The 57671-nt window shown below is 34.5% G+C and carries 51 protein-coding genes, 1 tRNA gene and 1 other RNA gene (1 of these 53 running past the window's edge); 23 read left to right on the top strand and 30 right to left on the bottom strand.

Annotation, left to right across the window (positions count from 1 at the left end):
* The 4 genes from Q8L85_10030 to Q8L85_10015 all read right to left on the bottom strand — a co-directional run.
* On the bottom strand, window positions 1-459 hold the beginning of the coding sequence (locus Q8L85_10030; protein ID MDP1725023.1) for a TolC family outer membrane protein. Its footprint begins 990 nt before the window's first position; 459 of the gene's 1449 nt are visible here — the first part of the coding sequence; the start codon lies at window positions 457-459; the stop codon falls past the left edge of the window.
* 15 nt (window positions 460-474) lie between these two features.
* Entirely contained in the window at window positions 475-861 is a 387-nt protein-coding gene (locus Q8L85_10025; protein ID MDP1725022.1) for a rhodanese-like domain-containing protein, read from the bottom strand.
* Between the two features lie 144 nt (window positions 862-1005).
* Entirely contained in the window at window positions 1006-1332 is a 327-nt protein-coding gene (locus Q8L85_10020; GenBank protein ID MDP1725021.1) for a rhodanese-like domain-containing protein, read from the bottom strand.
* Window positions 1329-2003: a protein-L-isoaspartate O-methyltransferase gene (locus Q8L85_10015; protein ID MDP1725020.1), complete on the bottom strand. Its 675-nt coding sequence runs from the start codon at window positions 2001-2003 to the stop codon at window positions 1329-1331. The genes Q8L85_10020 and Q8L85_10015 overlap by 4 nt, the downstream gene beginning before the upstream one ends.
* A 118-nt stretch (window positions 2004-2121) precedes the next feature.
* On the opposite strand from Q8L85_10015, the gene Q8L85_10010 reads away from it, so the two are divergent.
* The 4 genes from Q8L85_10010 to Q8L85_09995 all read left to right on the top strand — a co-directional run bounded on the left by Q8L85_10010 (window position 2122) and on the right by Q8L85_09995 (window position 7787).
* A tRNA-Pro gene (locus tag Q8L85_10010) sits at window positions 2122-2198 on the top strand.
* 144 nt (window positions 2199-2342) lie between these two features.
* Complete coding sequence (locus Q8L85_10005; protein MDP1725019.1) at window positions 2343-4151, top strand: extracellular solute-binding protein; 1809 nt, start codon at window positions 2343-2345, stop codon at window positions 4149-4151.
* A complete protein-coding gene (locus Q8L85_10000; GenBank protein ID MDP1725018.1) occupies window positions 4126-5964 on the top strand; it encodes an extracellular solute-binding protein in 1839 nt (612 codons plus the stop codon). Before Q8L85_10005 ends, Q8L85_10000 begins: the two co-directional genes overlap by 26 nt.
* Complete coding sequence (locus Q8L85_09995; GenBank protein MDP1725017.1) at window positions 5961-7787, top strand: extracellular solute-binding protein; 1827 nt, start codon at window positions 5961-5963, stop codon at window positions 7785-7787. Before Q8L85_10000 ends, Q8L85_09995 begins: the two co-directional genes overlap by 4 nt.
* A 42-nt stretch (window positions 7788-7829) precedes the next feature.
* Here the strand turns inward: Q8L85_09995 and Q8L85_09990 are convergent, their stop codons facing one another.
* Window positions 7830-8312, bottom strand: a complete 483-nt coding sequence (locus Q8L85_09990; protein MDP1725016.1) for an Lrp/AsnC family transcriptional regulator — start codon at window positions 8310-8312, stop codon at window positions 7830-7832.
* A gap of 113 nt (window positions 8313-8425) precedes the next feature.
* Between Q8L85_09990 and Q8L85_09985 the strand changes: the two genes are divergently transcribed.
* The 4 genes from Q8L85_09985 (at window position 8426) to Q8L85_09970 (ending at window position 11600) form a co-directional block, all read left to right on the top strand.
* On the top strand, window positions 8426-9427 hold the full coding sequence (locus Q8L85_09985; GenBank protein MDP1725015.1) for a mitochondrial fission ELM1 family protein: 1002 nt from the start codon (window positions 8426-8428) through the stop codon (window positions 9425-9427).
* Between the two features lie 102 nt (window positions 9428-9529).
* The gene (gene trxB / locus Q8L85_09980) at window positions 9530-10519 is read left to right on the top strand and encodes a thioredoxin-disulfide reductase (GenBank protein MDP1725014.1); all 990 of its coding nucleotides are present in this window, start codon (window positions 9530-9532) and stop codon (window positions 10517-10519) included.
* 31 nt (window positions 10520-10550) lie between these two features.
* Window positions 10551-10913, top strand: coding sequence for a hypothetical protein (locus Q8L85_09975; protein MDP1725013.1), 363 nt, complete (start codon window positions 10551-10553; stop codon window positions 10911-10913).
* A gap of 84 nt (window positions 10914-10997) precedes the next feature.
* On the top strand, window positions 10998-11600 hold the full coding sequence (locus Q8L85_09970; GenBank protein ID MDP1725012.1) for a CDP-alcohol phosphatidyltransferase family protein: 603 nt from the start codon (window positions 10998-11000) through the stop codon (window positions 11598-11600).
* Between the two features lie 5 nt (window positions 11601-11605).
* On the opposite strand, the gene Q8L85_09965 is transcribed toward Q8L85_09970, so the two are convergent.
* The 4 genes from Q8L85_09965 to Q8L85_09950 form a co-directional block, all read right to left on the bottom strand.
* Window positions 11606-11869: a type II toxin-antitoxin system RelE/ParE family toxin gene (locus tag Q8L85_09965; protein MDP1725011.1), complete on the bottom strand. Its 264-nt coding sequence runs from the start codon at window positions 11867-11869 to the stop codon at window positions 11606-11608.
* Entirely contained in the window at window positions 11866-12087 is a 222-nt protein-coding gene (locus Q8L85_09960; protein MDP1725010.1) for a DUF6290 family protein, read from the bottom strand. The genes Q8L85_09965 and Q8L85_09960 overlap by 4 nt, the downstream gene beginning before the upstream one ends.
* 85 nt (window positions 12088-12172) lie before the next feature.
* Window positions 12173-12856, bottom strand: coding sequence for a VTT domain-containing protein (locus Q8L85_09955; GenBank protein ID MDP1725009.1), 684 nt, complete (start codon window positions 12854-12856; stop codon window positions 12173-12175).
* Window positions 12856-14298 (bottom strand): FAD-dependent oxidoreductase, encoded by a 1443-nt coding sequence (locus Q8L85_09950; GenBank protein MDP1725008.1) that lies wholly within the window; start codon window positions 14296-14298, stop codon window positions 12856-12858. The genes Q8L85_09955 and Q8L85_09950 overlap by 1 nt, the downstream gene beginning before the upstream one ends.
* A gap of 339 nt (window positions 14299-14637) precedes the next feature.
* Here Q8L85_09950 and Q8L85_09945 point away from each other — a divergent pair, with 339 nt between their 5' ends.
* The 3 genes from Q8L85_09945 to Q8L85_09935 all read left to right on the top strand — a co-directional run bounded on the left by Q8L85_09945 (window position 14638) and on the right by Q8L85_09935 (window position 20439).
* Window positions 14638-15483 carry a hypothetical protein gene (locus Q8L85_09945; protein MDP1725007.1) on the top strand — a complete coding sequence of 282 codons (846 nt, stop codon included), beginning with the start codon at window positions 14638-14640 and terminating at the stop codon, window positions 15481-15483.
* Between the two features lie 60 nt (window positions 15484-15543).
* Window positions 15544-15933: RNase P RNA component class A (gene rnpB / locus Q8L85_09940), an RNA gene on the top strand.
* A 231-nt stretch (window positions 15934-16164) separates the two neighbouring features.
* Window positions 16165-20439: a hypothetical protein gene (locus tag Q8L85_09935; protein MDP1725006.1), complete on the top strand. Its 4275-nt coding sequence runs from the start codon at window positions 16165-16167 to the stop codon at window positions 20437-20439.
* A gap of 41 nt (window positions 20440-20480) precedes the next feature.
* On the opposite strand, the gene Q8L85_09930 is transcribed toward Q8L85_09935, so the two are convergent.
* The 8 genes from Q8L85_09930 to Q8L85_09895 all read right to left on the bottom strand — a co-directional run bounded on the left by Q8L85_09930 (window position 20481) and on the right by Q8L85_09895 (window position 31065).
* Window positions 20481-20966: a hypothetical protein gene (locus tag Q8L85_09930; protein ID MDP1725005.1), complete on the bottom strand. Its 486-nt coding sequence runs from the start codon at window positions 20964-20966 to the stop codon at window positions 20481-20483.
* Window positions 20967-21382: 416 nt separating this feature from the next.
* Complete coding sequence (locus Q8L85_09925) at window positions 21383-24037, bottom strand: valine--tRNA ligase (GenBank protein ID MDP1725004.1); 2655 nt, start codon at window positions 24035-24037, stop codon at window positions 21383-21385.
* Between the two features lie 321 nt (window positions 24038-24358).
* Window positions 24359-26716 carry a hypothetical protein gene (locus Q8L85_09920; GenBank protein MDP1725003.1) on the bottom strand — a complete coding sequence of 786 codons (2358 nt, stop codon included), beginning with the start codon at window positions 26714-26716 and terminating at the stop codon, window positions 24359-24361.
* A gap of 259 nt (window positions 26717-26975) precedes the next feature.
* On the bottom strand, window positions 26976-27617 hold the full coding sequence (locus Q8L85_09915; GenBank protein ID MDP1725002.1) for a Tim44/TimA family putative adaptor protein: 642 nt from the start codon (window positions 27615-27617) through the stop codon (window positions 26976-26978).
* Window positions 27618-27626: 9 nt separating this feature from the next.
* Window positions 27627-28307 (bottom strand): DNA polymerase III subunit epsilon, encoded by a 681-nt coding sequence (dnaQ, locus tag Q8L85_09910; GenBank protein MDP1725001.1) that lies wholly within the window; start codon window positions 28305-28307, stop codon window positions 27627-27629.
* Complete coding sequence (coaE, locus tag Q8L85_09905) at window positions 28300-28902, bottom strand: dephospho-CoA kinase (protein ID MDP1725000.1); 603 nt, start codon at window positions 28900-28902, stop codon at window positions 28300-28302. The genes dnaQ and coaE overlap by 8 nt, the downstream gene beginning before the upstream one ends.
* 99 nt (window positions 28903-29001) lie before the next feature.
* Window positions 29002-30231, bottom strand: coding sequence for a UbiH/UbiF/VisC/COQ6 family ubiquinone biosynthesis hydroxylase (locus tag Q8L85_09900; protein ID MDP1724999.1), 1230 nt, complete (start codon window positions 30229-30231; stop codon window positions 29002-29004).
* A gap of 351 nt (window positions 30232-30582) precedes the next feature.
* Complete coding sequence (locus Q8L85_09895; protein ID MDP1724998.1) at window positions 30583-31065, bottom strand: peroxiredoxin; 483 nt, start codon at window positions 31063-31065, stop codon at window positions 30583-30585.
* A 57-nt stretch (window positions 31066-31122) separates the two neighbouring features.
* Here Q8L85_09895 and prfB point away from each other — a divergent pair.
* A protein-coding gene (gene prfB, locus Q8L85_09890) for a peptide chain release factor 2 (GenBank protein ID MDP1724997.1) occupies window positions 31123-32236 on the top strand; the annotation gives its coding sequence in 2 pieces (ribosomal slippage) (window positions 31123-31188 and window positions 31190-32236; 1113 coding nt in all).
* 149 nt (window positions 32237-32385) lie between these two features.
* Complete coding sequence (locus Q8L85_09885; protein ID MDP1724996.1) at window positions 32386-32679, top strand: DUF4286 family protein; 294 nt, start codon at window positions 32386-32388, stop codon at window positions 32677-32679.
* A 73-nt stretch (window positions 32680-32752) separates the two neighbouring features.
* On the opposite strand, the gene Q8L85_09880 is transcribed toward Q8L85_09885, so the two are convergent.
* From Q8L85_09880 to Q8L85_09845, 8 genes are all read right to left on the bottom strand, one after another.
* A complete protein-coding gene (locus Q8L85_09880; GenBank protein MDP1724995.1) occupies window positions 32753-33127 on the bottom strand; it encodes a hypothetical protein in 375 nt (124 codons plus the stop codon).
* Between the two features lie 95 nt (window positions 33128-33222).
* On the bottom strand, window positions 33223-34539 hold the full coding sequence (locus tag Q8L85_09875) for an ATP-binding protein (protein MDP1724994.1): 1317 nt from the start codon (window positions 34537-34539) through the stop codon (window positions 33223-33225).
* On the bottom strand, window positions 34540-35751 hold the full coding sequence (locus Q8L85_09870; protein ID MDP1724993.1) for an HDOD domain-containing protein: 1212 nt from the start codon (window positions 35749-35751) through the stop codon (window positions 34540-34542).
* Between the two features lie 120 nt (window positions 35752-35871).
* A complete protein-coding gene (locus Q8L85_09865; GenBank protein MDP1724992.1) occupies window positions 35872-36765 on the bottom strand; it encodes a hypothetical protein in 894 nt (297 codons plus the stop codon).
* Window positions 36766-36905: 140 nt separating this feature from the next.
* A complete protein-coding gene (locus Q8L85_09860; protein MDP1724991.1) occupies window positions 36906-37670 on the bottom strand; it encodes an MBL fold metallo-hydrolase in 765 nt (254 codons plus the stop codon).
* The gene (locus Q8L85_09855) at window positions 37667-38455 is read right to left on the bottom strand and encodes a TatD family hydrolase (protein ID MDP1724990.1); all 789 of its coding nucleotides are present in this window, start codon (window positions 38453-38455) and stop codon (window positions 37667-37669) included. Before Q8L85_09855 ends, Q8L85_09860 begins: the two co-directional genes overlap by 4 nt.
* A complete protein-coding gene (gene metG, locus Q8L85_09850) occupies window positions 38452-39972 on the bottom strand; it encodes a methionine--tRNA ligase (protein MDP1724989.1) in 1521 nt (506 codons plus the stop codon). The genes Q8L85_09855 and metG overlap by 4 nt, the downstream gene beginning before the upstream one ends.
* 81 nt (window positions 39973-40053) lie before the next feature.
* Entirely contained in the window at window positions 40054-41835 is a 1782-nt protein-coding gene (locus Q8L85_09845) for a hypothetical protein (GenBank protein MDP1724988.1), read from the bottom strand.
* 220 nt (window positions 41836-42055) lie between these two features.
* On the opposite strand from Q8L85_09845, the gene Q8L85_09840 reads away from it, so the two are divergent.
* The gene (locus Q8L85_09840; protein MDP1724987.1) at window positions 42056-42481 is read left to right on the top strand and encodes a hypothetical protein; all 426 of its coding nucleotides are present in this window, start codon (window positions 42056-42058) and stop codon (window positions 42479-42481) included.
* Window positions 42482-42559: 78 nt separating this feature from the next.
* Here Q8L85_09840 and Q8L85_09835 read toward each other — a convergent pair whose 3' ends face one another.
* Window positions 42560-43708, bottom strand: a complete 1149-nt coding sequence (locus tag Q8L85_09835) for a hypothetical protein (protein MDP1724986.1) — start codon at window positions 43706-43708, stop codon at window positions 42560-42562.
* An 86-nt stretch (window positions 43709-43794) separates the two neighbouring features.
* Window positions 43795-44376, bottom strand: coding sequence for a biotin transporter BioY (locus tag Q8L85_09830; GenBank protein ID MDP1724985.1), 582 nt, complete (start codon window positions 44374-44376; stop codon window positions 43795-43797).
* 56 nt (window positions 44377-44432) lie between these two features.
* Between Q8L85_09830 and Q8L85_09825 the strand changes: the two genes are divergently transcribed.
* From Q8L85_09825 to frr, 5 genes are all read left to right on the top strand, one after another.
* Entirely contained in the window at window positions 44433-44717 is a 285-nt protein-coding gene (locus Q8L85_09825) for a 4a-hydroxytetrahydrobiopterin dehydratase (GenBank protein ID MDP1724984.1), read from the top strand.
* Between the two features lie 173 nt (window positions 44718-44890).
* Window positions 44891-45844 carry a 30S ribosomal protein S2 gene (gene rpsB, locus Q8L85_09820; protein ID MDP1724983.1) on the top strand — a complete coding sequence of 318 codons (954 nt, stop codon included), beginning with the start codon at window positions 44891-44893 and terminating at the stop codon, window positions 45842-45844.
* Between the two features lie 80 nt (window positions 45845-45924).
* Window positions 45925-46860, top strand: coding sequence for a translation elongation factor Ts (tsf, locus tag Q8L85_09815; protein MDP1724982.1), 936 nt, complete (start codon window positions 45925-45927; stop codon window positions 46858-46860).
* A 64-nt stretch (window positions 46861-46924) separates the two neighbouring features.
* Entirely contained in the window at window positions 46925-47677 is a 753-nt protein-coding gene (gene pyrH, locus Q8L85_09810; protein ID MDP1724981.1) for a UMP kinase, read from the top strand.
* Entirely contained in the window at window positions 47655-48212 is a 558-nt protein-coding gene (frr, locus tag Q8L85_09805) for a ribosome recycling factor (protein ID MDP1724980.1), read from the top strand. Before pyrH ends, frr begins: the two co-directional genes overlap by 23 nt.
* Before the next feature lie 592 nt (window positions 48213-48804).
* Here frr and Q8L85_09800 read toward each other — a convergent pair.
* From Q8L85_09800 to Q8L85_09790, 3 genes are all read right to left on the bottom strand, one after another.
* Entirely contained in the window at window positions 48805-49407 is a 603-nt protein-coding gene (locus Q8L85_09800) for a hypothetical protein (protein ID MDP1724979.1), read from the bottom strand.
* A 69-nt stretch (window positions 49408-49476) separates the two neighbouring features.
* A complete protein-coding gene (locus tag Q8L85_09795; protein MDP1724978.1) occupies window positions 49477-49833 on the bottom strand; it encodes a hypothetical protein in 357 nt (118 codons plus the stop codon).
* A gap of 24 nt (window positions 49834-49857) precedes the next feature.
* Complete coding sequence (locus tag Q8L85_09790) at window positions 49858-52782, bottom strand: hypothetical protein (protein MDP1724977.1); 2925 nt, start codon at window positions 52780-52782, stop codon at window positions 49858-49860.
* Window positions 52783-53126: 344 nt separating this feature from the next.
* On the opposite strand from Q8L85_09790, the gene Q8L85_09785 reads away from it, so the two are divergent.
* The 4 genes from Q8L85_09785 (at window position 53127) to rseP (ending at window position 57159) form a co-directional block, all read left to right on the top strand.
* Window positions 53127-53846: an isoprenyl transferase gene (locus Q8L85_09785; GenBank protein MDP1724976.1), complete on the top strand. Its 720-nt coding sequence runs from the start codon at window positions 53127-53129 to the stop codon at window positions 53844-53846.
* Entirely contained in the window at window positions 53824-54690 is an 867-nt protein-coding gene (locus tag Q8L85_09780; GenBank protein MDP1724975.1) for a phosphatidate cytidylyltransferase, read from the top strand. Before Q8L85_09785 ends, Q8L85_09780 begins: the two co-directional genes overlap by 23 nt.
* Window positions 54690-55856 (top strand): 1-deoxy-D-xylulose-5-phosphate reductoisomerase, encoded by a 1167-nt coding sequence (locus tag Q8L85_09775; GenBank protein MDP1724974.1) that lies wholly within the window; start codon window positions 54690-54692, stop codon window positions 55854-55856. The genes Q8L85_09780 and Q8L85_09775 overlap by 1 nt, the downstream gene beginning before the upstream one ends.
* Before the next feature lie 178 nt (window positions 55857-56034).
* Window positions 56035-57159: an RIP metalloprotease RseP gene (rseP, locus tag Q8L85_09770; GenBank protein ID MDP1724973.1), complete on the top strand. Its 1125-nt coding sequence runs from the start codon at window positions 56035-56037 to the stop codon at window positions 57157-57159.
* Window positions 57160-57671 lie beyond the last annotated feature (512 nt).

Genomic DNA, 57671 nt, shown 5'->3' with positions numbered 1-57671 from the left:
AACAGAATTTAAAACATGTCGTTGTGCGAGAATTGCATGAAAAGCAGCTTTTTTTTGAGCAATCGTTCGCCCGCCGCGATATAAAGGCTGTTCAGCAACAAGCTTACCAGCACGTGATGTAAGCGTACCTGTCGTTGTATACATCCCACGCTTAAATGATCCACCGTTAAAAGATGTAATTTGGTTTGCAAAAGAGGGATCTAATGGCAATTTCCACTGACTCTTTTGAGCAGCAGCCTCACCTTCCAAACGTATTCTGGGACGAAAATTTGCATTTGCTTTAGACAATTCTTCATCAATAACAAAAAGTTTTTGACGTTCTGCCATTAATTTTGGATTCGATACATAAGATTCAACTAAAGCATCCTCTAGTTCAAAATTGTCCATATTTTTTTCAGCAATCGTTTGTGAACCGAATAAAAGTACTGAAAAACAAAAACTGAGTGAAAATCGAAACATTACAAATCCTATTCTTTAATATGCCGTTAACGTTGGATCAATTTCCTTTATCCAAGCTAAAATGCCATCTTTTAAATTAACTGCTTTATCGAACCCATTATTCTTTAAATAATCAAAAGCTTTTTGACTACGTATACCGCTACGACACATAACAATTAACAGAACATCTTTTGGCAAACCATCCACAGCACCCGACAATAATTCATTTAAAGGTATATGCATGATATTATTGAGACAGCAAATCTCAAGTTCTTTTTTTTCACGAACATCTAGTACAAAACAAGGTGTTCCATTGATTAAATATTCATTAAGTGTTGAAACATCAATCGCTTCATCGTTAGCAAAACTTTCAAAAGAAAACAAAGATACCAACAAACAACAAATTCGTGAAAACCGAAACATTGCAAATCCTATAACCATGTAAGCGCCCAGATTATGAGGCAAAGTTTAGAAAGAACGAGAACCGGAACGGAGTGTACTCCTTGTACATGAGTACCGGAAACGCAGTTCTGACGACAAATTTGCCCATAATCTGGATGCGTATTTTTAATATGTCTTCATATTTGGATCAGCTTCACACGCCCAAGCATGAACGCCGCCTTTAACACTAACAGCATTATCGTAGCCCTTATCCCTTAAATGACATACGGCTTGCAAACTACGTCTACCATGATGGCAAAAAACAAACAAAGGTTTATCTTTCGGTAAATCAGCATAATCATCTGATAATATTGATCCTAAGGGTATATGCTTAGCATTTTCAAGACAACAAATATCCAGTTCCCATTTTTCACGTACATCAAGAACAACGCATGGTGTGTTATTATCCAAACAATTTTTTAAATCCGTTACGTTTGTTTCCATATCGATCATAATTTAAATTCCTTTAATTGTTGGAAGCCATGCAATGGTTTGGCATTTACATCAAATAAGTCTCGATGCGCAAAATGTTGACCAATACGTTGATATAATCGTGCAACAGCCTGATGTGCGTTAATCGTTACAATCGCCATCAAACGACCATTTTCAGCCAATTGATTCAAGATATACTCTGGCACAAAGTCTACAGCACCTTCTAAAAAGATCAATGAATAAGGCGCCCCTTTTGGAAATCCATCTTTTAAATGCGCACAATGAAAAATACAATTCAAAATCTCTAATTTTGAAAGCTCTTCTGTAGCATTTGACAAGAATTCTGGTTTTTCATCAATACCTATGACGCTTGACGCTAATTTACCCAATATCGCGGTTGAGTAACCCATCCCACATCCAATATCCAGAACGACATCATCTTCTTGAATCATCGATGCTTGCACAAGACGTGAAAACGTTAAAGGAGACATTAAGAAACGTCCCTCACCTAAGGATAAATCGCTATCAATATATGAAATATTTTGCACTTCCTTTGGTAAAAATTTTTCGCGAGGTGTCGTAAGAATTGCCTCAACAATGCGTTCCTCAACAACTTGATTTGGACGTAACAATCCATGAACCATATTGATTCTGGCTGTATTATGATCGACATATGATTGGACGTGAACCATGATTTCTCCCCTTCAATTTTTAAGACCTCAAAAAAATAACTTAAGGAATTGTTTAAATATTAATTAAAACCCTCTTGCAAAGCAATTGAAAATAATGTAAATCTATAAACACAAAAAACGGGGTGTAGCGCAGCCTGGTAGCGCGCCTGCTTTGGGAGCAGGATGTCGGGGGTTCAAATCCCTCCTCCCCGACCATTATTATATGGTCACCGTTTTGAAAACATTTCCCCTTCAAATACTTCTCGACGTTTAACATAAAATTATAGTATTATGCCGCTATCATTCGCATGATATACTGTTTCGTAATATTAACTTGAGAATTGTGTAACAAATTACAAAATGAACTTTTTTTTTAAATTATTTTATATTGTATGTATTTTTTCGAAACCAGTTTTAGCATCCACTGAACTGACCTCTATATCTCTTTATGGCACCCCAAAATATTCAAATGACTTTAAAAACTTTGATTATGTCACCCCCAATGCACCAAAAGGAGGCGCAATTCGTCTTGCGATTATTAGTGGATTTGATAATTTTAATCCATACCCTATGAATAAGATTACGGCTGAAGGCGTTTACCTAACATATGATAGTTTACTTAAAAGATCACTTGATGAGCCCCTTAGCAGCTATCCCCGCATTGCAAGCACATTCACACTAAGTGATGATGAATCTTGGGTTATATTTAAACTCAATCCTAAAGCTAAATTTCACGACCAAACACCTATCTCAACCAACGATGTCGCTAAAACTTTTGAAGCTATTCAAAAAGCGGGCCCCTTCACTTTTCGTGAAGCATTTAAAGAGATTGATCATATCGATATCATATCAACCCACGAAATCAAATTTACATTCAAAACGCCCAATCAACGCGCACTTGTCTTATTCATTGGATTTCTTCCTATTTTACCAGCAAAAGATCTTGAAAAAAAAGATTTAACCCATTTTGCTACAACGCCTTCACTTGCCAATGGGCCTTACAAGGTAAGTAAATACGAATTCAATAAATTTGTTGAATATGAACGTGTTAAAGATTACTGGGCACAAGATTTACCCTCAGAAAAAGGACATAGCCACTTCGATATCATTCGTTTTGAGTATTTCCGTAATTATCAAGCAGCTTTTGAAGCTTTTAAAGCAGGTACCATCGATCTGTTTCAAGAAGAAGATATTGGCCATTGGCTTAAAAATTATAACTTTCCTGCTGCCAAAAAAGGACATGTCCAATTAAAAGACATCCCCCATCAACGCCCAAACATTTTAGGTTTTGTTTTTAACACAAGGCGCGCCCCTTTTAACGATATAAATGTTCGAAAAGCGTTATCGCTCGCTTTAAATGTTGATAGCCTCAATAAAAATTATTTCCATGATGCCTATGAAACAATACCCAGTTTTTTTGGGAATACAGACCTTGCAGCACCAGACACACCTAGTCTTGATGAAATAAAACTACTTTCTTCTTACAAAGATAAAATTTCCGCCGAACTTCGCAACCATCAATTCAGCCTTCCTCTTTTAAAACATACTGAACATCGACATGATTTAAGTCTAGCCCATGATTTGCTCAAAGAGTCAGGCTTTGAAATTCGCCAAAACAACCTCTATCCAAAAGAATCAAAAAAACCAATAAGCTTTGAAATCTTATTGCAAAACCCACAATATGAAAGACTCGCTTTATCTTTTAAAAAAAGCCTTGAAAAACTTGGCATCACAACCCATGTTCGTGTTGTTGATGCGGCTTTATATCAAAAACGTTTAAATGTTTTTGATTATGACATGATTATTAATAATTGGTCACAATCACTTGCACCACACGCTGAACAAATGCGATATTGGGGATCAAAAGCGGCGATGACACAAGGAAGCGCAAACTACGCTGGCATTCAACACGTTGTTATTGATGACCTTTTAGAAAAATTAATATCTCAAAAAAGTAAAGTTGACCATTTAACAATCACACATGCACTCGACCGCATATTACAAAGTGGTTATTATTTCATCTCGCTTCCTCAAAAAACGCGAGATTTTGTTGCATATTGGAACAAATTTGGGCACCCTAAGTCACAACCTGTGTCAGCCTTCCCTCTTCTTAAGTGGTGGTATACACAGACCTGGTGGCAAAATGAGACGAGTCAAACATTTGAATAAAGTTTTTTTTAAATACGCATTGTTTTTAGGATTTATTGTTTTCTTAAGTTCAACCTTAGACGCCTTTGATGATCAAGGACTTCCTTGGCATCATGCTCTATCCCTTTACAATGAGCCAAAATATCCAGAAAATTTTAAACACTTTGATTATATTAATCCAAACGCCCCCCAAAAAGGCACCTTTGAGTTACGCCTTCCTGGCACATTTGATAGCTTAAACCCTTACATTCTTAAAGGCATCCCGGCAGAAGGACGTTTCTTAACAGCTGAAAGCCTTATGCAAAAATCTGCTGATGAACCTCTTACCATGTATGCCCGAATTGCTGAAAAAATGCAAATCCCTGAAGACAGATCTTGGATAAGATTCAGCTTAAGGCCTGAAGCAAAATTTCATGATAATTCACCTATTACAGCTGAAGATGTTGAGTTTTCCTTTCAGTTAATGAGCACAAAATCACTTCCTAATCTTCGCGCCTTTTATGAAAATATCCATCATGTTGAAATTCTTGGTCCTAGGGATATTGTTTTTTACCTAAAAACGAAAAACAATAGACATATCCCCCTTATGATTGGTTTTATGCCTATTTTATCAAAAAAATACTACACGACTCATGATTTTGATCGTCCTGGTCTTGATATACCCCTTACAAGTGGTCCTTATATTATTACAAAAATTGATCAAGGTAAGAAAATAATCTATAAAAAAAATCCTGATTTTTGGGGTAAAAATCTAGCAATCAATGTTGGACACTACAATTTCGATGAGATTCACTATAATTACATTCGTGACGATGCTGTTTCTTTACAAGCTTTTCAAAAACATGATTATGATTTCCGTGAAGAACCCAACATCATGAAATGGTCACATGAATATAGTTTTCAAGCCGTTAAAGATAAACGCGTTGCTTGTAAATCATTTCCTGTTGCACATACACTCGACATGCATGGTTTAGTCATGAATTTACGAAAAGAAATTTTTGCTGATTATCGCGTTAGACAAGCACTTACTCTTGCGCTTGATTTTGATTGGCTTAATCGTAATTACCTCCATGAGGCCTATCAACGTACAGATAGTTTTTTTGTTGATCCACAAATGATTGCACACTCAACACCAACACCTGAAGAACTTATTATGTTGGAGCCTTTCAAAGATCAATTACCTTCTTTTATTTTTTCAAAACCCGTTGAAGAATTTATCCCAACAGATATGCAAAGATCTCGTGCAGATTTAAATAAAGCAAAAGATTTACTCAAAGAAGCAGGATGGATTATCAAAAACAACGAACTTATACACGAAAAAACAAACAAAAAAATGGAATTTGAAATATTATTAGCACTTCCTTTTTATGAAAAAATTGTACATTCTTATGCGCATAATCTTGCAAAATTGGGCATCAAAGCAAGTATTCGTACGGTTGAATCGACCCAATATGAAAAAAGACTTCAAGACCATGATTTTGGCATGATTATACATTACTGGAATCAATCCTATTATCCTGGTTGTGAACAAAATTTTTATTGGGGCTCAACACAAGCTTCTATAAAAGGCAGTAAAAATTTCGCAGGCATTGCAAATCCTGCTATTGATTATCTGATTAGCAACATTCCTAAAGCACCCAATCTTGAAACTTATCTTGCATCAACACGTGCTTTAGATAGACTTTTACGCGCACATCAATTCGTGATACCGTTATTTCAACCGCGCGAAAATCATTGCGCCTTTTGGGATAAATTTGGATTTCCTGATATATCCCCACCTCACGGATTTAGACATATACGTATGTGGGCATTACATACATGGTGGGAAAAATGACCTTAAAAAAAATTGTACTTCTTTCTGCATTAGCACTTCTTCCAAACCTAGCCTTCGCAGAAGAAGCATCAAACCCAATTGATCCCCTCCCAAAGGTTCATGGCATTTCAATGCATCAAGACCTGAAATATCCAAAGGACTTTAAGTTTTTTGATTATGCCAATCCAAATGCCAAAAAAGGTGGTGATTTGCATTTACGTAATATAGGGACCTTTGATTCTCTTAATCCTTATTTGCTTAAAGGAACACCTTCACCCTACCTAACGGGACGTGTCTATGGGTCGCTTATGAAACGAAATAAGGATGAACCTTTTTCACTTTATGGTTTTATCGCAGAATCTATTCAAGCACCTAAAGACAGAAGCTATATCATTTTCCATATTAACCCCTTAGCAAAATTTGAAGATGGCACTTCTATTAAAGCTGATGACGTCGTTTTTACCTTTAACACGCTTAAAGAAAAAGCAGGTCCCCACATCAAAATGCTTTATAATAAAGCAAAACAAATTGAAAAATTAGGTGATCTTTCCGTCAAACTTATTCTTGATCAAGAAAAATCTGATCGTGAAACTGTTTTACTTTTAGCAATGATGCCAGTTTTATCCAAAAATTTTTTTGATAAACATGTTTTTGAAGAATCCAGCCATATATTCCCTCTTTCATCTGGTCCTTATCGTGTTAAAAGTTTCAATCCAGGCAAAGAAATTGAATATGAACGCGTCAAGGATTTTTGGGCAGAAAACTTACCCTGCATGAAGGGCCAAAATAACTTTGATAATCTGATTGTTACAAGCTATAGAGATGAAAATATAGCCCTTGAAGCCTTTAAAGCTGGTGGATATGACCTTATTCACGAAACAGATTTTGCCAAATGGGAAAAAGATTACGATATACCAGCGATAAAAGAAGGCAAAATCAAAAAAATTGTTATGCCCTTTAAACGTCCGATGGGCATGTTTGGCATTGCCCTTAATATGCGCCGCCCCCCTTTTGATAATCTTAAACTTCGCCAAGGCCTTATTACACTTTTTGACCATAAATGGATGATCGAAAATTACTACAACAATTCCTATGTTCCAACAACGAGCTTTTTTAGTAATTGTGATTTTGAAGCAAAAGGTATTGCCACAGGTAAAGTCAAAGAAATTCTTGAAACCTATAAAGATAAAATACCCCCTTCAGCTTTTGATGCCCCAAAGGTTCAAAATCTTCCTTCACGTGAGCGTTTAAGAAACGCTTTGAAATTATTTGATGAAGCTGGTTGGCAGATCATTGGCAAAAATCTTACCAACATCGAAACAAAAGAAAAGCTGTCTTTTGAAGTGCTTATTGGTTTAAAACCATTGGAAAAAATAGCCTTAGGCTATGCCAATATGCTTCAAAAAGCAGGTATCGACCTTAAAGTGCGTTATGTTGATTCAACCCAGTTTAACAAACGAAAAGATGAATATGATTTTGATTCGCTGATCCATTTATGGGGCGTTATTTACCCCGGCAAAGATTTAAATCATTCTTGGTCAACAGAAGCTGCGGATAAAGAAGGCGCACGTAATTATGCAGGCATTAAAAACCCTGTTATCGATGATTTAATTCAAAAAATTATCGAACAAACCAATTATGATGATTATGTTGCTTATATTCAAAGTCTTGATCGTGTTTTATGGTCTGGTGATTATATTGTACCGCTTCTTTATTGGAACAAAGATCATTTCGCTTATTGGAACAAATTTAAAATCCCTGATGTATTAGATCCCAATCAAGGCAAACTTTCTTATTTGAACCGTGAGGAATGGGCAATTGATTTATGGGAAACGGCAAATTAAGCCCTTCCCTTAACTTCCTGAAGCTGTTCAGTAAAATGAAACCTACTTCAAAATCAAATTAATAGGCGGTCCTGGCAAATTTTTGGATTTTCGAATACATAATGAAGATTTAACATGCGCAACATTAGGTGCTGACGTTAATTGTGTCGTTAAAAATCGTTGATATGAATCCCAATCTTGCGCAATTATTTTAAGTAAAAAATCTGTATCACCCGCAAGCATTTGACACTCACGCACCATATCCCAGTTTTGCACGAGATTTTCAAAAGCGATTAAATCGTTTTCAGCATGAGAATGCAAACGTACTTGCGCAAATATAACGACTGTGAAGCCTAAAGCTTCAGCATTGATATCAGCGTGATAACCTGTTATAAAGCCAGAATCTTCAAGTGTTCGCACACGCCTTAAACAAGGAGGTGCTGAGATTCCTGCACGATCAGCAAGATCAACATTTGTCATTCGTCCGTTATCTTGAAGATCATGTAAAATTTGAAGATCGATTGCATCAATTTTTGTGCGTCGCATTTATTTAACCTTAATTGACCGGTACTCAGCGCAGTAGACTAATATGTAAAAGTTCGTGCGCCTAATGTTTTTTATAATTTTATGTCTTACTAAGACTTGATACGGAGCCTAAAATGTCAACTCAAACCTGTTGGATAATGAGCGATGGACGCCGAGGCATTGAAATTCAATGCTTAGCCCTGGCAGATGCCCTTAACCTTACACCAATTTTAAAAAGGATCAAGCCCTCTTATCCATGGTTTTTTTTACCGCCATCCCTTTGTTTTAAAGCATTATGCTCTGTCAAAAACAATCCTGATCCAATTTCACCACCATGGCCTGATATTTTAATCACATGCGGAAGACAATCAGTTGCAATTTCAGCTGCAATTCGTCAAAAAAGCAATAATAAGACCTTCACTATCCACATTCAAGACCCTAAATTAAATTTAAATAAATTTGATGTGATTGTGGCTCCTTTGCATGACAATCTAAATGCACCTAATGTTATCAATGCGTTAGGTTCTATTCATGGGATTAATCCTGAATTCTTAAAACAAGAAGGACAAAAGTTAAATTATTTAGTTGAAAAACTACCTAAACCACACATAAGTGTTATTATTGGTGGTATCAGTAAACATCATGATTTTAGCGAAAAAGTATTTCAAACATTAATTCAAGATCTTAAAAACCTTCAACAAAAATATGGTGGTAGCCTTCTTTTAACACCATCTCGCAGAACACCTACACATTATATTTCTAAACTAAAAAGTGAACTAACTGACATACCTCATTATTTATGGGAGGGTGTTGATCCAAACCCTTATTTTGGCATGATCGCTCTTTCAGATTTTCTTATTGTCACTTGTGATTCCGTTAATATGGCAACAGAAGCTGCGGCCAGCGGCAAACCCCTTTATATTTATCATTTTGATGAATCGCCGCCTAAATTTCTAGAATTTCATCAATCCTTACGTGATAAAGGCATTTCACGTCGTTTTGAAGGCATTTTAGAAAATTGGCATTACGAACCTTTGCTTGAAATAAATCGAATTGCAGATAGAATAAAAGAGATTTATGAAAAATCCCAGCCTCAAGAAGCTAAAACTGGGATCAAGGTAGAACAACACAAATAATAAGAAGAAGACAATTAGTCTTACAATTATTATACAATATTTATTTTACAATACAAATAAATATTATTTTATTTACTTGAAATTCTTTAAAGGAGAAATAAAATGACAGTAACACACAAAACAAAAGTTCTCATTATTGGCAGCGGCCCCGCAGGATATACAGCGGCAATTTATGCAGCGCGCGCTAACTTAAAACCCATACTAGTGGCTGGTTATGAATCGGGTGGCCAATTAATGTTAACAACAGATGTCGAAAACTACCCAGGTTTTGCAAAACCAATTCAGGGGCCTTGGTTGATGAGTGAAATGCGCGAACAGGTTTTAGCCTTAGGCACCGAACTTCATGATGATTACATTTCATCTGTTGATTTTTCAACACGTCCTTTCAAAGCAATTGGCGAAAGTGGCAAAACCTATATTGGTGAAACAATCATTATTGCCACAGGCGCTCAAGCACGCTGGCTTAATATTGAAAGTGAAGCAACATTTCGCGGTTTTGGTGTTTCAGCTTGCGCAACATGTGATGGCTTTTTCTTTAAAAACAAAGAAGTTGCAATTGTTGGTGGCGGTAATACGGCCGTTGAAGAAGCTATTTACCTAACGAATTTTGCCAGCAAAGTAACACTCATTCACAGACGTGATACGTTACGTTCTGAAAAAATATTACAAGAAAGATTATTCGCCAATCCCAAAATATCCGTGCTTTGGAATCACACTATTGAAGAATTTTTGGGTAATGATTCCCCTAAAGAACTTACTGCACTCAAAGTAAAAAATGTTAACACAAATGAAACATCCATCTTAAATGTCTCGGGCACCTTTATTGCCATCGGGCATGATCCTGCGACAAAATTATTTAAAGATAAAATTGAAATGGATCATGAAAACTATATTGTAACAAAACCTGATTCTACTGCAACAAACATACAAGGAGTATTTGCAGCAGGTGATGTTAAGGATAAAATATTTAGACAAGCAGTTACTGCTGCAGGCATGGGTTGTATGGCAGCACTTGAAGCCGATAAGTTCTTATCACATGAAGTTGAATCGCGAGAGACAAAAACAAAAAACTATGTTAATATTCAGCAATAAATCAAACGTGGTTTTTATTTGGAGGAATCAAATGAAAAATATCTCTCTTTTAGCAACTTTACTTCTTCTCTCTGCTGGCACTGTTACAGCAAATGATGAACATGCAGCAACACCTGCACATGAAGCTGCAGCGCCAGTAGTAGTAGCACCTGCTCATGAACATAAAGCAGATGAGCACAAAACTGGTGACCATCATAAAAAACACCATAAAGATAAACACCATAAAAAACATCATGAAGGCCATCACAAAGAAGGTCATCATAAAGGCGAACATCATGAAGGCCATCACAAAAAAGGTCATCATAAAGGTGAACACCATAAAACAAAACATCATAAAAGTGCAGAGCATAAAGCAGCTGCACCTGCTCATGAAGCCCCAAAAGCTGCTGAGTAATTTTTACTAAACTTTCCCGCTAAGACTACTTAAGAATAATCTCGGCGGGAATTGTCTTTCTAATTTTTCAACAATTCATTTAAAATGTTTGATCCTTATATCCGCCCCCTCATTGATCCGCCTTTAAATCATATAGCTAAAAAAATTGCTAAGCACAATATTGATGCAAATTTTATCACGCTCATTGGCTTTTTTTTTGGATTAAGCGCGATCGTATTTATTTACATTGAAAATTATTACACAGCTGCTTTTTTTATAGCTTTAAACAGACTTTTTGATGGTTTAGATGGTGCTGTAGCGCGTCAAAATACGCTCACAGATTTTGGTGGTTTTCTTGATATTGTATGCGATTTTATTATATATGCGGGCATTGTTTTTGCTTTTGCCTTACTCAATGATGGCAACCAATTACCCGCTGCTTTTTTGATTTTCAGCTTTATTGGTCCCATCACGTCATTTTTGGCTTATGCTATTATTGCTGCCAAAAAAGATATAAATACCCAAAAACGAGGTAAAAAATCATTTTATCATTTGGGTGGTATTTGCGAAGGCACTGAAACTGCTTTTGCACTTATGTTGATGTGCCTTATGCCCTCTTATTTTGCTGAAATTTGCTATATTTATGGTTTTTTATGCTGGTTAACAACGATTGGGCGTATTTATTGCGCTTGGGTTGACTTTAAATAATAACTTTATTCGTAGACTTCCTTACGATGCTTAATAGCGACAATAACTACACTCATTGCTTCTGACTCAATACGATAAACAATACGATAATCGCTCACGCGCAATCGTCTATGCCCCTTAAGACTATAACGCAAAGGCTTACCAAAACCAATCGGATCAACCATTAAACGTTCCTCAATAGCACGTTTAATAAGCGCCTTCAAACTGGGCGGAAGAAGAGGAATATGTTTACGAACAACTTCTTCCAAATAACGAATTTGATATTTCATTTCCATGCATCATCATGGCCAATAGTTTTAAGACCTTCCTTATCAAGCTGTTCAGCGACCTTAGATAAATACAAATCCTCACGCATTTCTAACGCTTCAAGAGTCAATTCACGCACAAGACTCGCGACCGACTTATGCTCTTGATGTGCTAATGATACAAGGAGTCCGGCGGTTGCTTCTTCAAAAGTAACATTGATCCTTGGATTTTTAGTTGGCATAATCGATTACCTCTTTAATAATAGCCTTTCGATAAGTGCAACACTTTTACATCTCTGCGTCAAGATATACAGCATATCACAAATGCTAAACTTTATTCTTTTTATAATATTTATAAACAACTGGCAATAATGCCAAAACACCTAATCCAATTAATGCCAACAAAATTTTGGGTTCCAATAAAACATTTACTGAAAATTCTTCTTTTTGAAGAACATCATGCAGCCCAACCCCAATAGAAACATATACAAAAGAACCCGGTATTATTCCAAAAAAGGTACCCAAGATAAAAGTGCGCAAAGGAATTTGCAAAATCGCTGCAACCAAATTAATCGCAACAAATGGAAAAATGGGAATAAGTCGTAATGTCAGCAAATAATATGTTGCATTTTCTTTAAATCCTTTTTGCATTTTTTGAACCCAAGGCCCTGCTTTTTCTTTAACAAGATCCTGAGAAGCAAGCTTCGTACCTAAAAATAAAATAGTTGCACCAATGGTTGCTGCAGATACCACAAGAAAAGTGCCTAATATTTGGTTGAAAAAAAAACCACCCACCAAAGTCATAAAAGTTGCACCTGGAATCGATAAAGCAACAACCAAAATATATAAACCTGCAAAAATGAAGATAGAAATAATTTTATTATTTAAAACAAATAATTCAAGCGCTTGTTGGTGTTCTTTTAAAACTGTAAAACTAAAATAATCGCGTAAGCCTGAAAACCATACAATGATTGCCAGAATTACAATCAACACTAAAGGCAGATATTTCATCACCTCGTCACCCACATTAAAAATCTAACAATTTTTTTGGTAAAAGGTGAAAAGATTTTATCTTTATAAAAACTGCCTGCTAATTGTTTATGGATATCACTTAAAGTTGGATAAGGTACAATTGTATCGACAATCGTTCCAATTTTAAGATTATTTTGTATTGCCATCACCCAAGGCATAATTAATTCACCTGCACTTACGCCTAAAATCGTAGCGCCCAGAATATGACCTTTTGGTGTTACAAACACTTTAATCAACCCTTCCGTTCGTCTTTCTGCTTGCGCCCGATCATTCTGTGCAAATGACATTTCTAATACTTTGTATGACTTTTGCTGTTTTATCAAATCAGATTCAAGCGCACCTATATGCGCAAGTTCTGGATCTGTATATGTCACCCAAGGAATAGCCCGTGTTTCAACTTTTTTACACAATTTAAAAATCGTATTTCTAATCACAATACCCGCATGATAACCCGCCACATGCGTAAATTGATACCCCCCTATACAATCACCAATCGCATAAACACGTTTATTTGTTGTGCGAAGATATGCATCAACAACAATGCCCTGTGGTGAGGCATTAATTTTTGCAGCAGCTAAATTCAACGCACCAATATTAGGTCTTCGCCCTGTTGCTACAAGCACGTGCGACGCTTGAAGTTCAACCATATTATTATCAGCATCGTTATAAGAAAAATATATCGTATTATCTTTCGATATAATTGAATTTATTATGACATACTCTTTAATCTCAATACCTTCTTGAATCAATATCTCTTTCAATTTTGATGTCATCTGCGGATCATCTTTAGGCAAAGCTACAAAAGCTTCTAACACTGTTACCCTAGAACCAAGTCGAATAAAAGCCTGCGCCATCTCTATACCGATGGGCCCTCCCCCAATGATCACAAGATACTCCGGCAATACATCCAAATCAAAAATTGTTTCATTGGTTAAATAAGGAATAGATGACAATCCTGAAATGGGTGGCACAAAAGGAATAGAACCCGTCGCTACAATAAATCGTTTTGCTTGAATCAAATAATGATCCGTTGCTAATGTATCCTGATCTACAAAGATTCCTTTTTCTTGAACAACGTTAACGCCTAAAGATTCAAAACGTTCGACGGAATCATGGGGTGCAATATTAGCAATAATTTTCTGGATATGCGCGTGTACTTTCTTAAAATCTACGCTAAGTTTATCAGCTTTTAATCCAAAAACTGTTGCTTCTTGAAAATGATGTTGCATTTTGGCGGCTGCTAGTAAAGCCTTGGAAGGTACACAGCCATAATTCAAACAATCCCCGCCCATTTTTCCTGATTCAACAAGAATAACAGAAGCACCCATTTGGACTGCGCCTGCGGCAAAAGACAAACCACCCGAACCCGCACCTATTACACAAAAATCACTTTTAAGAATTTTCTTTTCTATTGGGCCCATCAACACCTCGTTAAAAATGATAACAATATATCCATCATTTCATTTTCAAACCAACCCATCAAGACAGAACATTTGCTCCTGCAGCACATATCTAATTAAAAAAACTTAATTAAATCAACCTATTATTTTAATTGCAATCACATAAACATTGTATTAAAGTAAGCCGCATTATCTTTTTTGACAAAAAAGTATATAAATACAGCATGTTACATTTTTTTAAGTATCAAAACACTACATAAAATGTAGTTTTTGAAAACGAACAAAAACAATGATGTATTAATGTCAAAATAAAGATCAATCAACACAACAAAATATAAAAATTATTACGAAAGATAAGAAATGAAAAAAATCTTCTCCATAGCTTTATGCATCATATTAAATTCTCAAATAATAAATGCAGCAAAAAAAAGAGACATAAGCACACTAGAAAACGAACAAGAAAACATTGAACGTGAAAAAAAAATACAAAAAACTCAAAACATTAATGAAACAATTAAAATTAAAAATATTCAACATTTTTTTGAAGAAATAAAAAAACTGTCATTAAATTTTAAAAAAACACTTTTTATATTTGATTTAGATGGCGTCATTACAAATCGATCACACCCAAACAGAAGATCAAAAATCAAACCAAGAGGCTCTATAATAGACTTAATTGCAATTCTTCATGAAGTAGGTTCACATATTATTGTGTCAAGTGCCTGGAAAGGCTTTGATGAAACCCTTCAAAGAGTAAACGGCTTAAATTTAGGTGAAATTCTTAATTTAAATCAAACACATATCGTAAGTGATCCAAATTTAGAGACTAAATATTATCAAAATGGTAACCTTATTTCTGTACGTTACAACAGCAACTTAAATCAAGAATATTTTCCTCAAAAAGCACTTTCGGCCCATTATGCCTACCCTAATATTATATTCGAAAATGTTTTCTTCATCGAAGATACAAAAAGTAACATTCCTATTTTCCAAAACGACATAAAAGATATGCCCTATGCTAAAAATGCCCACATCCACCTTTTTTGTTTATCAAAAATAAATGGCGCTGATAAACCAGAAGATATTATTTCTTCTGAAGATCTAGAATCATTTAAAGCATTTTGTTTACCTAAAAAAACAGAATATTCAATATATGATGATGCCACAAACGAAAACCAAGAAAATAACCCAATTAACGTTAATTAATATTATTAGACACAAAATAATCTATTGACATTATTGGGTTAAAAGCATAACTACAATAGACCAGAAGATTGGATGGCTGCTCTTGAAACTCAAGAGAGGAAAGTCCGGGCTCCATGGAATGAAGATGCCGGATAATGCCCGGCGGGGGATAAAACCCTTAGGGAAAGTGCCACAGAAAACAAACCGCCTATTTGATGTCCTCGGATATCATGCAAGGTAAGGGTGAAAAGGCGAGGTAAGAGCTCACCGCGATGCTTGTAAAAGGATCGGCATGGTAAACCCCATCTGGAGCAAGACCAAATAGAGAGAGCATGATTCAAGCAATTGATCAGGCGTATTCCACGCTGTTCTCTGGGTAGGTTGCACGAGATGTTTGGTAACAAGCATCCAAGATGAATAGTCGTCACCTTGTAAAAGGTACAGAACCCGGCTTATAGATCTTCTGGTTTAATTCAACAATTCACTTTACCTTCTTATATCATTTAAATTTTAAATATAATTGATTAAAACAACCTATTAAAAAAAATACAATTTCTGTTATTTCTCAACAAGTTAAAAACAAACGCCATGTATATTTGGCTATATTAAAATAATAAAACTTATTATAATTATTTACTTGTTTTTTTATTTATGTTACCTTGTTTCAAATAATTTTTTAAATATTATAATTGGAGTAAAGTAATGAAGAAAATATTTGCTTGTTTATCATTGTGTTATGCTTTTGTTTCTTGTTCATTATCAGCAAACCCTGTAAACAATTCAAACAAAACACTTGGAAAGCGTCAACAAAATATTACTGAAAATAGTAAAAATAAAAAAGTTGTAAATTTAAAAAATATATTTATAGAAGAAGTTAACAGCGAAACAGATTTAGAAGATTTTTTTAAAACTTACGACAAAGAGGAAATATTTAAAGTAGCAGAATCATTACTTTTAGATATAGATCATGCCAATTATACGCAGTCATTTCTAATTAATATTACAAATAATGCTGATTTAAACTTAGATTCGAAATTAAAAGCCGCCAACACACTTTGGACTAGTAATTACGTAGATTTTTTAAGCCAGCAACACATTCATAAAACAGCTGCAATAAGCGCATATGGTGAAATTACAATTTTTTTAATTCAAAAAAAAGATATAAGCTTTTACCCTATATTAAATTGGTTGTTAAACACATCTGTCGCTAATTATGACAACGTTTTTAAAACATTATGTAGAATCCACTATTTTTTTAACGCTTCAATTAAAGAAAACAACTGGATGGATGAATATGGAAATAATTTATTCGAACGCACAAATGCATATTTATCTATTAATAAAATCAAAAATAGAAATTGGACACCTTTAGATTACTCAAATACAAACAACTTCATTCTAAAAATAAAAAATAAAGTTAATCTTAATATGTTGTTTGAACAATATCAAAAGATTGCGCACCAAGACTGGACAGGAAAAGAATGTCTAAATCTTCTTATAGCTATCGCCAACATTAAACAATCAGGATGGAATGATGTATTGGATACAACAAAGAAACTCATCCATCCTAATTGGCCTAGCAACGATATTAATAAATTAATTGTTAATATATCTAAGATTGATATCAATGAAGATTTTAATACCCTAAGTGCTCAAATTAAAACCATTCTACCTGCGGAATACTCAGCAGAAGATTGTGTAAACTTAATTAATAAAATTAAATCTATACAACCAGATAGACGTGAAAACGTTGTTACCGTCATAAAATCACTTTTACAACCAGATTGGCCATGCGATGATATTAATAAATTGATTGACCATATAGCTAGAATTAATATCGATGAAGATCTTAATGCCCTAAGTGCTTACGCTACAAGTATGCTATCTACAAAATACTCGGCAAAAGACTGTATACACTTAATTTGGGCCGTTAAAAACATAGAAGCAGAGAAACGTGAAAATGTTATTAACATCGTAAAATCACTTTTGCAAGCAGATTGGTCTAGCGAAAATATTTATGAATTAATTCATAATATCGACAAAATTAATATCGATGAATATGTTAATACCATAAGCGCCCACGTTACAAATATTCTACCTGCGAAATACTCAAAAGAAGATTGCGTAAAATTAATTAACGCAGTTGGAAAGATAAAATCGTCAGGACGAGAGAATATTATCAATGTCGTAAAATCACTTTTACAACCAGATTGGTCTATTGAAGAATTAATAGAATTAATTGGTGTAGTAACAGATTTCCCAACAGATGAAGACTTCAATACATTAATTGATTGTTTTAAAAAGATTGAATTTGAAAAATATTCACTTAACGAATGTAAAAGACTAATAAAAGAAATTCAGAACATTGAAAAGGAATATAGAGAGAAATTAATTGATTTCGTAAAAAAGATCGCCGAACCTGATTGGAACATTTGGGAATATATCCAATATATACGTAATGCAAAGTATGATACCAATTATACTTTTTTAAATTTTTATTTACCATTATTGGAAAAAATTAAAAAATCAAATAAATTTAATGAAAATACAAAATATTCACAAGAAGATATATATTTACTAGAAAACATTAAAGATGAAATCACTCAAGAAAATTTCGATTTATATATTGAAATAACAAATGATTTATTATCAGAAAATAATTTATTATCTGGTAGTTTTCTTACAACTTTTTTACTCATTTCTGCACTCCAACCTGAAACTAACAACGACATACAAAAAATTAAATTTTGGAGCAAACTCATAAAATCTTATTCAAATCCTAACTTTTTATCAAATTTTAAAAAAGCATTAACAATAAAAGAAGAAAAACTAAATATTATAAACGAATACAAAAATGAAATTGCATTAGGAGAGTGTAATGCAAATGAAAAAGTAGAATTGTTTTCAGAAATTTCTAAAATTAACAACAATGATGATATCATATATCTAATTTCTTGTTTTAATAAAAACAAAAATATAAATTATTATGGTAAAAAAAGCTTAATTTCCATTTTTATTAAAATCGGTATTGATAAATGGAAGATTCTTGATAACAACGCAAACAAAATTGTTTCACATTTTTCAAATTTACACCCAAATAATGATATTTCTAATTATGGGAACCTATATTGCGATTTAATAAACTTTTTTATAAATATTGATGAAGACAAATTTGAAAATATAATCAGCGAAACAAATGATATTATTTCTCAAAAAGAAAATTTACATTACTCTCATATCTGCCCTATCGCTACTTTTATTTCAAAAATAAAAAACAAAGAAATAATTTCAGATATATGGAATTCTATAAAAGATCTTAACCCAATGGACTTGAAACCTTTTGAGAAAATAATAAAATATTTTCCAAAAGATTATGATTTTTATGTCAAAAAATATATTACCTACTATAAGAAAGGTGAAGGATATGAAGATCAAGACAATGATTGGGATAAATTCATTTGTATATACAAGTTTGATAGAAAAAAATTTTTATATTTTATTGACACTCTTTTAATATTTCCTGAAGAAAAACATATGGATATTGCAAATCTTATTTTTTCACCAAATATTGGACTAAAAAAAATATTAAATGATGACGGTGAAGATGAAGATGATGAGCGTATTTATATTTCTGAAAATTTATTAAACATTTATCAAAACACACAAGAAAAAGATTTTTTTATCAACCAAATGGAAGATGCTTTAAAATCAGATAATAAACAAGCAGCAAAATATGTTTCTTATTTTATTAGTAATAACTATGAAGAGCTTTATCTTATTGAAGATAATGCGCTTGTTCAATTGGCAATTCGTGTTGAAATACTTTTGAATGAATCAAATGATCCAAAAAGTCCTTATAAAATTCATGGAGATTTACTCAAAAAAAGAGAAGAACATATTGATTTCTATAATTTAACATCTTGGCAATTTTTTCCAGATAAAAATAGTGACAGCATTAAACACAAGATTGCTTTAAACCCAACATTTTTTAGAAAACTCTCTCAAAATCAAATTGATTTTGATTCAGTGCCTAATATTCATCCTCAATTAATAAATATAATGTTAGGAACAATAGAAACACGTATTGCTCTAAACCCTATACTAAATAATGTAATACAATCTGAAGGACTTCCTTCTTTTGGTGGTATTAAATTAACAACCTTAGGTCAAGATGACGATGGATATTTACTAAAACTTTTAACCCAACCCAAAGAGCATAGGATAGCAGCACAATTTAAATGCATCCTACATTATTTAACAACACTAAATGCTGATGCTACAGCAGAGACTTTATCTACCCAAGAATGGGCTATTTTAAGCACCCTTAGCTCTATTCTTGAATGCAGCACAGGTCGTGATGCTGGCATTGTTAATATCTATGCATTACTACCACACCAATATAAACTTAAAACTCTTATCCCTATAGATGTAGAGGATCAAGATTATTTAGACGCCCAAGAAATAGGCGGGATTAAAAAAACCGCTCCAAACTTATACCCCTTTTTAGAAGATACAATTCAGGATATTATTGACCCACTATTTACTGCTGTTAGTCCATTATTACAGGAATTGTGTGGTGAAGCTGATATTATAGAGGCTGTCCACCAAGGCCTTTATTTAAGAAACTTAATTGGTGATTTAGTTGGATCACGCCATAAGATAAAATTTGATATGAATGCAGGCTTATATTACGAACAATTACTTGCCTATAATCGCCAAGAAGCGCTTGATATTTTTTATAAATATGCGGATTTAAATCTTAAAACCCTTATTTCTATCACGCGTTCAAAAATCAATGAATTTATGGATCAAGGAAAGAATTTGATAATCTATAACGAATTACGGACATTACTTGACAATCATATTAACGGCTCGATTGAATTAGATGAAGAAGATAGACCTTCTATTACTGATGAAGGGACTGTAAACTTGCTTATTCTTATCGGTGCTCTTAACGAAAATAATAGATTGTTTTAATAATTCCCAATCCACGGGACAAGTCCCGTGGAGTTTACAATCTAGCGCCGAGGACTGGAATGACTTGTGCCAGCGCTAGAGGAACTGGACGATGAAGATCTGGACGATGAAGATGATGAAGGTTCAAATTTTGAATCATGGACGAGTTTAACATTAAATTTCTTCTCAGCCGCCATACATTGACCACGGATGAGTACGAGTTTATTCCCTACGTCTCGAATTTTGCCTGGGGCATCTGTGTAGTAATCTGCGCCCATTCCACCAGATTCTTTTGTATTTAAAATGTCTGGATGATTCGGGAAATAATTTTTTATCATGGCCACATTGTCGAGGTTTTGTAAATTCTTTACGGCTGCTCGTATTTGAAGGAAATGTTTATATTCCTCGCTAAATTTTTGGCATTTTGCAATTGTTATTTCTTTGCTATCTGCGTCATTAGGTGTAATTTCTGGATAATTGGGTTCGGAAAAAAGTGGTGTTGAAAACATCGCGAATATAATTATTAGATAAGTGTTTGTTTTTTTCATTATTGCCTCCAAGATTTTAAGTTTAACTTTATTTTCAATTTTTTTTAATCATTTGTCAAATAAGTAAAAAGATTAATTTTATAAAATAGTTCTATACCCAAATGATTTGGAAATATCGATTTTTAGGCATGAGATTTGAGGTGATTTTTGCTACCGAAAATTTCGACAGATAATTGTTTTACCTTAGAAATTTTTGGTTCAAAAAACGACCAAAGGTCATCGGCTAAAAACGGTAGTTTTAGATTATTTGGGTATATCCTTGTGAAAATGTATGCTGCAATCGACAACCACCGCATTTTTAAAATAGGTAGAAAGTGCTTCATCTGGATTGGTTTATTCGCGTGAACTAGACAACCCAGACCTTCTTCGTTTAACGCATCATTTGATGTCGAAATAAGTTTCATTGTTCATCAGGACTAGCTTAATCGTTCCAATGCCTTTTCTAATTTTTGCCGTCTTAGATGCGCTTCTTCTACTTGCACTTTAAACTGTGTAACAACGTCGGCTGGTGCTTTAGCAACAAAACTCTCATTACCCAATTTTTCATCAAGACGCACGATCGTATCATTTAATTTCGTAATTTCGCGCGACAATCTTTCTTTTTCTTTAGCAAAATCAATAATATCTGCTAATGGCACAAAAAGAGTGACCTCATCTAATACGCTTTGCACAGCGCCTTTTGGAATTTGCCCATCAACAATAATTGAAATATCAGATAAACGTGCCAAGCGTTTCAATAGCACATCATGACGTTGTAAACGATCATTTGTTGCCTTGCTTACATCTTTCAAGCATAAAGGTACGAAAGACGATGGCGGCACATTCATTTCAGCGCGCAATGTACGAATTTCTGATATAAACCGTATCGCCCATTGCATTTCATCTTGCGCTTGAACATCTTTAATATTTTCAAAAGCTGTAAAATCTGGCCATGAAGATTGAATCAGCAATCCATCAGGGGAACCAAAACGTTTCTCCCATAATTCTTCTGTGACATAAGGCATAAAAGGATGCAACATATGTAACAATTGGCCAAATGCCCAAGACGTTACAGCACGTATTTCTTTTTTGGCCTCTTCATCTTCCCCAAAGAAAATTGGTTTAATAAATTCCAAATACCAATCGCAGAAAGTGCCCCAAGTGAATTGGTATAAACTTTGAGACGCTTCATTGAATTTATAAGCCACAAGCGATTCTTCAACACTTTTGGCAAGATCCATAATGTCCGAAATAATCCATTTCGACAGAGATAATGTTGCTTTTTTTGGATCAAAATCAGGATCCAAACGGCATTCATTCATTTCCGTGAAACGCGCTGCATTCCAAATTTTAGTCACAAAATTACGATTACCTTCAACACGATTTTCCGATAATTTAATGTCACGTCCTTGGGCAGCTAAAGTCGCCAACGTGAAACGCATTGCATCAGCGCCGAATTTTTCAATAATATCCAAAGGATCAATAACATTACCCTTTGTTTTGGACATTTTTTGACCATGCTCATCCCGAATCAATGGATGAATATAAACATGTTTGAAAGGCACTTCTTTCATAAAATGAAGCCCCATCATAATCATCCGCGCCACCCAAAAGAAAATAATATCGGCGCCCGTATCCAATACATCCGTCGCATAATAGCGTTTCAATTCAGGTGTCTCATTCGGCCATCCTAAAGTTGAAAAAGGCCATAAACCTGACGAAAACCAAGTGTCTAAAACATCTTCATCTTGACGTAACTCGACATCCTTACCGAAATGTTTATGTGCTTTAGCTATAGCTTCTTCTTCATCCATTGCACAAAACAATGTATTATTTGGACCATACCAAATAGGTATGCGGTGACCCCACCATAATTGACGGGAAATACACCAAGGCTGAATATTCCGCAACCATTCAAAATAAGTGTTTTCGTAATGTTTAGGATAAAATTGAATGCGCCCCTCTTCAACAGCCTTAATAGCAGGCTGCGCTAAAGTATGCGCATCAACATACCATTGATCCATTAATCGAGGCTCAATGATTGCCGCAGACCGATCGCCATGGGGCACCGTATAAATATGAGGCTCAATTTTTTGCATAAAGCCTTGCGCTTCCAGCATTTCAACAACTTTTGGACGCGCCACAAGTCGATCAAGCCCACGGAAATCAACAGGTACGTTTTCATTTAAACAAGCATGTTCATCCATGATGTTTAAAGGTTCTAATTTATGTCTTTTCCCGACTTCAAAATCGTTAAAATCATGCGCAGGCGTAATCTTAACAGCCCCCGTCCCTTTTTCTGGATCAGAATGCAGATCTGCAATAATGGGGATTAAACGATCCGTAAGCGGCAATAAAACACTTTTACCGATTAAATCACGATAACGATCATCATCAGGATGAACAGCTACTGCCATATCCCCAAACATTGTTTCAGGACGCGTTGTTGCAACCGTAATGAATCGGTCTTTTGTTCCTTGCACAGGATAATTTATATAATAGAATGAACCATTTATTTCATGATTTTCAACCTCTAAATCAGAAATAGCCGTCATCAATTTGTGATCCCAATTGATTAGTCTTTTATCCCGATAAATAAGACCTTGATCAAAAAGATCAACAAATACTTTACGCACGGCAAGCGACAATCCTTCATCCATCGTGAAACGTTCACGATCCCAATCAGGACTTGCCCCTAACCGTCTTAATTGATGTGTAATTTGATTGCCAGATTCTTCTTTCCAAGCCCAAACTTTTTCCAAGAATTTTTCACGGCCCAATTCCCTACGTGATAATTGTTGTTTTGCAAGTTCACGTTCAACAACCATTTGGGTTGCGATACCTGCATGATCCGTCCCAGGTTGCCAAAGCGCATCATATCCTTTCATCCGATAAAAACGGATAAGAATATCCTGTAATGTAAAAGTCAGTGCGTGACCAATATGAAGCGAACCCGTCACATTTGGCGGTGGCATCATAATCGTATAAGGCTTTTTAGAAGATTGAGGATCGCATTTAAATGCCCCAGATTTTTCCCAAACAGGATACCATTTTTGCTCAACATCTTGAGAGATATAATTCTTATTTAACATCGTTTACTCGTATGATTAGGGGATGCGATTTAATGAACGTATTCTATAATAGCCTCAACTAATTTACAATTGTTATAGCCGAAAACCTAACGATAAAATTTAATGAAAAAAAACCGCTTCATCTTTTTTTCGATAAAGCGGTCCAACGTGATCGATGCCTAAAATTCAACGCATCAAGTAGTAGACTTCTTTCGAAACTCTACTACTGTGGTCGATTGATGCGTCGCTTCGGTACTCAGATCCTCATGTATGAAGAATACACTGCGGTCTTCCGTGCCGAATCTTCTATCACTCGCCCCACATTAGCGAGTCGAAAGAAGTCTAGTTTTTAAAGAAATTTGTAAGAATTTGCGTTTGCATATTAAACATTCTAATAAACAAACCTGTTGTACAACGATCAATTTGATCTTCAAAAAAACCTTTGAAAAGAGTTTTTAAATGTTCAATTTCAACTTCACTCAAATATTTTTCACAGTGACGAATTAATGACGCCACAAAAATCATATAATCATAATCCGTAAAATCTTTAAGGTCATAAGGTCGATCAATAATAAATGTACCTGCTATTATATTATTACGTTCTTTAAGACGATTTTCACAGATTTTTTTGTAATTAAAATCTTTTAAATCAAAATAATTTAACATTTCTTCGTAAGAATTAAATTTTTCAACATCATTTTTTTTAATTACTTTTTCTGATACATTTTGAAGTCTACCATAATTTCCAAGACAAAAAGGCCCTTTATTCATAATATCTTCATGTTTTCCCCATATACCCTTAGCATTGTGAAAACCTTCGATCATTTCCTGAATACGCTGTTCATCGATAGGCTGAAATATAGGCTTAAATCTAACAGGTACTTGCTCAACAACAATTGGATTTAGCGCTGGAATTGGTGCCAAAATAACTGGTGCCGGTGCTGGAACCAACGCAATAATTCCTACAGCCTTAGTGTTATCTTTCACAACATTTTGTTCATTAGGAACGACTGGAATTTCAATAATTCTTTCAAAATCTTCACCTGCAGGCATAGTCACTACAATTTTTAAATCAAGCACTTCATCAATAAAATTTGTACGATCAAAAGCAAGTTTATTTTGATAGATACGTCCTATATCATTATGAGCTCTAGCCGCTGAAACACAGCTAAATTTTTTATCTCTAAAATCACCCGTCAAATCATAACTCATATTACCATCAGGATATCTATGCAATTGAATTGCTGATGAATACAGCCCAGGAAAAACATAAAGAAAATTCGTTTTTTGACAATCTCCACCCTGATAAAAATTAAGATAATAATGACCGGGTGCAAGTCTATCTAAATCAACAATAAATTCTTGGCGATCATTAGGCAAAATTACTTTAGCATTATCTACTGAACCAACACGTCCATATTCTATACGATCAGATTCATCATAATTTTTATTAATAATTATCGGATTTTGAATTGGTAGAAAAGGCTCAACAACTTCTTGTGTTTCTCTATTATATTCCCTTACGGCAAATCGATCATCTGGAAAAAATGGTATTTCAATAATTCCTTCAAGGTTTCTATCTAAAGCTGTTATAACTTTAATGGTCATATCCTCATAAAATTTACCTAAAAAATTACAAGCCATAATATGATTATCACGGCCAACACCCTCAAGAACTTCAAAATCTTGAGCCACATCAGAACCACAAATTATTTTTTTACCTAAAAAATTGCCTGTCAAATATAGATCTATGAATCCATCATCGTATCTCTGTATTTGAATCGCTGATGGGTATAACCCGGGAAAAATATAAAGATAATTTGTTGTTTGAAGCACCTCGCCTTGATAAAAATCAAGGTAATAATGACCAGGAGCAAGTTCAGCTAAATCAGTAATAAAATCTTTATTTGCGTTTGGAAGAATTACTTTAAAATCATTTATTGTACCCACACGCCCATATTCAATACGACTAGCATTTTCCGCATAGTTTTTCATAATGTTAATAGGATGAACAGGTTCAAATATTACCTCATTTTCAATGATTTCAACTGGTACATCAACAGGAGGCTCAACACGAACAATTGCTGGTGCTATGACAGGCGCAACAACAAGAGGCTGAACAGGAACAATTGCTGGCACAATAACAGGCGCAACAACAGGAGGCGCAACAACAAGAGGCTCAAGATTCACAATATTTGGATAAACGGGAATTTCAACTATTTGTGCCTCACCAAACACTACATATCGAATAACTATTATTGCATCTAAATTTGAAGAATCAAAAAAAGCATTATTACCAATTAATTCGAGTTTATCGTTTGTTTGTGCCACTGTAGATTGAACATAAACATCCATATCGTCAGGAATCTTATCAAAGGAAACAAGACCATTTTGATTAATTTGAACGACATAATTATCAATAGAGGGCAAAACATAAAAATGATTAATACCTTCACAACGATCATTATTATACAGATTTATTTGATAATGACCCTGCATCAGATCATTTTCATCAATACGAAAACTTTGATCAACAATTGAAGGTAAAACCATTCTTGCCTGAAGCGGATCATTCACAGGACAATACATAATACGATCAACACCAAATGTTCCCTCAACCACAAAAGCAGTACTGGGCGTTGAATGACTTAATGTAAATGCAAACATTAGTGATAAAAAAGATAAATTCATAAACTTCATAAAAAAACTCCTACAAAAAACACACATATGAAAATTAACAAAAAAAATACGCTCTAAACGTTAATTGTAACTGAATGTGCATTTATCAAAAAAAATAATTGTTTTTACCATAGCACATATAAAATTAAATTTAAACATTTATTCAAATAGATCAAACTATAAAATTAACAATGACTGAATTAAAATTTTGTTTCAAAATTAAGAAGTTAGGTGTTCTAGTAAATAACTACTATTTTCATAAAATTAAAAAACTATACACTTACTCGCTTCGCGTCTTAGCCAGCAACCAAACAGGATCGCTGGAATTTGGATCACGTTTAAAAGTCCATAGATCTTTAAGGATAATGAAATGGTCTGGATCGCCCTCTAGAACACGATTTTGTTCATCATACGTCACATTTATTTGCTCACTCACATAACGAACGGTAACGTAGCATTTAGGTTCGTCGTAATAAGCATCTGTAATCATCACTTCTTTGATGTTCTCAAGACGCGTGACTTGATTATCATGTCGATTTTTACGTTCTATGATCGTGGCTTCAAACCCTTTATAGGTTTCTGGCGACAAAAGAGTTTTAAGTGTTTCTAAATCACCATTGCTAAAGGCCATCAAAATTGTTTCAAAAGCATATTTTGCACCTGCAATAAAATGATGTTCTGAAAAATTAGGATCTTTTTGCTTAATCTCTTGAACACGCAAACGTGCATTTTCATCAATAAAAATAGGTGTTTTAGGCCAATCTAAAATTTTGGCATCTTGATTTTCTAATTCCTCATCAGACGGTATCATTTCTTCTTGTGTTTTTTCATAACCCGTTCTTTTGCCCAAAACTGAAAATAACCAAAAAAATAATATCCCTGCAACAAGCGCATAGATTAGAATATCGAGATAAGCACCCATAATTTTTCCTTAACTTGCTTTCTTCCAAAGAGGATCTTTTAAAAGATCTACTAACGTATTATGCGCTAAAATTTCGTCTTGTGAAGGGGGAAATGTTCGTTTTTCACGATTATGTTGTTGATGTGTTTGAACTTGTTGTGTTGTTTCATTTTGTGCCGTTCCTAAATTCAAGACACGTTGAGCACCACCCATCAATTCAAAGTAAACGCTTGCCAATAATTCACAATCTAATAAGGCACCGTGTTTATCACGTTTTGAAAGGTCAATATTGAATCTTTTGCATAAAGCATCAAGGGAGTTTGCTTGTTTAGGAAATTGACGACGGGCAATATCAAGCGTGTCAATAATCGGATGATCTTGAAAAACTATTTTATCGATTTTACCATATTCAGCGCGTAAAAATTTAAGATCGAACGGTGCATTATGTATCACGAGAGGTGATTCATCTATAAACAAAAGTGCTTCTTCGGCTATTTCATGAAATAAAGGCGCACCACGTAGAAAGTCAGTTGTTAATCCGTGAATACGAGCTGCTTCTTGAGGTACATCGCGTTCTGGATTGATAAAACTATGAAAATGTTTGCCCGTAGGTCTACGATTAATGATTTCTACGCAGGCAATTTCAACCATTCTGTGGCCAGATTTTGGATCAAGCCCTGTTGTTTCCGTATCTAATATTATCTCACGCATTTTTCTGGTTTAATCTCTTTATCATTAATGTAATTTGCCGTTTTGTTTCACCATAAGATAATCCTGTATGAATAATGAAATCTGCTTTTTTGCATTTCTCAACATCCGGCATCTGTCTTTTTAAAATGCATTGAAATTTGTCTTCTGTCATCCCTTTTCGTCTCATGACACGCATTTTCTGGATAAAAATTGGCGCTGAAGTGACAACGATACTAAAATTCTCTAGATTCATCTTTGTTTCAAAATATAGCGGAATTTCAAGGACAATTTTTTGATGGTTTATGTGTGCCCATTTTATAAAATGATCACGATCTTCAGCAACAAGTGGATGAATAATGGATTCAAGTAATTTCAATTTGGCAGGATCATTAAAGACAATTTTGCCTAATGTTTGACGATCTATATTACCATCTTTTAAACCTTCCGGGAAATGATCAATAACTTTTTGAAATGCTTTGCCATTAGGGCTTATAAGTTGGTGTGTGACTAGATCTGCATCCCAAGATTTATATCCTAATCGTTTCAGAACTTTCGATGCATAACTTTTACCCGTACCGATAGACCCTGTTAGAATGATATTTTGAGATTGCATCATATTATAAATAGTGAAATAAGTTTAAATTCAGACAAGGAATGACGCGCGAAGTGTATCAAAGCATACATGAGCAAGGAATGACGAAGTATCAATTTAAACTCATTTCGCTATAAGCGTTTCGCCACGCATTAATCTAGGTTGGTTCAAACCTGCGCCCATTGCCTCTCGCATCATAGCGTGTTTTAAGGGTGGAAGTCTATTGACGAGTCCAAGACCTATATTGCGAATCATAGAAAAAGGTTTAAAATCAATATCATATAATTTAACAAGACCATGCATCAGTATAAAAAATTTTCGCCTCGTGCTTAATATTTTCTTTTGATAAGCGTCAAGTACAAAAGAATCGCCCCAATCTTGACCATGAAGACGTGCATTGACGATATGTTCGGCAAGTTCTGCAAGGCCGCGCATCCCAAGATTGAGTCCCTGCCCTGCAACGGGATGAATGGCTTGTGCTGCATCGCCCAAAAGAACAACGCGTCCTTGATAAAGTTTCTCTGATAATATTGCGCTTAAAGGATAGGAAAAACGATCAGCATTACAGCTTATAGTGCCTAAATCCGAAAAACGTTCATAAATATGGGCTGCAAAATCATCATTGTTGAGCGTTTTTAAAGTTGTTACAATCTCTGGTTTATCGCACCAGACAAGAGAAGATTCATTACCCATTAAAGGCAAAATGGCAAAAGGACCAGTGGGATAAAAATATTCATAGGCCCTGTGATTATGGGGTTTTTCATGCTTAAAGCGTGTCACAAGCGCGTGATGATTATACGGAAAAGTTTTGGACTGGATATTGAGTCTTTGTTTAAAGGATGAATGACGCCCATCGGATGCAATTAAAAGAGGCGCTGAGAGGATTTGATCATTAAGGTGAATAATAGCTTCATGAGGATCTTGTTTAAAATCTAAAATTTCTGCCTCTGTTATCAACGTAATATTGTCTTTTTGTTCTGTATATCCATGCCACAACATTTCACGTAATGTATGACTTTCAACAAGATAACCCATAGCCGCATCGGCATTTACTTGATCTGCCTCAAAATTTAAATAACATGGCGTCTTATTTTCTTGAACATGAATGGATCTGATGGGGGAAGCAATATTTTCTATAAAATGCCAAAGCCCAAGCGCTTTAAAAATCATGATAGTGCCGTAAGAAAGCGCGTAGCCTCTACCATCATGTTGGGGGTTATTAACAAAAGACAATGGTGCTTTTTCAACAAGGGCAATTTTAAAGCCATTTTGAGCAAGTGTTATTGCCATTGTAAGGCCTACAGGACCTGCGCCAATAAGTATAATATCGTGTGTATGTTTCTGAAGGATCATTTGCAATCAATTAATAATTTGTTGTTTTTTATGGTAATTTCCAAACACCTTTCAAAATGTAGTGATTCCATTCACATCTAACTACCTACGTTTCGCGGCCATATCATTACCCATAAGTATAAACCCCACCCCCTTCCTACGTCCCGCGACTTGATCGCGGGATCCAGAAAGTAGCAAAAAAATCTTGATAAACGATTTTCTACACACTTTTGCATCATGGATCCGGCGGACAAGCCGCGGGACGTAGGAGGTGAAAAAGGCAACGTTATATAATATCAATAGCTTTCAATATTTACGGATAATGTTACACCCGCGGGACTTAGGAAAAGAATCCTGGACAATTACATTTTTTTAGAGTGCATTGAGTATATGATCACCGCTGCTTATATCACAAGCACCCGCTTCATCTTCAACAAAAAGTTTTTTAACAACACCGTTTTCTACTAACATAGAATATCTTTTTGATCTAAGGCCTAGTCCTGGTGCCGACATATCAATTTCAAGACCTAAAGATTTAGTAGCAAGACCCGCATGATCTGCGACCATCGTTATTTTATTATCTACGTTCAAACATTTACCCCAGGCATCCATAACAAAAGGATCATTGACGGATAGACAAATAATGTTGTCAATGCCTTTGGATTTAAGTTGATCAGCGACTTTTAAAAAGCCAGGTGCATGTTTGCCTGAACAAGTTGGTGTGAAAGCGCCAGGGACACCAAACACGACTACTTTTTTGTTTTGGCAAAATTGATCTAATGCGATATCTTCTATTCCTTGAGGGGTAAGATGTTTTACTTTTATAGAGGGTAAGGATGCGCCAATCTTAATCATTTTTCTCTCCTATATACCAGTTGGTATAGAATATTAACATAGATACATGAGGATATCATGGACGCAGAATTAATGAATATCAAGCACGAAATTGAGCAATCTTTTGGATTGCTAAGGGGGTATCTTTGACCCGGATAATTCAAAAAAACGTTTAACAGAAATCAATCAGCTGATTGAGGATCCTACTTTATGGGATAAACCCGAAATCGCTCAAAATTTATTAAAAGAAAAAAACCTGCTTGAAAAATTGATGGCCGAATATGATGATTTAATGGTCAAATTTCAAGATGCGCTCGATCTCATTGAACTCACTGAAGAAGAAGGTGAGCAAACGATGATTGAAGAAGCCAAAACTGAATTTTTAGCTTTTCATAAAATTATGTCTAAAAAAGGGCTTGAATGTCTTTTATCCGGTGAAGCCGATGGTCGTGATGCATTTTTGGAAATCAATGCAGGTGCCGGTGGCACAGAGGCTCAAGATTGGGCATTAATGCTTTTCAGAATGTATTCCAGATGGTCCGAAAGCAAGTCCTACAAAATTGAATTACTCGAAGAAAGTAACGGTGAAGAAGCAGGCATTAAATCAGCGACATTAAAAATTTCAGGCCCCAATGCATATGGTTGGCTTAAAACGGAATCTGGTGTGCATCGTTTAGTACGTATCTCGCCCTTTGATTCCAATGCGAAACGTCATACAAGTTTTGCCTCCGTCTGGGTTTATCCAGTGGTTGATGATTCTATCGACATTGAAGTACTTGAAAAAGATTTAAAAATTGATACGTATCGTGCATCAGGCGCCGGTGGTCAGCACGTTAATAAAACGGATTCTGCGGTTCGTATCACACACATACCCACAAATATCGTCGTGCAATGCCAATCAGATCGTTCGCAGCATCGCAACCGTGCTTTTGCTATGGATATGTTAAAAGCCCGCCTTTACGAACAAGAACTTCAACGACGTGAAGAAGAAGCAAGCAAAGAAGCTTCGTCGAAAACAGACATTGGTTGGGGTCATCAAATCAGATCGTACGTTCTACATCCATACCAGATGGTAAAAGATCTAAGAACTGGCGTTGAGATTGGTAATGCTCATGGTGTATTAGAGGGTAATATTGATGCATTTTTAGAAGCATCTTTAAGTAAGAAACTGCAGTCAAAAACAGAGGATTAAATACAACTACTCACCTTATGGACAAATTCGTCGTCAAGTCTGCGCTTCCGATACTCGTGTACTTAAGTACACTCCGTGTCGGTTCTCACCTTTTCTAGACTTTGCCACATATTCTGAGTAGTTTGTTCAATGTGTTTTAGGAGTTATCGATGTTAGTATATGAAGTTAATATTGAAATTGAACCAGATATTTATGCAGAATATAAAGAATGGATTGGGCCACATGCTCAAGAAGTTACGATGCATAAAGGATTTCAACAAGTCGATATATTTGAAACAAAATCAGATTTAGGGAAGCCTCTTTTTGTATGCCACTATTGGCTTGATGATCAAGATTCATTGGATGAATATTTAAAGGACCATGCGCCTAAATTACGTGCTGACGCTGATAAGAAATTCGGTAGTAAAATAAAAGGCATTAGGCGTGTTTTAAAGAAAATTTAATACGCTGCTGCTGGCTTTCCTACATGCTTTCGCGAAGCACGTAGGAAAGCATTAAAGTATCAACTTTGCCTATTTAATCCCATTTCATACCGATTGGTTTTTTTCTTGCATAAAACACCTTATTTTTTTCGAGTTTACAAAATTCCATCATTTGAGCTACTTTTTGCTTAAAGGAATTTTTTTCACTTTCATTCAATTTTCCTGATTTACCCAATTGAGCAGCATCTTTTAGAAGCTGCGCTTCTTTTTCTCGATAGGTTTTCATAGCAGTATCAACAATTATTTTTTGTTCACCACTATTTGCATTTTTATTCATTACACCAAAATCATTTTGACATTTCGTTTGTACATTACGAACTTGCTCCATATATAAATCCGCATAACCAATTCCATTGAATACAAAAACAATGGCGCTTGTTAAGGTTAACATCTTAATTAATCTAGACATATTACCCTCCATTTTAACGCAATATATAATTATATTTTGCGCTATAGAGGTTAATTAAATATTAAGATTTTGATTAAATTTAAAAAAATGAATATTTAACATTGAGATAAAATGGCGATTAATTCTTCTTTATTAATTGGCTTCGATAAATAACCATTCATACCTGCTTCTAGGCATTTCTCACGATCGCCTTGCATGGCATTTGCAGTCAAAGCGATGATGGGCACACGACGGACATCACCATTTAATTTTCGAACTTGTTTTGTTGCTTCCAACCCATCCATAACAGGCATCTGCATATCCATTAAAACAAGATCATAAACATTGTTTTGAACCTGATTAAAAGCTTCCAATCCATTATGTGCAATTGTTACATCATGTCCCATTTTAGTAAGCATTGTTTTTATAACCAATTGATTCACTTCATTATCTTCAGCAACAAGTATTTTTAAATGTTGTGGCTGCATATCAAATTCATCAACATAATTACCCTTTTGTTTATGGGCTACATCTAATTTTCCAAAAACAGAAGTAAACCAAAAACGAGACCCCTTCCCTTCTTCACTTTCATACCCAATTTCACCATTCATCAAAGTCACTAAATTACGACAAATAGCCAAACCTAATCCAGACCCACCATATTTCCGCGTAATAGACGAATCAACTTGAGAAAATTGTGCAAATAATTTCGTTTGATTTTTTTTAGAAATACCAATTCCTGTATCAATTACCTCAAAATAAATACCAAAACGATCATCAAACTCATTATGCTTCTTTATTTGAATTGTAATGCTGCCTTTTTCTGTGAATTTGATAGCATTAGTTACTAAATTAAGCACAACCTGACGTAAACGGGTTGGATCTCCTAAAAGAGTTGATGGAATTTCTGGATCAATTTCAATTTTAAATACTAATTTTTTTTTACCAGCAAGTTCTTGTGTTAAGACACGAACACTTTCAATTAAATCCTTAATCATAAATGGAATAATTTCTAACGTAACTTTACCTGCTTCAAGTTTTGAAATGTCTAAAATATCATTAATAATTTCCAAAAGAGTTTTTGCAGAGCTTTCAACAATACGTGCAAAAGATTGTTGCTCCTCATTCAAAGGTGTATCCAACAATAAACTAATCATCCCTAACACACCATTCATAGGCGTACGGATTTCGTGACTCATTGTTGCTAAAAAACTTGTTTTAGCTTTATTCGCTTCCTGCGCAAGATCAAGTGCTTTACGCAACTCTTCCGTTTTTGTAGAAATAATTTTTTCTTGATCTTTAAGAACTTTCTCTAATTCTTTTGTTTTATTTTCAAGTGCGGCAGTAACATTTTCTAAAAGAATTTCAAGTTCTTCTTTTGAAGCTTTTTTTACTTCAATAGCATTTTGAAGTTCTTGTAACATCATTTTCATTTAAGCAACCATTTTATTTTTTAAAAAATCTGTGCTCAATACATCAAAATCATTAATTTTTTTTTCAATTTTCATAAATTCAATAAAATCAGTCTTAAGTTGCGCATGCGGATTTGGTATAAGTTTCGAAGATGCGCCGATAAAAGATGAGGCGTAATGTGCATATTTCAATATGTTAGAAGTTTTAGAATCTTCACATCGTGGATTCATATGTAAAGCAACAGTTTCTACAATTTCACTCGGCAAGCCCCATATTGAAAGCAAATAAGCACCGATTTCTGCATGTGAACAAGCGTAAAGATCCTTTTCAACATCAATCAAAATAGAAGATGTTTCAATGGCTAATTTTAAAGCTTCTTCAAATTTTAAATAATAATTTTGAGCTAAAAGCAAAATGCCAATTTTTAAAAGTAAGCTTGAAACAAAAACTTCTTCAACAATATCTTCTGATTCATTGGATTTAATAGCTAATTCTTTAGCAAGAAAAGCAACATTTATATTTTCTTGCCATAAAATATCTGTTGAAAACTTACCTATTTGCTTCACTTCAAATTTTTGAATCAATCCGTAAGACAAAACAAGCATTTTAAGTGTATCAATGCCAAGTACATGAATCGCTTGATTCAAATTTGTGACACGCCAATTCAAACTAAAAAATGCAGAATTCACCATTTGAAGGATTTTAGCTGCAAGCGCTACATCATTCGAAATAATATCAACTATTGTATTAACATTCACATTTTTTTGTTCTAATATATGATTTAATTTTAAATAAGTATACGGCATAGACGGGATATTTTGTATGCCATTTATTATTTTAATGATATCAGGATTATTTAATATCAATTTATTTTTCATTGCACGTTCAATAAAATCAGTAAAAGTTTTATGATCACATGGCTTTGCTAAAAATAAATGCGTTGTCGAAACAAGTTTAAAAGCGGAATCTTGGTCGCATTGACCTGACAAAACAATGCGAATAATATCTGGATGTTTCGTATATACATGGTTCAATAATTCAGAACCATTCATCACTGGCATTTTTATATCTGAAACAATAACGTCAAATTTCTGTTCATCAATTAATTCAAGTGCCTTTTGACCATTTTCTGCATAAAACAAATCCCAATCTGGCTTTTGTGTCCATAACACCCTTTTAAGCCCTTGATATACCTTCGGCTGATTATCAACGATTAGAATTTTAATACCCAAACGCTTCCCCAAATAATGTTACATATTATTTATATTAGATTTAATAACACGATATTAAAATCAACATTACTTACATAATCAGCTAATATTTTTGTATAAACTCAATAAGTTACCATAAACCTATTGTAAGTAATCATCAAAACAACTTGTTCCCAATTGATCAAAAGAAATATCCTTAAGACAATTCTCAATGTATAACAATCTTTCAGCTGTAATATTTTTCTGTCTTAATGTTGATATGTAATAGCCCACTTCTGAATAAAGGTAATTAATATACCTTGGAATTTCAATACTATATTGCTTATAAAAACTATATTTACTAGAAAAATTATCCTCCAAATCTATTGATATAGAATCAAAATCAATAAAAGAAACACTCCAATTGCGAACATCTATCATAATGTTGTCTGGATTTAGGTCTTCATGCCATATCTTTTTTGTATATAGCTCTTTCAACGAAAGAAGAAGATTTTTAACTAGTAAATCAACGATTTCTGGTGTGCATTTTTCTCTTATTTTTAAAAAATTTGTGATAGGGACCCCATCAATTAAGTCAATTGCAATATAATTGTGTCCATTTATTTTTATTATTTCGTAAAATCTATTTAATTTTTCCAATCCATTGATTTCACGGCTGGGATCATTAATGTGCTTAAATGCGTAGAAATTCTTTGTTTCTATATTTTGTCCTAAAAGAACATTTAAATTCGATTTAGTGCTTCCTAAAGCAGATTGAATATCAACTGCATAAGAACCGAATATCTCAACATTTTCAGGCTTATTCAATTCCGATACTGCCAAGCAACCATGCTTTTTAAAGAACGCCAAGCTTGAAGAAGACATTTTTGGTGTTGTAAACTCAGAAAGCCCATGAACAAAATTTATTTTCCTCTCGTTAACTAAAGATGAAGAAGAAGATTCTAAAGGATTAGGTTTTAGCTCTTGATACATAGCATCAGCAGATGACACAATCGTAAGAAAAGAAAAAGTACAAAAAAAATATTTTTTAAACACATCAGACTCCAGTTTATCATTTAAATTTACATAATCTTTATTCTTTGCAGAATAACATGTCAACAAAATATAATAATAATTTAAAATAAATTATGCTTTTTTATTGAGAATAATAACAATGTCCTTAAATGTGAATAAAATTAAAGAAAAACAACAAGTCCGTCATAACATGGCGCTACATTTTTAGGCAAAATCTGTGAAAGAGCATTATAATCAAGTTCTTCACTCATATGCGTTAAATAAGCATGCTCTGGCTTTATACGCTCAATCCAAGAAAGTGCTACATCTAACGATGCATGCGTTGGGTGCTCACTCATGCGAATGCAATCAACAACCCAAATTTTGATGCCTTCCAATTGCTTTAATGCTTCTTCATCCAAACGCATCACATCGGTAGAATACGCAAAATCATCAATGCGAAAACCTAAGGATGATGTATAGCCATGATCTTGATCAATAGGGATAATATCGAATATACCATGACTAAAATTTCCAATTATTTCATGCGGGATAAGTACAGGCTTAAAAAACATTCCTTCAATAAAATTAGGCGTAAAAGCATATGCGAATGACTCCATAATTTCTTTCAGCGCTTTTGGGTCAGCATAAATATCTAAAGGTTGTGATCTGTTCCTGCAAATAGCACGTAAATCATTGAGTCCATGAATATGGTCAGCGTGGGCATGTGTATATAAAACCGCATCAAAAGTGCCTATATTTTCACGCAATAATTGTGTGCGCAAATCAGGCGAGGAATCAATTAAAAGCCGCTGCCCCTCTTTTTCAACAATAATAGAAGCACGCGTTCGATAGTTTTTAGGATCAGTGGGATCACATTGCCCCCAATGATTGCCAATAATGGGCACGCCCATCGATCCACCGCAGCCTAAAATAGTAATCTTCATCTAGGAATCTTCTGAAACAGATCAAAATAATTTTTAGTCGTCTGCTCTGCTACTTTAGAAAGCGCACAATCTTTTAGTTCGGCAATCGCTTCTGCAACATGCACAACAAAAGAAGGCTCGTTCCGTTTACCACGATGTGGAATGGGCGCAAGATATGGAGAATCTGTTTCAATAAGCAACCGTTCCAAGGGTAAATTTTTAACAATTTCGCGTAATTCCAATGCTTTTTTAAACGTTGCAATGCCTGAAATTGAAATATAAAACCCTAATTTAAGCACTTCGTCTGCAAATTCTTTACTTGCTGTAAAACAATGTATAAGACCTTTAAACGTACCTATTGCCATTTCTTCTTGTAATATCCGCAAGCAATCATCATCTGCGTCACGTGTGTGCACAATTAACGGCAAACCAAAATCACGCGCGACTTTAATATGAAGTCTAAAAAGCTGTTGCTGCAATTCTTTTGGACTATGCTCATAAAAATAATCAAGCCCAGTTTCTCCAATACCGATTACTTTTGGATGTTTAGCACCCTCAGCCAAATCTTCGTAAGTCGCATCTTTTTCTTTTTCAGCATCATGTGGATGTATGCCTATGGTTGCATATATAAAAGGTAATCTTTCTGCGATCTTCAGCGTATTGGGAAAAGTCTTCAGCGACGTACCGATTGTTGTCATATGCGTCACACCAACATTTTGTGCACGCTCTATGATCGCATCAAACTCTGCTTGGAATTCGTCATAATCTAAATGACAATGGCTATCGACAAACTGAAGTACACTCATGCTGCCTCCTCTACAAATCTTGGAAACAACACATTCGGTTGAGGCAAATCAACACCTGAAACAAGCGCACTTAATATATGTGCAAAATCTCTATATTCAGATTTTACACCAACAAGATCTAATATTTGGTTTGCTGTTTTAGGTATAAAAGGTTGGACTAACAAACCAACGACACGAATAGTCTCGCATAATGTATAAAGAACAGTTTCCATACGCTTAAGATCTGTTTTTTTCAATCCCCAAGGTGCTTGTTCATCAATATAACGATTTGCATCGCCAATCACTTCCCAAATTTGATCTAAGGCTTTATGAAAGCCCCAATGCCAAAATTCATGTCTAACATGCTCCAAAGTTTTATAAGCTTTTTCAATGAGTACCGAATCTTGAGACAATAATGTCTCCTTTTCAGGCACTTTTTGTGCACAATTTTTTGACACTTGCACCAAAACACGTTGTACCAAGTTCCCTAAATCATTGGCGAGCTCTGAATTCATCCGCTTAACGACAGCTTGATGACTAAAATTCCCATCATTCCCAAAGGACACTTCACGCATTAAAAAATAACGTGTTTGGTCCAAACCATATTTTTCAATTAAATCAAAAGGATTGATCACATTTCCTAAGGATTTAGATATCTTCTCACCTTCATTTGTCCACCAACCATGGGCAACAATTTGTTTGGGTGGCATAAGATCAGCTGCCATCAAAAATGCAGGCCAATACACAGCATGAAATCTAAGAATATCTTTACCCATCACGTGATGTGCATTGGCCCAAAAATCTTGTTGCCAATCGGCGTTTGGATAGCCCAAAGCTGTAATATAATTGGTTAACGCATCAAACCAAACATACATGACATGCGTTGGATCATTCGGTACAGGAATGCCCCATTTAAAGGTCGTACGCGAAACTGCTAGATCTTTTAATCCACCACGTACAAAAGATAAAACTTCATTGCCACGCGACCTAGGGTGCATAAAATCTGGGTGTTTTTCATAAAATTCAAGAAGTCTATCCTGCCACGCGGATAATCTAAAGAAATAGCAAGGTTCTTCAACCCATTCTACAGGTGCCCCTGTAGGGGCCTTCCCATCAATCAATTCGGATTCGTTATAAAAAGCTTCATCACGAATAGCATACCAACCAGAATAGCTTGATAAATATATTTGATCACGTTCCAGCAACAAATTCCAGATATGTTGAACTGCTTTTGTGTGTCTTGGTTCTGTTGTACGGATAAAATCATTATTCGAAAAATCAAATGCTTTAAAAAGATCCCGAAAACTTTGTGATTTTTCATCCACAAAATCTTTGGGACTTAGCCCCGCGAGTTCTGCTGATTTTTCAACCTTTTGACCATGCTCATCTGTGCCTGTTAAGAAAAAAACATCATGTCCATCAAGGCGCATAAAACGAGCCCAAACATCACATGCTAAATTGGTATAAGCATGCCCAATATGTGGATTATCATTGACGTAATAAAGTGGGGACGTTACATAAAGCTTTTGGCGTGACATTTGAAAACTCTCTCATTCATAAGATATTCTTTTATACCTTATTTTCCAGTTTCCACAAAAGATTTTGTAACGTTCCTAAGATTAATTGCGCAACAATTTAATCTTTAGTAACGCAGGATCGTTATGAGCATAGCGCTCTGACAAAGATTTATCAGCAATACCTGTCAACCAATCATCTCCCAATTTATCCAAGAAATTGACAGCATAATCTACCATTGAAGGAATCATTGCAGGATCAATACCAATTTTCTGATAAATTGCTTGTTTTAATGAATCAGCAATAACATAAAAATCTTCTTCATCCATCAATACATTTTCATCCATCAATACATCTTCATCAACTGCAACATCTTTTTTGATTTTATCAAAAATATATTGCCTTAATAAAGTCTGACCATAAAGAATCGTTTGATCATAAGAACCATCAAAAACCTCACCATCAAATTTTCGAAGAACAAGTAAAAATTTAGCCAAATTGCCATTCAAGCGTTTATCATATCCATTACCTTTAACAAGTTTATCGCCACGCACAAAATTACGATCTAATTCTTTGATCTGCACAAGGGCCGTCGCTTTCTGATTATCTAAATCTTCACCCGTTGTTGAAAATCCTAAAAGAGGAATATTAGCATCTATAATGCGTTCAACTTTAACATTAAAGCCTATAGAACCATCCAGTCTCCCTGCATACGCACTTTTAACAATATAATTTGCATAAACAACGTAATCCGACTCAATTATAACATTGCCACTTTTCACAACACGTTCTGGAAATCCTGAACGAGTAACAAATTGAAATCCATTAGGATAATTTGCGTATAATTTATCTACATTATCTTTATCCAACGAATAAACAAGATCACCTTTAAATACTGGCTGTTGATTTTTCAAAAGATCAAGCTCAGCTTGCGTAAAACGATCTGGAAATAAAGAAAGAATTATGTTTGCCACACCAGAATGATGTAAATTTTGAAACTCGGAAAACAAATCAATTTTAACAAGACTCGGATCATTAAGTTCATAACGTTCAAGCAATGACATATCTGAAATACGTCCCAACAAATTATTTTCCATCAAAAATTGTTGAACAATCTGTAATTGTGGAATTAATGAACGGTCAATACCAATTTTTTGAAAAATATCTTCTTTTAAAGCATTTGCAACAATCATGATATTCTCTAGAGACAATAAATTGTCTTGATCCATACGAACATTTTCGACAATTTTTTGCGCAATATACGGTAGCAATAATTTTTTACCTGTTTCAAATAAATCTTGAACCGTTCCTTGAAAAATATTGCCTTCAAGAGCACCTAGAACAATAATCAATCTCGCTAAATTATTCATTAAACGCTCGGGATGGTATTTAGCCGTTTGTTGAATAAAGTCATCGTCAAAATCTCTAATCAAAATAAGACTTGCATTGCTACTTTGATCAAGGTTTTTATCCAAAAGTGACGAATAAGTATCAATAATGCGCTCAACTTTAACGTAAAAATCTTCGTTAACACCAAAATAACTTAAATAGGAACTTTTAACACCATATAAAGCACGCGCATTATAATCAGAATCTTTGAGAAAAGATGATTGTTTTTCAACACGATCAGCAAATCCATATAAGGTTAAACTTGGATAATTAGCAGCTAATTTTTTAGCTTCACCTTCATCCATAGAATAAAGAAGATCACCACGCAAAACAGGTTTTTGATCACGCAATCTATCTAATTCTTCTTGCGTAAATTTAGAAGGAAATAAATCAAAAAGTCTTTCTTCCGTTGGGATATGGTTTGCATAAGTTTGAATTTGAAACCCCAACAAAACAAACATAGTCATAAAAATTACAAATAATGAGCTTTTTCTCATTTTAAACTCCATAATAAAAAACGTTACAATTCAATAATAAAAAATAAAAATTAATATAAGGTTAATTTAAAGAAATTACACAAAAATGTCAATATATATTACATAAAAGATTGCTAGACTTACCAAGAAAACAGTTTGTTTTTTATAAATAAACGCGATATTTTAAATTTTAAACATATCGATTCTTTATTAAACTTAAACAATAGAAAAGGCTCAAATTATGAAATTTTTCAGCGCCCTTGTTTTAATTGCAATAATCTGTCCACACCAAATTTCAGCACTTATATTAAAAATTGACTCCATTGTCGTTTCTGGATCAAATCCTGGCGCCTTTCCTGCACTTAAAAACTCACAAATTTCAAAAAATCTAAAATTTAACATAAATAATGACCATTCATTAAAAGAAGAAATAACTACTCAATTAAATAATAATAAAAAATTAAAAACAAATTGGCCCTTTCCTGATTGTACTTTTGTACCAATAAATTTAAAAATTTATGAAAATAAACAATTTTCAAATTATAGTTTTGATGAACAATCTGACATTATTAATCAAACTTCAAGTGATTTAAACCTACAAAAAGCTTTAGATAATTCAACCAAAATTACATTAAGTATAAATATAACAAAACAAGATGTTAATTAGAAAGAAACTATGACCTTCAAGGGGCACATAATTACCTATGCCTGATAAGTAGGCCCCTTCATTTCTTAATAAACTACCTTAATATGAAGTCTCTTCTTGTGAAGATCGAAGATCTACAATTTCAACAACGTCAGATGAACAACGCAAAGATTTTTTCTTTAATTCTAGATTGTCAAAAAAACAATCTAATGCCTCATCCTCGCAAGACGATCCAAGACGTGCTTCATCAATAATTGGGCTATTAAAAGATGATATAATATCCTCTTTAACAACACATAAAAGATTGCTTGAAGAAAAAGATGGTGTCACTGACATACGGAAAGCATTCTCTTCTTTCTTACTACTATCTAAGCAATCTAATAAATTGGGCATAGAATGCGTTACATTTGAACGCATAGATGTAGCTTTAGAAAGTTTTTCTTGAAAATCATCATATTCAAGTTTTAGCTTTTCTGGCGTTAACGCGTTCCCAAAATATTTATAGTGAATAATGACAATATTAACATCTTTCAACCAAGCATTTTCTATATTTTTTTCTATTTCTTCATTTATATATTTTACAATATTATCTTTGAATTTTTGTAAAGAAAATTCATAGCTATTATCAATAAGCACAATATTTTTAATAGGATGTTCAGCATTAAATTTTTCTATAACTAGATCTAACGCACGCTCTGCTTTATCATTTGCATAAGCATAGGGCAGTTTTAACTGTACATTTCCTTTATTTGCGCACAAAAATGTACCCCAATGCTCTGAAAGAAAGATTTTCTTTTTAAAATCGCATTGAAGTGCTGATAAAACAGAAATATATGCTGATTGATCTATTAATTCTTGAATAATAATTTTAGTGTCTTCGCCTTCTAAAAGTACTTTTTTAATAAAAAGCTTGTCTTGCTTTCTAAAAAAATCTACATCACGTAAATTATCTACCAAAAGAACATCTTGTGTCGTTTCTCTATATGTTCTCAAAATATCAGGTGACCCTAAAAATTGATATTCTGTTCCAGCAAAAATACCAACTGACCTTGCAATTGTTTCATCAAAATCAACAAAAATCGCAGATTCCTGAGGATTAAGAGCTTCATAATAAGCTCTTAATTCACTTATCTTATCGATTGAAATGTCAATAATTTCAGAAGATGCATTAAAACTTAATATTGATAAGCTTATTGCCACTAAGGATTTAATTTTTTTTAAATTTAACAAGATGATAATTTCCGTCATAAATTAGTCTGGGTCCTGGATCTCCGTTTAAAGTTTCGCTTCAACGTGTCCAGGAAAACGCCCAGAGCAGATTAAAAAATACCCTATTAAGACTTTTTGCGCGAAATAAGTTTATAAGTTTGCACTGAAATCAAAACAGCTAAAATGTTTTTGACCACAAAATCACCAAACACAAAAGGCATAAAGCCTGTTTGAATCGCTGTATCAATGCCAACAAAAAGTGATAGAACACTTACGCCACAGGAAAACAACACAACATTACCTAAAGCAACAACCAAAGCACGTTTAAGAATGCTTAATCCTGCCCATTTTTGTGTTAATAACGAAATAAGTATCACTGCTGGCACATAACCCAAAATATAACCAGAACTTGGCCATATAAGCCCAGCTTTAAATCCAGTAAGAATAGGAAGACCCATACTAGCCATAGCAATATACATTAAAACGGCAGAAGAGGCTAAACGCCATGGAAGAACAAGACCTACTAACACAACAGCAAATGGTTGTAAAGTTAACGGTACAGGATATAAAGGAATCTGTACTTGCGCTAAAATTGCAATAAATAAAGTTGCAGCCAACGCAATTGAAAAGGACTTCAGAAGCGTTCTATTTTGAACAGGCACCAAAAGATCGAGCGCTGTTTTTTGGGTTTGGATATTGATTGACATCGAATTCTCCTTCATAATCATAGAAATCATTCCGTTATATCAAGGAATAAAACTAAATGATAGTAAAATTAACACCACTAGAAGTTGTAAATGCGCTCATCCCACTAAATGGTTGGCAAATGAATGAAGGAAAAACACATATCGAAAAAGAATTTATATTTAAAAATTTTATTGAAGCCTGGGGGTTTATGTCACAAATCGCGTTAATTGCTGAAAAAATGAATCATCACCCTGAATGGTTTAATGTGTATAATAAAGTTCACATTGCTCTTTCAACACATGATTGCCAAGGACTCTCTCAAAACGATATAGACCTTGCTCTAAAAATCGAAAAAATTTGATACCATTATAAATAATAAAGTCAAGAATAGCACTTGCATTATAGGGCAACACTCGTTATTATTTGATCTAATTTTGTATAATTTAACACGCAAGAGGGAGTCTTTCCATCCGGTGTTTTTCTTTGAAAAACCTGACTCTTGCGGCGGTTTAACCGGAAAAAAGGTTTGAAAAAATGGCTATGCCCGAATTTACGATGCGTCAATTACTAGAAGCTGGCGTTCACTACGGACACACAACAAGACGTTGGAATCCAAAAATGAAACACTACATATTTGGTGTTCGTAATGGAATCCATATCTTGGATTTGGAACAAAGTGTCCCGATGCTTGCACGTTCCTTAAAATTTATTCGTGACACAGCAGCAGCTGGTGGACGTATTCTTTTTGTAGGTACAAAACATCAAGCATCTGAAGTTGTTGCCAATGCTGCAAAAAAATGTGGTCAATATTATATTAATCACCGCTGGTTAGGTGGCATGCTCACCAATTGGAAAACGATTTCCAATTCCATTCGTAGCCTTAAAAGCTTAACCGAACAAATCGCTAATACAAGTTCAGGTCTCACAAAAAAAGAACTTCTTTCTTTAAACCGTGAACATGACAAACTTGAGCGTTCATTAGGCGGTATTAAAGATATGGGTGGCGTACCTGATCTTATTTTTGTCATCGACACAAATAAAGAAGCACTTGCCATTCAAGAAGCTAATAAATTAAGCATTCCAGTTGTTGCAATCCTAGATAGTAACAGTGACCCACATGGTGTTACGTTCCCCATTCCTGGAAACGATGACGCAGTGCGCGCTTTAACACTCTATTGTGACCTTATTTGTGGTGCAATTCTTGATGGCTTACAATCTGAATTAATGGCAACAGGCGTTGATATTGGTGAGTCAGCTGAATTACCAGATATCATGTTAGAAGGTCTTGAAGGAAAAGTAAGTGCTGAAGGTAACGCCGAAAACAATCCTGTGGGTGATGCGCCTGTTCGAAAGGTGGTTAAGAACACTCAAAAAGCGCCAGTTAAAAAAGCAGCTCCCAAAAAAGAAGCAGCAACCGCAGAACCTGAAGCAGCAAGCACCGAAAAAGAAGAGCCTGCAGCGTCCATCAGCGACGAAGCAAGCGCATAAAGACTAAAAAAGGGGCCTCGCCCCTTTTTTACTTCTATCGATAATCCATCTATTAACTTCACAAACAAATAGGCAGAATCATGAGTGTTATTTCAGGTGAACTTATTAAACAATTACGTGAATCATCAGGCGCTGGTATTCTTGATTGCAAAAAAGCACTGACTGAATCCCAAGGTGATATGGAAGCGGCAACTGATTGGTTGCGCAAAAAAGGTTTGGCATCAGCTGCTAAAAAAGCGAGCCGTGTTGCTGCAGAAGGTCTTGTTGGCGTTTATACAAAAGACAACAAAGGTTACCTTCTTGAAATCAATTCCGAAACAGATTTTGTTGCACGTAACGAACAATTCCAAAAATTTGTATCAAGTCTTTTAACACTGGCTTACGAAAAAAGCATTACAAATATTGATGCGCTTAAAGAACTCACTTTTCCAGGCACAAGCCACAATGTTGCAGAAGAATTGTCACGAAATGTAGCAACGATTGGTGAAAACCTTTCTTTACGTCGCATTCAAATGCTTTCAGTACCACATGGTGTCGTTGCAGGTTATGTACATAATGCTGTTGTCCCTGGCTTAGGCAAAATTGGAACGCTTATTGCGCTTGAATCAACAGGTAATACTGAAAAATTAGCTGCGTTAGGCAAATCACTTGCAATGCATGTGGCTGCAGCAACGCCAAAATCTTTGCAAGTTTCTGACTTGCCACAAGATGTTGTTGCACGCGAAAAAGATGTCTTGATGGAACAAATTAAAGACAGTGGCAAACCACAAGAAATCATCGATAAAATGATTGATGGTAAATTACGTAAATTCTATCAAGATGTTGTTTTTCTTGAACAAACTTACGTTATTGATGGCGAAACACGTATTAGTGATCTTCTTAAAAAATCTGAAAAAGAAGTAGGCGCACCTGTGAAGCTTGCAGCTTTTGATCGTTTCATGCTTGGCGAAGGTATTGAAAAGGTTCAATCCGACTTCAGTGCTGAAGTTGCAGCACAAGCAGGCCTTTCTAAATAAAAAACTCTATCCTGGACGTTTGTTTCGATGAACGTCCATAAAACAATAATCATAGAGTATAAAAATGACTTCCCGCCCTTATTATAAACGTGTTCTGCTAAAATTATCTGGTGAAGCTTTATTAGGTAATCGCGATTATGGTATCGATCCTGATATTGTCTCACGTATTGCCCAAGAAGTGTCGCACGTCCTTTCGATGGGTGTTGAATTATGCATCGTTGTGGGTGGTGGTAATATCTTCAGAGGCGTTGCTGGCGCTTCAAAAGGTATGGATCGTGTCACAGCTGATTATATGGGCATGCTTGCAACCGTTATTAATGGCCTGGCCCTTCAAACAGCTTTAGGTGCTGTTGGTGTTGATGCACGTGTTCAATCAGCCATTCCTATGGAAATGATTTGCGAAACTTATGTGAGACGTCGCGCACTTGATCATTTAGCCAAAAATCGTGTTGTTATTTTTACAGCAGGTAGCGGCAATCCCTTCTTTACAACTGATACGCCAGCTGCCTTACGTGCTTCTGAAATGAGCTGCAACGCGCTTTTAAAAGCTACGAAGGTTGATGGAGTTTACGATAAGGACCCAGCAATTCATCCTGACGCAGTTCGTTACGATAAATTAAGTTATCTTGATGTTTTATCACGTGACTTGCGCGTGATGGATGCATCTGCTATTTCATTAGCTAGAGAAAATAATATTCCCATCGTGGTTTTTTCAATTCAAACCCATGGTGCCTTTGCCGAAATTGTTCAGGGCAAAGGAAAATTTACACTTATTTCTGAGGAGAAAGACGAAAATGGTCGCTTTAGTCCTAACTGACCTTGAAAAAAGGATGAAATCTGGCATCGAGTCCCTGAAAAAAGAATTTACAGGACTTCGCGCTGGTAGAGCATCCGCCAGTATGTTAGATCCTATTATGGTTGATGCCTATGGATCAATGATGCCATTATCGCAAGTTGGCACCGTGACAACACCTGAACCTCGCCTAATCTCAGTTCAAGTCTGGGACAAAGGCATGTCTAAGGCTGTTGAAAAAGCGATTCGTGAATCAGGTCTAGGCTTGAATCCAATTGGTGAAGGCCAAATTATTCGTGTGCCCTTACCTGAATTAAGTGAAGAACGTCGTAAAGAACTTTCAAAAGTTGCGTCCAAATACGCTGAAGCAGCCCGCATTGCAATACGTAATGTTCGACGCGATGGCATGGAAACACTTAAAAAGATGGAAAAAGACGGCGACATTTCTGAAGATGAACATAAAAAAACATCCGTCGATGTTCAAAAATTAACCGATAAATTTATTGAACAAGTCGATGTCGCATTGGTCGCCAAAGAAAAAGAAATTATGCAGGTTTAGTCTTATAATGGAATAACGCGAAAACACGCCCACCCCCCTACTTCCCGCGGCAAGACCGCGGGATCCATAAGACTTTAGAAAAATTCGACAAATAATTACATTGCACTTCTTCACCGTAGATCCAGCTATCAAGCCGCGGGCATATCATTACCCATAAGTATAAACCCAACCCCTTTCCTACGTCCCGCGACCATATCATTACCCATAAGTGTTTCAAGCTATTGATATTTATTATTTATTTTCGGATAGTTTGATTCAATTTATGGGGGAATTTTTAAATTTATGTTCAAAATTTTCTCTACTCCCATTGTTTCCCTGGACAGGCGAGAAGCAAAGCTTCGAGTAGGATCCAGGGTCCAGATTAAAATGCATGCTCGCAAGAGCATGTCTTTGTTTTTTAAATATTTAGCATGATCTTCGATCATGATTATTTCTGGACCCTGGATCCGCATTCGAGCCCTTTGGGCTCTCATTGGTCCAGGGAAACAGCTGGGGTGGACGTTTAGAACTACGACTTGCCATACTTATGGGTAATGATATGGTCGCGGGGAGTAGCAGTGGAGCTGAATAGTTATGTTTTTTAGAAAAAATTTTACATGAGACAAAATAAATCAACAATAAAAGAAAAAGTATTTTCTTGATTTTCTTGATTTTCTTGAAGTTTATCAATACAAGCTTTTATGTATAATTCTGTAAAATCAACCCATTGTTCTGTTTTCCATTCGTTTTTATGAGCATATTCATTTAATTTATGGAATGTTTCTTTATTAATTTTAGGAGGATCAACAACAAAAGTATTGCCCTCAAACAATTTTTTTACATATATATGCATAGAAGTCTTAATTGAAAACAGCACAAATACTTCACATGCTTTTTGTTTTGATTCGATACTAAACGTATCCTGTTCTAAAATATCCAATAACATTGTTCTGATTTTTCGAGAATCAACATCAAAAACTCTTTTTTTAATAGCCTCAAAAAAATCGTCCAATGCAACAATTGTGTGTAATGATGAAGAATTGTTAAAGTGATCTGATCTTATGTAATCTTTTATATGTTCAATAATTTTTTCTTCATTGTCATTAAAATTTGTAGTTTTTGTTTTTTTGTAGGGATTTTCTTCCTGTTCATAACCTTTATGAGCTCTTTTGCCTAATCGCTCAATTGAGTCAAGATCTATAAGTTGGTCAATCACTATAGGTTGATCGCTGTTTTTAAGAATTTCATAATTATTTAAAATATTAACATCAATATTATCTTGATTTTATATTGATTTAATTGATAGTATAGTTTTATTTTTTTTTATATTATTTTTATTAATTATTGACATAGTCTGATCTTTAAACTTTGTTTTCGGTTTTTGTTTTTTAAGTATAGTGTATAAACGGTAAGCAGCATTTTCTAAATTTTTAACAAGTTTTTTAAAGTTTTCTTCTAACTGTTTCTTTTTAAAAAGATTTGAAAGCGCCATACGTAATCCTGAAAAAGTCTTTTCGTCTTTAGGATCCCAAAATGTTTTTAATTGTGTTGTTAACGCGTCCCAAGCTTTGTTGTAGGGTTTTTTATCTATATTATTTGGGATAGGATTGTTTCTGATTAGCGTCTTGACTAAATTTAACAAATCATTGCTTGCTGTTTTATTATTTTATGAACTTTCTTGATGTATTAATACTGCTTCCAAATTATCAAAATTAAGTTGTTCGTTATTTGTGAATTCTCCATCCTCATTAATAAATTCATTCATAATGAAATCGTCTAACTCAACATTTTTTTCAATTTCAACGAAAGATATGTCGTCATCATTAATTATATTATTGCTATTAACAGGTTCTAACGTGTCGTTCACTACGTTAGTCTGATCTTTTAACTTTGTTTTAGGTTTTGGTTTTTTAAGTCTTTTGTATAGACGATCAGCAGCATTTGCTAAATTTTTGACAGGCTCTTTAAATTTTTCTTCTAAATCTTGTTTTTTAGAGAGTGTTAAAAGCACAGCATATAATCCTCCAAAAGTCTTTTCGCCTATAGGATCCCAAAATGTTTTTAATTTTGTTGTTAACGCTTCCCAATATTCATCGTTTTTGATATTTGATGGATTTTCTTTTAAAATAGTAGTTATCTGCTTTAATAATTCTTTTTGATTATCGTTAAGATCTGTTTTGGAGTTTTTTTCAATGTATAAACGTTCAGCAGCATTTTCTAAATTTTTAACAAGTTTTTTAAAGTTTTCTTCTAACTGTTTCTTTTTAGAGAGCCTTTTAAGCGCTATCTTTAATCCTCCAAAAGTTTTTTTGCCTTTAGAATCCCAAAATATTTTTAATTGTTTTGTTAATGTCTCCCAAGCTTTGTTGCAAGGTTTTTTATCTATATTATTTGGGATAGGATTGTTTCTGATTAGCGTCTTGACTAAATTTAACAAATCATTGCCTGCTGTTTTATTATTGTTTGAACTTTCTTGATGTATTAATACTGCTTCCAAATTATCAAAATTAAGTTGTTCATTATTTGTGAATTCTCCATCCTCATTAATAAATTCATTCATAATGAAATCGTCTAACTCAACATTTTTTTCAATTTCAACAAAAGATATGTCGTCATCATTAATTATATTATTGCTATTAACAGGTTCTAACGTGTCGTTCACTAGGTTGGTTTGATCTTTAAGCTTTGTTTTAGGTTTTGGTTTTTTAAGTCTATTGTATAAACGTTTAGCAGCATTTTTTAGATTTTCAACAGGCTCTTTAAGATTTTTCTCTAAATCTTCCTTTTTAGAGTGGTTTGAAAGCACAGAATATAATCCTCCAAAAGTCTTTTCGCCTATAGGATCCCAAAATGTTTTTAATTTTGTTGTTAACCCTTCCCAATATTTGTTATCTTTGATATTTGATGGATTTTCTTTCAAAATAGTGGTTATCTGTTCTAATAATTCTTTTTGCTCAGCGGTGATATTTGTTAGAGAGTTATTTTTTCTGCATAAACGTCGAGCAGCATTTTTTAGATTTTTGACAGACTCTTTAAATTTTTCTTCTAAATCTTCCTTTTTAGAGAGGGTTAAAAGCGTCGTATATAATCCTTCAAAAGTTTTTTTATCTTTAGGATCCCAAAATGTTTTTAATTGTGTTATTAATACTTCCCAATATTTGTTATCTTTGATGTTTGATATATTTTCTTTCAAAATATTGGTTATATTCTCTAATAATTCTTTTTGCTCAGTGGTAATATTTGTTAGAGACTTATTTTTTATGTATAAACGTTTAGCAGCATTTTTTAGATTTTCAACAGGCTCTTTAAGATGTTCCTCTAAATCTTGTTTTTTAGAGAGTTTTAAAAGCACAAAATATAATCCTCCAAAAGTCATTTTACCTTGAGGATCCCAAAATGTTTTTAATTTTGTTGTTAACCCTTCCCAATATTCATTGTTTTTGATATTTGATGGATTTTCTTTCAAAACAGTGGTTATCTGTTCTAATAATTCTTTTTGCTCAGTGGTGATATTTGTTAGAGAGTTATTTTTTCTGCATAAACGTCGAGCAGCCATTTTTAGATTTTTAACAGGTTCTTTAAGATTTTTCTCTAAATCTTGTTTTTTAGAGAGGTTTGAAAGCCCCATATATAATCCTCCAAAAGTCTTTTCGTCTTTAGGATCCCAAAATGTTTTTAATTGTGTTGTTAACGCGTCCCAAGCTATATTATCCATATTGTTTGTGATAGGATATATAGCGATTAAATCCACTATATATTCAAGAAGTTCTTTCAATGTAGTTTTGTTATACCGTTTCTTTGCAATTTGCTCAATTTGTATTGCTTGTGATGAAATATTATTTTTTTGAAGCATATAATCATTATAAAAACTTGGGTATGTACATTTTAATGTTTCATCATTTTGCATGAAAGAATATTCTGGACAAAAAGCTAATAATTCACAAAGAAAAAGTGTCGAAGGATGAGTTGTCTGCATTTTTGTAATAATATCATCACGATGTGATTGAATTTTAAGATCATATTGTAGCAATATATCTTTATAAGATTGCGTTTTATAAAAAATATTAAAATTAATAAAACTCAACAAATAACCATGCCAAATAAAATCATCATAGGAAACATGAGAAAAATTATCACATGCTGCAATTTTTTCTTTTAAGGCGTTAAATTCATTCAGCTTAAGAGCGTTTATATAAATTAGTTTTTTCTTAATAGATAGATAGGAAGCAAAATCATCGTTTATACATTGTAAAAAACTATGACAAATATCTTGATGCGTAACTTTGTTTTTTGTGTTTTCTTCGGTAACAAAATAAAAATTATTTTCTAATTCTGTTAGTGGATACTCTTCTTCATAGGTATCAAAAAAAGAGTCTTTAATTTTAGGATTAAATTCAACATCTTCAATTTCAATGTCGCTGAATAATGTGTCAAAGATATTTATAAATTCATTATCTGTTGGAATGTTATACTCTTCTATTGTTGTATCTTTTTCAAAATTATTTTCATCACCTGATCCTGCGCTATAAGAATTAGAAAATATTAATAAATTACAAAGTAAAGTACTTACTAACAACAATTTTAATTTCATTTAATTGATCCATAACTTTAATATAATAATTATTTATACATACTATATTAAAATAAGTCAATATTATTAATAACTATATAGAAAATATAAAACTATTTCTCCACGCAAATCATTTCGTACACATTCAACAGGTAAGTCCACAATCCGGAACAATCTGATTTTACTTCACTAACGCAAGAAAAAATGTTAAAAGTTCAAAATAAGCTGAATAATAGGACACGAAAATCGTTGGGCTACAAAAAACCCGCTAAGGTCTTCTTCGAGTTTATAAAGCTAAATCCGGATGGTGCACTTCATTGGTGAATGTGTACTATATACAAAATTCTTCGAGAAAATATTCACTAATGACGACTGACACGCAACATTTAAAAGCCTTCCCGAAACACATTGCCATCATCATGGATGGTAATAGACGCTGGGCACGCGAAAAATTATTACCAAGCATCGCAGGCCATCGAAAAGGCGCTGAAACGCTTCGAAAAATTGTGGAACATGCAGGGCAAATAGGTCTAAAATATTTAACCGTTTACGCTTTTTCTTCCGAAAATTGGGATCGGCCAATTTATGAAGTAACGGGCGTCATGGCCTTGCTCAAAACCTACCTTAAAAAAGAAGTCCCTTATTTACACAAAAACAATGTAAAACTTAAATTTTTAGGCGAACGTTCAAAATTATCACCAAATATTCTTACTTTGATGGATGACGCTGAAAAGCTTACTGAAAACAATACGGGGCTTACATTTTGCCCTGCCCTTAATTATGGATCATTAGAAGAGCTCGCCATTGCTGTTCGTAATATTGGCCATAAAATTGTTGAAAACAAGCTGGATCCTTCTTCCATCAGCAGCGAATTAATCACACAGCATCTTTTCACAGGCAACATGCCGAATCCAGATTTATTGATTCGAACAGGTGGCGAAAAACGCCTTAGCAACTTTCTTTTATTGCAACTAGCCTATGCAGAATTTGTTTTTAGTGATATTTATTGGCCAGACTATACAATCGATGAATTAAACAACGCTATACAAGAGTATCAAAAACGTGAGCGCCGCTTTGGAACATAAAAACAAACAAAAATTTTGGGAATCCCTATTTTTACGCATTCTTTCAGTCCTCGTATTACTGCCTATAGCGCTCGGTGCTATGTGGTATGGATCACCCTATTTTGAGGCCTTAGTCTCGATCATCGTCGTATTTACGTGCTTTGAATGGGTTGGTCTTATTTGCAACAAACAGCAATTGCGACCCGATCTATTAAATAGATTAACGTTCTTATTTTTAATCACCCTTGTAGGTCTTATCTTCTTTTTAGCTATTGGCAATTACATGCTTGCAGGCCTTACGTTCCTTAGTACTTTTGCTTCCACCTATATCGTCAAACGAAAAATACCTGGTAATGTCTATCGTTGGTGGTTTTATGGTTTTTTTGTTTTAGGGCTCCCTTATATTTCTATTTTATGGCTAAGATCTTTACCCGGATTGGGGCGCGAGCTTATTTTCTTTCTATTCATCATTACCTGGGTCACCGATAGTCTTGCTTTTTTTGCTGGCAATGTTTTCAAAGGCCCCAAACTTGCACCTAAAATTAGCCCCAATAAAACTTGGTCTGGTTCCATCGCAGGACTTCTAGGTGCTGCGCTCATTGGTGGACTTGCACCACTCACTTTAGGATCTGCAACTTTCGCTTCTTTTTCACCAAAACTAATCTTGATAGCCATGCTGATTTCAATTGCCGTTCAAATTGGAGACCTTTTAGAATCCTGGGCAAAACGTCTTTTTGGCGTTAAAGATAGTTCAAATCTTATTCCTGGTCATGGTGGTTTTTTAGATCGTCTTGATGGTTTATTCCTTTCAACACCCCTTTTAGCGCTGATCATCTATTTCTTTAAAGAGGTTTTTACATTTTAATGAAACACCAAACACTTACAATTTTAGGCTCCACAGGATCCATTGGCACGAATACCCTTGATGTCGTACGAGCACACTCAGATAAATTTTCGGTGAAAGTCCTTGTTGCACAAAAAAACGTTCAAAAATTAATCGCACAAGCCAATGAGTTTAATCCAGAACTCATTGTTATCGCTGATGATTCTTATTACCAAGAACTCAAAAACAATCTCAACAATTCCAAAATTGAAATTCTTGCAGGTGCTGCCGCTGTCATTCATGCAGCACAAGTTAAAACTGACATTGTCATGTCAGCCATTACAGGCGCGAATAGTTTACGCCCTACCATGGCTGCAATTAAACGCGCTGCCAAAGTAGCAATAGCAAATAAAGAAGCCCTGGTCTGCGCTGGTCCACTTATCATGGCAGCAGTTCAAAAACATAAAGCAATTCTTATTCCCGTTGATTCTGAACATAGCGCCCTTTTTCAATTGTTTAACCATCATGACAAAGAATTTATCGATAAAGTCATCATCACGGCTTCAGGAGGTCCTTTTCGTACCTTTACACGAGACCAAATGCAGCACGTAACGCCTCAACAAGCTATTAAACATCCTAATTGGTCCATGGGCGTCAAGATTTCAGTCGATTCAGCAACACTCATGAATAAAGGCCTAGAGCTTATTGAAGCTGCTCATCTTTTTGATCTTAACCCTAACCAACTTGACGTTTTAGTTCATCCACAATCTATTGTACACGGCATTGTTCGTTTTAAAGATGGATCCCATATTCTGCAATTTGCGCAACCTGATATGCGCATCCCCATTGCCTATAGTCTAGCTTTTCCTAAACGTTTACCTCCTCCCCTTGAACTTAAACAACCATTATCTCTTTTATCAGATCTTACATTTGAAGAACCGGATTATAAACGTTTTCCTATGTTGAAAACAGCAATAGATGCGATGAAATCTGGACTTAATGCACCAACTTTACTCAATGCCGCCAATGAAATTGCCGTCAATGCGTTCATTGAAGGCAAAATTTCCTTTTTGAAAATGCACGATTTAATTGTAAATGTACTTGAACATATGCCCCAAAGACCATTACACTTAATAGAGGATGTGTTAGAAGAAGATCAAAAAGCGCGACAAGTCGCTTTACAACTTCTTCAAAAACATGCTGCATAACTAGCCATTCTATGGGTAAATTCGTCGTCAGGTCGCAGCGATCGGTACTCATGTACGAAAAAGTACACTCCGTTCCGGTTCTCGCCCTTTCTAGACTTTGCCACATAATCTGGATAATTCCGAACTAATGCCTAAGAAGTTACCTTTTGAAGTAACCACAAAATAAAGTAGGGACAAAATGGCCATTTTAATTAACATCTTAGCTTTTGTTGTTATATTTTCCATTGTTGTTTTTGTCCATGAACTTGGTCATTTCCTCATTGCACGATGGAATGGTGTCAGGGTAGAAGTCTTTGCTATTGGCTTTGGTCCAGAATTATTTGGATATAACAGTTCAACTGGCACAAGATGGAAAGTTTGCGCAATTCCCTTAGGCGGCTATGTCAAAATGTATGGCGACGCCGATGCAACAAGCGCAAGGCCCAAAGCAAAGTTAAGCGATGAGGAAAAGAAAAATTGGTCATTATCAATTTTTTCAAAAAGTGCAGGTCAACGCGCAATTATTGCTCTAGGAGGGCCTATAGGCAATTTTATTTTTGCGATTCTTGTCTTTTTTGCTTTGTTTGAAATTTATGGCAAACCAACACCTTTGCCTATACTTGGTAGCATCACAACAGACAGTGCTGCCGAAAAAGCTGGCCTTAAAATTGGTGATCATGTCCTTGAATTTAATGGTATTCCCCTTGATTCTTTTGAGCAATTATCACAACAAATTAAACTTAATCCAGGCAAAGATATTAAATTAAAACTCAAAAGAAATAATGAAGAAATTGAAATTATTGCAACACCTGAAACACACGAAACAAAAGATCTTGCAGGTACTATTTTAAAAACAGGCATATTAGGCGTTCGACCTGGCGCTGAGCAAAAATGGACAAAAATTGGCCCCATTGATGCTGTGACTGAATCCGTAAAACAGACTTGGTTTGCAGCGACTGGAACGATAGAAGCATTAGGACAGATGATTACGGGCAAAAGAAGCGCTGATGAATTAGGCGGTCCCATCCGTATTTTTCAAATGACAGGACAAGCAGCCCAAGTTGGTATCGCTTCGCTTATCTCTTTCATGGCCATGCTATCCATAGGTCTTGGCGTTATCAATTTATTCCCTATTCCAGCACTCGATGGCGGACAAGTATTATTTTGTGCTGTTGAAGGCATACGTGGCAAACCGCTCAATGAAAAAGCGCAAAACTATGTAACCATTTTTGGTGTACTTATAGTACTTGCTTTAATGATCTTTTCATTTTGGAATGATTTAAAGCATATCAAAGCATTAGAGTGGGTTAGTTCGTTGTTTTAATAGACTCATATCGAAACTCTATTATTTTTGTTGATTAATGGGTCGTTTTTGTACTTAGTGTAGATTCTTTTTAGTATGACATCTCCAATCATGCGTCTTTCAACAACGAGTCTAGAAACAAGTCTGATACAATACTAGGCAAGTGGACAGGTTGCCACCATATCATTACCCATAAGTGTTTCAAGCCATTGATATTTAATATAGTTTTTGAGATAATATTTTCTTTTTAAGACGTATTTTCCATATTATACGTGTAAAAAATCTTAGTTTCCGTCGTTGCGATGAACCGAAGGTGAAGAAGCAATCCAGAAAATAGCTCTTTAAAAGTTATAAATATTGATTTTAAAACTGGATTGCCACACCCCCTACGGGGGTTCGCAACGACGGAACCCTTTGTTTTTCTTTCTAATTCAATTAGTTGCGCTTTAATTCACTATTTTTTAATTTCCGAATTCACGTTCATACTTATGGGTAATGATATGGTTGCCACACGATATTTTCTATATATTACT

This window comes from Alphaproteobacteria bacterium (genome assembly GCA_030680745.1).
Taxonomy (GTDB): Bacteria; Pseudomonadota; Alphaproteobacteria; order JAUXUR01; family JAUXUR01; genus JAUXUR01.
The sequence above is the reverse complement of the archived record's forward strand: the minus strand, read 5'-3'. Positions and strand labels throughout refer to the sequence as shown.

Coding starts and splice junctions, on each gene's coding strand:
- Q8L85_09885 (MDP1724996.1), top strand. CDS start 32,386: ATGTTAGTATATGAAGTTAATATTGAAATTGAACCAGATATTTATGCA.
- Q8L85_09790 (MDP1724977.1), bottom strand. CDS start 52,782: ATGAAATTAAAATTGTTGTTAGTAAGTACTTTACTTTGTAATTTATTA.
- Q8L85_09875 (MDP1724994.1), bottom strand. CDS start 34,539: ATGAAAATGATGTTACAAGAACTTCAAAATGCTATTGAAGTAAAAAAA.
- Q8L85_09900 (MDP1724999.1), bottom strand. CDS start 30,231: ATGATCCTTCAGAAACATACACACGATATTATACTTATTGGCGCAGGT.
- Q8L85_10005 (MDP1725019.1), top strand. CDS start 2,343: ATGAACTTTTTTTTTAAATTATTTTATATTGTATGTATTTTTTCGAAA.
- Q8L85_09965 (MDP1725011.1), bottom strand. CDS start 11,869: ATGAAATATCAAATTCGTTATTTGGAAGAAGTTGTTCGTAAACATATT.
- tsf (MDP1724982.1), top strand. CDS start 45,925: ATGAGTGTTATTTCAGGTGAACTTATTAAACAATTACGTGAATCATCA.
- Q8L85_09825 (MDP1724984.1), top strand. CDS start 44,433: ATGATAGTAAAATTAACACCACTAGAAGTTGTAAATGCGCTCATCCCA.
- Q8L85_10000 (MDP1725018.1), top strand. CDS start 4,126: ATGAGACGAGTCAAACATTTGAATAAAGTTTTTTTTAAATACGCATTG.
- Q8L85_09880 (MDP1724995.1), bottom strand. CDS start 33,127: ATGTCTAGATTAATTAAGATGTTAACCTTAACAAGCGCCATTGTTTTT.
- Q8L85_09960 (MDP1725010.1), bottom strand. CDS start 12,087: ATGCCAACTAAAAATCCAAGGATCAATGTTACTTTTGAAGAAGCAACC.
- Q8L85_09860 (MDP1724991.1), bottom strand. CDS start 37,670: ATGAAGATTACTATTTTAGGCTGCGGTGGATCGATGGGCGTGCCCATT.
- Q8L85_10025 (MDP1725022.1), bottom strand. CDS start 861: ATGTTTCGGTTTTCACGAATTTGTTGTTTGTTGGTATCTTTGTTTTCT.
- Q8L85_10020 (MDP1725021.1), bottom strand. CDS start 1,332: ATGATCGATATGGAAACAAACGTAACGGATTTAAAAAATTGTTTGGAT.
- Q8L85_09990 (MDP1725016.1), bottom strand. CDS start 8,312: ATGCGACGCACAAAAATTGATGCAATCGATCTTCAAATTTTACATGAT.
- coaE (MDP1725000.1), bottom strand. CDS start 28,902: ATGATGCAATCTCAAAATATCATTCTAACAGGGTCTATCGGTACGGGT.
- Q8L85_09775 (MDP1724974.1), top strand. CDS start 54,690: ATGAAACACCAAACACTTACAATTTTAGGCTCCACAGGATCCATTGGC.
- Q8L85_09925 (MDP1725004.1), bottom strand. CDS start 24,037: ATGTTAAATAAGAATTATATCTCTCAAGATGTTGAGCAAAAATGGTAT.
- Q8L85_09830 (MDP1724985.1), bottom strand. CDS start 44,376: ATGTCAATCAATATCCAAACCCAAAAAACAGCGCTCGATCTTTTGGTG.
- Q8L85_09995 (MDP1725017.1), top strand. CDS start 5,961: ATGACCTTAAAAAAAATTGTACTTCTTTCTGCATTAGCACTTCTTCCA.
- metG (MDP1724989.1), bottom strand. CDS start 39,972: ATGTCACGCCAAAAGCTTTATGTAACGTCCCCACTTTATTACGTCAAT.
- Q8L85_09845 (MDP1724988.1), bottom strand. CDS start 41,835: ATGAGAAAAAGCTCATTATTTGTAATTTTTATGACTATGTTTGTTTTG.
- Q8L85_09855 (MDP1724990.1), bottom strand. CDS start 38,455: ATGAGTGTACTTCAGTTTGTCGATAGCCATTGTCATTTAGATTATGAC.
- Q8L85_09785 (MDP1724976.1), top strand. CDS start 53,127: ATGACGACTGACACGCAACATTTAAAAGCCTTCCCGAAACACATTGCC.
- Q8L85_09935 (MDP1725006.1), top strand. CDS start 16,165: ATGAAGAAAATATTTGCTTGTTTATCATTGTGTTATGCTTTTGTTTCT.
- frr (MDP1724980.1), top strand. CDS start 47,655: ATGGTCGCTTTAGTCCTAACTGACCTTGAAAAAAGGATGAAATCTGGC.
- trxB (MDP1725014.1), top strand. CDS start 9,530: ATGACAGTAACACACAAAACAAAAGTTCTCATTATTGGCAGCGGCCCC.
- Q8L85_09955 (MDP1725009.1), bottom strand. CDS start 12,856: ATGAAATATCTGCCTTTAGTGTTGATTGTAATTCTGGCAATCATTGTA.
- rseP (MDP1724973.1), top strand. CDS start 56,035: ATGGCCATTTTAATTAACATCTTAGCTTTTGTTGTTATATTTTCCATT.
- Q8L85_09915 (MDP1725002.1), bottom strand. CDS start 27,617: ATGGGTGCTTATCTCGATATTCTAATCTATGCGCTTGTTGCAGGGATA.
- Q8L85_09930 (MDP1725005.1), bottom strand. CDS start 20,966: ATGAAAAAAACAAACACTTATCTAATAATTATATTCGCGATGTTTTCA.
- Q8L85_09840 (MDP1724987.1), top strand. CDS start 42,056: ATGAAATTTTTCAGCGCCCTTGTTTTAATTGCAATAATCTGTCCACAC.
- Q8L85_09895 (MDP1724998.1), bottom strand. CDS start 31,065: ATGATTAAGATTGGCGCATCCTTACCCTCTATAAAAGTAAAACATCTT.
- Q8L85_09945 (MDP1725007.1), top strand. CDS start 14,638: ATGAAAAAAATCTTCTCCATAGCTTTATGCATCATATTAAATTCTCAA.
- Q8L85_09970 (MDP1725012.1), top strand. CDS start 10,998: ATGTTTGATCCTTATATCCGCCCCCTCATTGATCCGCCTTTAAATCAT.
- Q8L85_09950 (MDP1725008.1), bottom strand. CDS start 14,298: ATGGGCCCAATAGAAAAGAAAATTCTTAAAAGTGATTTTTGTGTAATA.
- Q8L85_09975 (MDP1725013.1), top strand. CDS start 10,551: ATGAAAAATATCTCTCTTTTAGCAACTTTACTTCTTCTCTCTGCTGGC.
- dnaQ (MDP1725001.1), bottom strand. CDS start 28,307: ATGCGTGAGATAATATTAGATACGGAAACAACAGGGCTTGATCCAAAA.
- Q8L85_09985 (MDP1725015.1), top strand. CDS start 8,426: ATGTCAACTCAAACCTGTTGGATAATGAGCGATGGACGCCGAGGCATT.
- pyrH (MDP1724981.1), top strand. CDS start 46,925: ATGACTTCCCGCCCTTATTATAAACGTGTTCTGCTAAAATTATCTGGT.
- Q8L85_10015 (MDP1725020.1), bottom strand. CDS start 2,003: ATGGTTCACGTCCAATCATATGTCGATCATAATACAGCCAGAATCAAT.
- Q8L85_09920 (MDP1725003.1), bottom strand. CDS start 26,716: ATGAAGTTTATGAATTTATCTTTTTTATCACTAATGTTTGCATTTACA.
- rpsB (MDP1724983.1), top strand. CDS start 44,891: ATGGCTATGCCCGAATTTACGATGCGTCAATTACTAGAAGCTGGCGTT.
- Q8L85_09835 (MDP1724986.1), bottom strand. CDS start 43,708: ATGACGGAAATTATCATCTTGTTAAATTTAAAAAAAATTAAATCCTTA.